At 51.1% G+C, this 57671-nt stretch carries 49 protein-coding genes (2 of these 49 cut by a window edge); 27 read left to right on the forward strand and 22 right to left on the reverse strand.

Going from position 1 to position 57671, the window contains the following annotated elements; genetic code table 11:
* From HZB62_11995 to HZB62_12025, 7 genes are all read right to left on the reverse strand, one after another.
* Window positions 1-7131, reverse strand: partial view of a hypothetical protein gene (locus HZB62_11995; protein ID MBI5075871.1) — the 5' portion only. It extends 1779 nt beyond the left edge of the window; only the first 7131 of its 8910 coding nucleotides appear in the window; its start codon is at window positions 7129-7131; its stop codon lies off the left edge, out of view.
* 73 nt (window positions 7132-7204) lie between these two features.
* On the reverse strand, window positions 7205-7465 hold the full coding sequence (locus tag HZB62_12000) for a hypothetical protein (protein MBI5075872.1): 261 nt from the start codon (window positions 7463-7465) through the stop codon (window positions 7205-7207).
* Window positions 7466-7649: 184 nt separating this feature from the next.
* A complete protein-coding gene (locus tag HZB62_12005; GenBank protein ID MBI5075873.1) occupies window positions 7650-7991 on the reverse strand; it encodes a hypothetical protein in 342 nt (113 codons plus the stop codon).
* A gap of 8 nt (window positions 7992-7999) precedes the next feature.
* Complete coding sequence (locus tag HZB62_12010) at window positions 8000-9391, reverse strand: hypothetical protein (protein ID MBI5075874.1); 1392 nt, start codon at window positions 9389-9391, stop codon at window positions 8000-8002.
* On the reverse strand, window positions 9384-9743 hold the full coding sequence (locus tag HZB62_12015) for a hypothetical protein (protein MBI5075875.1): 360 nt from the start codon (window positions 9741-9743) through the stop codon (window positions 9384-9386). The genes HZB62_12010 and HZB62_12015 overlap by 8 nt, the downstream gene beginning before the upstream one ends.
* Before the next feature lie 17 nt (window positions 9744-9760).
* Complete coding sequence (locus HZB62_12020; protein ID MBI5075876.1) at window positions 9761-12232, reverse strand: transglutaminase domain-containing protein; 2472 nt, start codon at window positions 12230-12232, stop codon at window positions 9761-9763.
* Window positions 12147-13052 carry a hypothetical protein gene (locus HZB62_12025; GenBank protein ID MBI5075877.1) on the reverse strand — a complete coding sequence of 302 codons (906 nt, stop codon included), beginning with the start codon at window positions 13050-13052 and terminating at the stop codon, window positions 12147-12149. The genes HZB62_12020 and HZB62_12025 overlap by 86 nt, the downstream gene beginning before the upstream one ends.
* Before the next feature lie 100 nt (window positions 13053-13152).
* Here HZB62_12025 and HZB62_12030 point away from each other — a divergent pair, with 100 nt between their 5' ends.
* Window positions 13153-14436: a B12-binding domain-containing radical SAM protein gene (locus HZB62_12030; protein ID MBI5075878.1), complete on the forward strand. Its 1284-nt coding sequence runs from the start codon at window positions 13153-13155 to the stop codon at window positions 14434-14436.
* Here HZB62_12030 and HZB62_12035 read toward each other — a convergent pair.
* Entirely contained in the window at window positions 14400-15197 is a 798-nt protein-coding gene (locus tag HZB62_12035; protein MBI5075879.1) for a hypothetical protein, read from the reverse strand. The genes HZB62_12030 and HZB62_12035 overlap by 37 nt on opposite strands.
* A 127-nt stretch (window positions 15198-15324) precedes the next feature.
* On the opposite strand from HZB62_12035, the gene HZB62_12040 reads away from it, so the two are divergent.
* The gene (locus tag HZB62_12040; protein ID MBI5075880.1) at window positions 15325-17631 is read left to right on the forward strand and encodes a PAS domain S-box protein; all 2307 of its coding nucleotides are present in this window, start codon (window positions 15325-15327) and stop codon (window positions 17629-17631) included.
* Window positions 17632-17730: 99 nt separating this feature from the next.
* On the opposite strand, the gene HZB62_12045 is transcribed toward HZB62_12040, so the two are convergent.
* The 3 genes from HZB62_12045 to HZB62_12055 form a co-directional block, all read right to left on the reverse strand.
* A complete protein-coding gene (locus HZB62_12045) occupies window positions 17731-19086 on the reverse strand; it encodes a radical SAM protein (protein ID MBI5075881.1) in 1356 nt (451 codons plus the stop codon).
* Between the two features lie 85 nt (window positions 19087-19171).
* A complete protein-coding gene (locus HZB62_12050; protein MBI5075882.1) occupies window positions 19172-20458 on the reverse strand; it encodes a cobalamin B12-binding domain-containing protein in 1287 nt (428 codons plus the stop codon).
* Window positions 20433-21428, reverse strand: a complete 996-nt coding sequence (locus tag HZB62_12055; GenBank protein ID MBI5075883.1) for a lysophospholipid acyltransferase family protein — start codon at window positions 21426-21428, stop codon at window positions 20433-20435. Before HZB62_12055 ends, HZB62_12050 begins: the two co-directional genes overlap by 26 nt.
* 69 nt (window positions 21429-21497) lie before the next feature.
* Between HZB62_12055 and HZB62_12060 the strand changes: the two genes are divergently transcribed.
* A complete protein-coding gene (locus HZB62_12060; protein MBI5075884.1) occupies window positions 21498-21989 on the forward strand; it encodes a cytidine deaminase in 492 nt (163 codons plus the stop codon).
* Between the two features lie 60 nt (window positions 21990-22049).
* Here HZB62_12060 and HZB62_12065 read toward each other — a convergent pair whose 3' ends face one another.
* Window positions 22050-22193: a type II toxin-antitoxin system HicA family toxin gene (locus tag HZB62_12065; protein MBI5075885.1), complete on the reverse strand. Its 144-nt coding sequence runs from the start codon at window positions 22191-22193 to the stop codon at window positions 22050-22052.
* A 118-nt stretch (window positions 22194-22311) separates the two neighbouring features.
* Here HZB62_12065 and HZB62_12070 point away from each other — a divergent pair, with 118 nt between their 5' ends.
* Window positions 22312-22554, forward strand: a complete 243-nt coding sequence (locus HZB62_12070; protein MBI5075886.1) for a type II toxin-antitoxin system PrlF family antitoxin — start codon at window positions 22312-22314, stop codon at window positions 22552-22554.
* Between the two features lie 3 nt (window positions 22555-22557).
* The gene (locus HZB62_12075) at window positions 22558-22956 is read left to right on the forward strand and encodes a type II toxin-antitoxin system VapC family toxin (GenBank protein ID MBI5075887.1); all 399 of its coding nucleotides are present in this window, start codon (window positions 22558-22560) and stop codon (window positions 22954-22956) included.
* A 178-nt stretch (window positions 22957-23134) separates the two neighbouring features.
* Here the strand turns inward: HZB62_12075 and HZB62_12080 are convergent, their stop codons facing one another.
* Entirely contained in the window at window positions 23135-25366 is a 2232-nt protein-coding gene (locus HZB62_12080; protein MBI5075888.1) for a DEAD/DEAH box helicase, read from the reverse strand.
* A gap of 319 nt (window positions 25367-25685) precedes the next feature.
* Here HZB62_12080 and HZB62_12085 point away from each other — a divergent pair, with 319 nt between their 5' ends.
* Window positions 25686-26141 carry a thioredoxin family protein gene (locus HZB62_12085; protein ID MBI5075889.1) on the forward strand — a complete coding sequence of 152 codons (456 nt, stop codon included), beginning with the start codon at window positions 25686-25688 and terminating at the stop codon, window positions 26139-26141.
* Window positions 26142-26218: 77 nt separating this feature from the next.
* Complete coding sequence (locus tag HZB62_12090) at window positions 26219-27028, forward strand: amidohydrolase family protein (GenBank protein ID MBI5075890.1); 810 nt, start codon at window positions 26219-26221, stop codon at window positions 27026-27028.
* A gap of 55 nt (window positions 27029-27083) precedes the next feature.
* On the opposite strand, the gene HZB62_12095 is transcribed toward HZB62_12090, so the two are convergent.
* The 6 genes from HZB62_12095 to HZB62_12120 all read right to left on the reverse strand — a co-directional run bounded on the left by HZB62_12095 (window position 27084) and on the right by HZB62_12120 (window position 32557).
* Window positions 27084-27380, reverse strand: a complete 297-nt coding sequence (locus HZB62_12095) for a type II toxin-antitoxin system RelE/ParE family toxin (GenBank protein MBI5075891.1) — start codon at window positions 27378-27380, stop codon at window positions 27084-27086.
* A complete protein-coding gene (locus HZB62_12100) occupies window positions 27377-27658 on the reverse strand; it encodes a type II toxin-antitoxin system Phd/YefM family antitoxin (protein ID MBI5075892.1) in 282 nt (93 codons plus the stop codon). Before HZB62_12100 ends, HZB62_12095 begins: the two co-directional genes overlap by 4 nt.
* A gap of 82 nt (window positions 27659-27740) precedes the next feature.
* Window positions 27741-30479: a cyclic nucleotide-binding domain-containing protein gene (locus tag HZB62_12105; GenBank protein MBI5075893.1), complete on the reverse strand. Its 2739-nt coding sequence runs from the start codon at window positions 30477-30479 to the stop codon at window positions 27741-27743.
* A gap of 66 nt (window positions 30480-30545) precedes the next feature.
* Window positions 30546-31142 (reverse strand): hypothetical protein, encoded by a 597-nt coding sequence (locus HZB62_12110; protein ID MBI5075894.1) that lies wholly within the window; start codon window positions 31140-31142, stop codon window positions 30546-30548.
* Between the two features lie 33 nt (window positions 31143-31175).
* Window positions 31176-31619, reverse strand: coding sequence for a M67 family metallopeptidase (locus tag HZB62_12115; GenBank protein MBI5075895.1), 444 nt, complete (start codon window positions 31617-31619; stop codon window positions 31176-31178).
* Between the two features lie 8 nt (window positions 31620-31627).
* Window positions 31628-32557 (reverse strand): cysteine synthase family protein, encoded by a 930-nt coding sequence (locus tag HZB62_12120; GenBank protein ID MBI5075896.1) that lies wholly within the window; start codon window positions 32555-32557, stop codon window positions 31628-31630.
* Between the two features lie 143 nt (window positions 32558-32700).
* Between HZB62_12120 and iorA the strand changes: the two genes are divergently transcribed.
* From iorA to HZB62_12185, 13 genes are all read left to right on the forward strand, one after another.
* Window positions 32701-34539: an indolepyruvate ferredoxin oxidoreductase subunit alpha gene (iorA, locus tag HZB62_12125; protein ID MBI5075897.1), complete on the forward strand. Its 1839-nt coding sequence runs from the start codon at window positions 32701-32703 to the stop codon at window positions 34537-34539.
* The gene (locus tag HZB62_12130) at window positions 34532-35128 is read left to right on the forward strand and encodes an indolepyruvate oxidoreductase subunit beta (protein MBI5075898.1); all 597 of its coding nucleotides are present in this window, start codon (window positions 34532-34534) and stop codon (window positions 35126-35128) included. Before iorA ends, HZB62_12130 begins: the two co-directional genes overlap by 8 nt.
* A gap of 40 nt (window positions 35129-35168) precedes the next feature.
* Window positions 35169-36470: a phenylacetate--CoA ligase gene (locus HZB62_12135; protein MBI5075899.1), complete on the forward strand. Its 1302-nt coding sequence runs from the start codon at window positions 35169-35171 to the stop codon at window positions 36468-36470.
* A gap of 104 nt (window positions 36471-36574) precedes the next feature.
* A complete protein-coding gene (locus HZB62_12140) occupies window positions 36575-37006 on the forward strand; it encodes an ACT domain-containing protein (protein ID MBI5075900.1) in 432 nt (143 codons plus the stop codon).
* 32 nt (window positions 37007-37038) lie between these two features.
* Window positions 37039-38217 carry an ABC transporter substrate-binding protein gene (locus tag HZB62_12145; GenBank protein MBI5075901.1) on the forward strand — a complete coding sequence of 393 codons (1179 nt, stop codon included), beginning with the start codon at window positions 37039-37041 and terminating at the stop codon, window positions 38215-38217.
* 50 nt (window positions 38218-38267) lie between these two features.
* The gene (locus tag HZB62_12150; protein MBI5075902.1) at window positions 38268-39158 is read left to right on the forward strand and encodes a branched-chain amino acid ABC transporter permease; all 891 of its coding nucleotides are present in this window, start codon (window positions 38268-38270) and stop codon (window positions 39156-39158) included.
* Window positions 39158-40240 (forward strand): branched-chain amino acid ABC transporter permease, encoded by a 1083-nt coding sequence (locus HZB62_12155; GenBank protein ID MBI5075903.1) that lies wholly within the window; start codon window positions 39158-39160, stop codon window positions 40238-40240. The genes HZB62_12150 and HZB62_12155 overlap by 1 nt, the downstream gene beginning before the upstream one ends.
* Entirely contained in the window at window positions 40237-41001 is a 765-nt protein-coding gene (locus HZB62_12160; protein ID MBI5075904.1) for an ABC transporter ATP-binding protein, read from the forward strand. Before HZB62_12155 ends, HZB62_12160 begins: the two co-directional genes overlap by 4 nt.
* Entirely contained in the window at window positions 40994-41731 is a 738-nt protein-coding gene (locus HZB62_12165; protein MBI5075905.1) for an ABC transporter ATP-binding protein, read from the forward strand. The genes HZB62_12160 and HZB62_12165 overlap by 8 nt, the downstream gene beginning before the upstream one ends.
* Window positions 41732-41746: 15 nt before the next feature.
* Entirely contained in the window at window positions 41747-43045 is a 1299-nt protein-coding gene (locus HZB62_12170; protein MBI5075906.1) for a phenylacetate--CoA ligase, read from the forward strand.
* 207 nt (window positions 43046-43252) lie between these two features.
* On the forward strand, window positions 43253-44281 hold the full coding sequence (locus HZB62_12175) for a 3-deoxy-7-phosphoheptulonate synthase (GenBank protein ID MBI5075907.1): 1029 nt from the start codon (window positions 43253-43255) through the stop codon (window positions 44279-44281).
* 209 nt (window positions 44282-44490) lie between these two features.
* Complete coding sequence (locus HZB62_12180; GenBank protein MBI5075908.1) at window positions 44491-44847, forward strand: RNA-binding protein; 357 nt, start codon at window positions 44491-44493, stop codon at window positions 44845-44847.
* Window positions 44848-44853: 6 nt separating this feature from the next.
* A complete protein-coding gene (locus HZB62_12185) occupies window positions 44854-45060 on the forward strand; it encodes a 30S ribosomal protein S21 (protein MBI5075909.1) in 207 nt (68 codons plus the stop codon).
* Between the two features lie 128 nt (window positions 45061-45188).
* On the opposite strand, the gene HZB62_12190 is transcribed toward HZB62_12185, so the two are convergent.
* Window positions 45189-46385, reverse strand: a complete 1197-nt coding sequence (locus HZB62_12190) for an MFS transporter (GenBank protein MBI5075910.1) — start codon at window positions 46383-46385, stop codon at window positions 45189-45191.
* Window positions 46386-46632: 247 nt separating this feature from the next.
* Between HZB62_12190 and wrbA the strand changes: the two genes are divergently transcribed.
* The gene (wrbA, locus tag HZB62_12195; GenBank protein MBI5075911.1) at window positions 46633-47244 is read left to right on the forward strand and encodes an NAD(P)H:quinone oxidoreductase; all 612 of its coding nucleotides are present in this window, start codon (window positions 46633-46635) and stop codon (window positions 47242-47244) included.
* A gap of 163 nt (window positions 47245-47407) precedes the next feature.
* Here the strand turns inward: wrbA and HZB62_12200 are convergent, their stop codons facing one another.
* On the reverse strand, window positions 47408-48901 hold the full coding sequence (locus tag HZB62_12200) for an RNB domain-containing ribonuclease (GenBank protein ID MBI5075912.1): 1494 nt from the start codon (window positions 48899-48901) through the stop codon (window positions 47408-47410).
* Window positions 48902-48930: 29 nt separating this feature from the next.
* Window positions 48931-50385 carry an FAD-dependent oxidoreductase gene (locus HZB62_12205; GenBank protein MBI5075913.1) on the reverse strand — a complete coding sequence of 485 codons (1455 nt, stop codon included), beginning with the start codon at window positions 50383-50385 and terminating at the stop codon, window positions 48931-48933.
* A 187-nt stretch (window positions 50386-50572) separates the two neighbouring features.
* Here HZB62_12205 and HZB62_12210 point away from each other — a divergent pair, with 187 nt between their 5' ends.
* The 6 genes in view from HZB62_12210 to HZB62_12235 are tightly spaced (at most 56 nt apart) and all read left to right on the forward strand, a layout consistent with a single transcriptional unit that may run on beyond the window.
* Entirely contained in the window at window positions 50573-51430 is an 858-nt protein-coding gene (locus HZB62_12210) for a protein-glutamate O-methyltransferase CheR (protein MBI5075914.1), read from the forward strand.
* Window position 51431: 1 nt separating this feature from the next.
* Window positions 51432-54185 (forward strand): response regulator, encoded by a 2754-nt coding sequence (locus HZB62_12215; protein MBI5075915.1) that lies wholly within the window; start codon window positions 51432-51434, stop codon window positions 54183-54185.
* Between the two features lie 5 nt (window positions 54186-54190).
* Window positions 54191-54601, forward strand: coding sequence for a response regulator (locus HZB62_12220; protein ID MBI5075916.1), 411 nt, complete (start codon window positions 54191-54193; stop codon window positions 54599-54601).
* Between the two features lie 3 nt (window positions 54602-54604).
* Complete coding sequence (locus tag HZB62_12225) at window positions 54605-54994, forward strand: response regulator (GenBank protein ID MBI5075917.1); 390 nt, start codon at window positions 54605-54607, stop codon at window positions 54992-54994.
* A 38-nt stretch (window positions 54995-55032) separates the two neighbouring features.
* Window positions 55033-56850 (forward strand): PAS domain S-box protein, encoded by a 1818-nt coding sequence (locus tag HZB62_12230; protein ID MBI5075918.1) that lies wholly within the window; start codon window positions 55033-55035, stop codon window positions 56848-56850.
* Window positions 56851-56906: 56 nt separating this feature from the next.
* Window positions 56907-57671: the 5' portion of a substrate-binding domain-containing protein gene (locus HZB62_12235; protein ID MBI5075919.1), read on the forward strand. Its footprint extends 96 nt past the window's final position; the window shows 765 of its 861 coding nt (coding positions 1-765); its start codon is at window positions 56907-56909; its stop codon lies off the right edge, out of view.

Raw genomic sequence — 57671 nt, forward strand, 5'->3', positions numbered from 1 at the left:
GGTTGTCAGTCCCGCATCTGCATAAATCTGAAACTCATAGGTCAGTCTGTCGTCATTGGGGTCAGTGGCATTATTGACAGACAGCACAGGGGTTAAAGTCTCCACGTCGCTGCTATGCGCCGGGATATTGAGCGAAGGCGCGGATGGAGCACCCTCGACCCTGAAGTATGTGCTTGCAAGGGTCTCTTCAATACTGTTGATCGAAGCGGCAAGTATTACAAGGTAGTCCTTTGCGCTGTATGTGCCTGTGCCAAGCTGCTGTGCATTGGCATAGGCCGCTCCCATCTGCAGGCCTGTCTGATCTGTCAGGGTGTCGTACACGGAAAGGTTGACCACATGGACTGTTTTTATGGAAAGGTCTACCTGACTTATATCGATGTTGCCTACATTGGTCACCTGATAGGAGATGTTTAAGGGTTCTCCCTGAAGTATGCTCTGCCTGTCGACCGAGATCTGGCCCCTGAGAAGTTTTGAAGGCTTGATCTCGGAGCTGATCGTAAGGGTTGCAGCAGCGGTTGAAACAAGAGCGCCTGATACATCCCTGAGTTCAAGTGTTATTGGGTATGCTCCCGGAGGATTTGTTGCTGTGTTCCAGTAGGTCTTAAGTTCCGTAACCTGGCCTGGCAGAAGTATGGGAATCGTTTGTGTTTCGGTATGTAGGCTGAAAGCTGACTGCTGATCGCTGATTGCTATCTTCGCCGTCATGTTCTCAAAGATGTAGTTCTGGCTCAGGCTGGTGATGGATGTGGTTATCACGGCCTGCTGATTCGGGAAGTAGGCGATTTTGTCGGTAGTGACAGCTGAGGAGACCTCCCTGTCTGCTGCTACGGTGATCGGCGCATCAATCTTCGATACTGCATTGCCTGCCTCTATGAACTGGCTGAATACCCTGTAATCTCCGGCAAGGATACTGCCGGTGTTGAGTATGAAGCTCAGGGCCTGCGTCTCGGATGGACCAAGGGTCAGGGCCTGTGTGACAGTGGCCTCAGATACCACGGTCCCTGCAGAATCAAGGAGCTTCACCTCTATCGTGCCTGAGCGGACTACAACTTTCTGGTTCGCGATATTCAGCGATACACTGATATCCTCATTGGCTGTATAGCTTGCCTTGTCTGTTGTGATACTGAGCCCAAGGCTGGAGGCTCCTACGGTTATTGAGCTCCAAGCCGTATTGTTGGTCTCGCTGATCTCATCGATCATATGTTCCGGATCGAGGGAGATGTAATACTTATGATTGCCTGCCATACCGATTGTCGGAATATCAAAGGCTATGACAACAGCGCCTCCAAAGGGTATGAACTGATAAATAGTCTTCATGTCAATAAGCCTGCCGCCTGCTGCAGGGTCTCCGTCATAGAGGGCAACGCCTACATTGGCTGCATCGATGCCAAGGTTCCTGATGGTTGCGGTCAGGGTCAGCGGTGCTCCTTCTTCAGGGTTGAGACTGGTAAAAGTTATATCCGTCCCTGTTATGGCAAGGTCCGGCTTCACTGGCGGCGTGACATCAACAGGGATAAAGGAGCTGTTGTTGGTCTCGTTGCCCTCATGGATCACATTGAGCGGATCGACTACAACATGGATGTAGTTCATGCCTGACTGGCCGAAGGTGTTCCATGCTGTCTCTGCATAGGCAGTCGAGCCTGCATCTATCCAGGATTTGGTGACCGATCCGATAAGTGTGCCCCCGCTTGACGGGTCTCCATCATAGAATGAGACAACCACATCCGAGGCACCCATGTTGCCCGTGTTATGGATGATTGCCGCTATGACCGCTGACTGGCCTTCTGTAACTGCAGGAGGAATAATGGCTATGTCTGATGAAGAGACCGAGAGATCAGGGATCATTCGTGTGAGGGCTATTGAGGCCATGTTGTTCGTCTCATCGGTCTCGGCTATTGCGTTGGAAGGGTCAGCGACTACATAGACAACCGTGTCGCCTGTTAGCGTTATAGACGTGTTGACAGTTGCCGTGCCGGTCAGCGCGCCAATATTCGGTATGATCAGGGTCTTGATAAGGTTCTCTGGTACAAATGCGTCTTTATAGAACTTAATTGTTACGTTATCCGCTCCAAGGCCGCCAAGGTTCTTAACCGTGGCAGCGACGGTCCTGATATCCATGTTCAGGGGATCAGGGGCAGCTGAGGTCAGGTCAGCAGCGGTGATCGAAAGATCAGGCAGTACCAGGGCAAGGGATAGGGAGGCATTGTTATTCGCCTCGTTGAGCTCATCTATCAGATTTGCTGGGTCGATGACAACATGGATGACTGTATCGCCTGCTATGGTTACGGTTGTGCTGGCTGTCGCAGTTCCGCTGAAAGCGCCAATGCTTGATATGCTACTGCTCCCTATCAGGTTTTCAGGTTGGACAGCATCTTGATAGAAGCTGACTGCTACATTATGAGCGTCTATAATGCCGAGGTTTCTGACGGTTGCCGTCACTGTGCGAGTGTTAGGAGCCAGCGGATCAGCAGCCTCCTGCAACGAAGCGGTGCCTATCGAAAGATCGGGCTTCAAGGCCGTGCAGTTCTTCACAACAAAGCTTGTTGTGGCAATGCTGTATCCGTAGGTTGACTGACCTGTGGTCTGAATCGTTGCTGTTCCGGGCAGGGCAGTTGAGGGTAGCACATACTCTGCATTGAAGGTATTGTCAGTGAGGCTGAAGCCGAGCTGGACAGTTGTGCCTTCCTGCAGTTTCAGGGCACCTGTTACGGTGACCTCCTCTGCGGGTGCATCAGGGATTGCACTGATCCTGACTGTATCTCCCGGGCAGTAGCTCTGCCGCTCGGTAGAGAGGTCTATGTTAAAGGCAAGGTTGAAGCGGGCAAGGGAAAGGGCAGTGACCGCATAGGCAGTATTATAGTCATAGCTCATCGGTACTCCCATTGCGCTGCTCCAGCCGCCGTCTGCATTCTGTGCTGCAAGGAGCCAGGACACACCTTTTGCCACTTCAATACCCTGTTCTCCTGCAACAGATAGGCCTACAAGGGCGTAGGCTGCACCCGATGTGTTAAGACCCCATCCGCCGTCAGCCTGCTGCCTTGACTTGAGCCATGATACAGCCTGGTTAAGCCTGCCCTGGTACGCAGAACCCGCAAGCTTGTATATTTCAGCAGCTATTGATGTATAGCCGACAGACCCGAAACCTCCGTCAGAAGTTTGCTTGGAGTTAAGGTAGGAAAGCCCTCTGGATACGTTTGTATGTGAAGCCGGAACCCCGGACTGAAGAAGGCCACGCAGGGCAATAATACTTGAGTATAGATCAGTGTTCACAACAGTATAATTAGTAGCTGGCCACCCGTTGTCAGTTTTTTGCGCTGAATAGAGAAAGGTGCGAGCATTATTAGCTGCGTTTTGTTCGTTAAGAGACGGATTTGTATAATGGAAATAAAACATACGCAATGAATCACCCGCAGTCCCGATATTGAGATTGTCAATTGCTGGCGGAAGGTAACCGGACCAGCTCCCGTTACTGCTTTGAGCGCTTAACACCGCAAATCTGCCTTTGGCAATGGCGTTCAGATTCGCTGTATCACCTATTGCAGCCGCCTGCAGGGCGACAAGGGCATAGTCTGTTGTCCATGTATACCCGGATGCTGGGAAACCCTCAAAAGCTGCATTGAAATGGTTGTCGAGCCAGCGGACTCCGTTGTCGATCTTTGTGCCTGTTTTGCCGAGCTTTCCCATAGCATCGAGAATATCCGCAGTTGTTCTGAATTCCGAAAAAGACATGCCGGCGATTGCTTTCCATCCGCCGTCCGTCATCTGGTTGTTCAGAAGTCCGTCCACAATACCGTTGATCCTATAGTCAGTCGGCGCTACCTCAATCATCATAATGAGCCAAAAGCTTCTGTATTGTTCATAGGGATGATTATATGTGGTCATATCGTACCAGTTCTTTGCCTTGACGACATTGGGATGAGTGGGCGACAGGGCAAGCGAAAGGCCTATGACCGGATAGGGAATTGTATTAACATCGTTCCAGGTGTCACCAGGTACAGACCCCCAATAACCTGCGGGCAGTTGAGTGTCTATGAGCCACTGCACTGCCTTCTGGATATAAGTCGCGTTTTTGTCCTCGCCTGCCTTCAGAAGAGCAGTCAGAATAATCCCGGTATAATAGGCTGTTCCACCAAAACTGCCATTCGCTGCCTGATTCCGTTTCAGCCATGCTACAGCATTCTTGATATACGTATCATTTGGAGTGCTGCCGCTTCTGATCAGCGCCATGACGGCAGTCGCCGTCGTTTGTAAATTTATGTCCCAACTACCGTCAGGTGCCTGCATCTGGATGAGCTTGTTCAGGACACTTGCATACTTTGTCCCAACCGTTTTGTTCATACTCTTGTAAGCTCTTATGGCAAGGGCATTGTAATAAATATCAACACCGCCCCATGCCTTCTGCGTGCCTTGGGTATCCACGTTTACCTGGTGATTGATAAGCCAGGATGCCCCTGATTTGACTGCTGCATCCACCTTCGAGTTTCTGCAGGCAGTGAATACGGCAAGGCAGTTGATATTGTTCGTTTCGTCAAGTTCTGTTATCACCTTGCCGCTATCGACAAAGACATAAAGAGGGCTGTCGATGAAAAGCACAGTGCCTGATATGGGTATGGTCACAGTATTGGATGCTCCTGCTGCAAGACCTGATTGATAGGTTGCCGTCCCAAAGATTATGTCAGTGCCGGGATCATAGACCTGGTTATTGTTACTGTCTTCAAAGGCGATGATGCTGAACGGCCCGTTTGCAGGCTGGTTGCCGATATTTTTGATCGTTACAAGGGCATTGCCAGAAATAATGCGCGTCTGCTTATCAGATGTGACGCCCGTAAGGTCAATGGATGACGTAACAAGGTCTGGACCCTGCGGAGCCGTAACGACAACAGGCTTGGATGCACTATTGTTCGTTTCATCAAGCTCGATGATTGTGTCATCTCTGTCAATTGTGACTCGAAGATCGTAAGTGCCGCCCATTCCGGTCGTATCCCAGGGGATCTGCACAGGCACGGTTCCACCTGCCGGAATAGATGCGATTGTTGCCGTGCCGATGATCATGGGAGGATTGAGCATCTGGTTGAAAATACTGAATTCCACAGGCACGGAAAGGGCTGCCTGGTTTCCGGTGTTTCTGATTGTTGCGGTTACGGTCAGCATGTCGCCCTGATTGGGGTTCTGGGGCGTATAGGTGATATCAGATGAATTCAGTGTCAGGTCAGGTCCCTGGGTGGAGGCCACCTTGAGGGTCTTGCCTGCCGTATTGTTCCAGTTGTTGTACTCGGCGATCACGTCGTCAGGATCGGCAACAACATAGATATAGTTTTTACCAGTATGGCCGGTGGTATTCCACTGCATGGTTACGGTTTCGCTTCCCCGTGTCCCAATAAGAGGGATGGATATATCATTTCCTATTCTTGTGCCGCCTGAAGCAGGATCTCCAAGGTAATGGCGCACAACCACGTTTCTGGCATTACCAAGGGTCGCGTTTCGTATGATCGAGGTTATGGTGACCGTGTCCCCATCCTTCGGATTTGCAGGGCTGAAGCTGATATCAGATGAGTTGATATAAACGTCAATCTCTGCGCCTATGACAAATGTTTTGATGGCAGTATTGTTGGCCTTATTCGACTCGGTGATAGTATTCTGGGGGTCAACTACCACGCGGATGGTCTTTTGACCGCCAGTTGCCTGATAATCGGCGATAACTCCAACGGTCGCAACAGAACCGCCTGCTGGTACGAGAGGCACTATACCGCTTCCCTTAAGTTTGACAGGGCTTTGACCTGACGCTTCCATATAAAAGTCCACGGCCACGTTTGAAGCATCGGTCTCGCCAAGGTTCCTTACCGAGCAGAATGTGCCGATCATCATATAGGAATCAGGGGCTGCAGGAAAGATCAGGCAGTCTGCTGAAGTGATGCTCAGGTCAGGCAGGGTGGCTGAGGTGAGGTTTTTGGATGCAATGTTATCGGCTTCGCTCAGCTCGTCTATGGCGTTAAGAGGGTCGATGCTGACGAAGATGGTGCTGGCTGCTGCTGACGGAATGGTCCAGGTGATTGAGGCAGGAGAACTGCTGAAAGCGGGGATTGAGGCTATTATGGCCTCGCCGATCAGGATACCGCCTGCTAATGGATCGCCGTCGTAGAACTGAACGGTGATGCCAGCCTGTCCTGAGCCAGTCGAAGGGGCTTGGGCAGGGCCGGTGTTTTTGATATTGGCGGTTATGGTTATGGCATCGCCTGTTTTGGGCGCAGGGCTTGAGAAGGTGATGTCAGTGGATGAGATGGAGAGGTTGGGCTTGACGCTTGCTAATGCCCGTAATGCCAATGCGGTTGAATAGGGGTCGTCATTCCATGAGCCATTGGCAAGCTGGGTAGCTGATAAATAGTTGATTGCGGCTTGACTGCTGATCGCTGACTGCTGATCGCTTACACCGCTGATGATCAGCGCGATTATAGCAAGAGAGGTTTCATAAACCGTAGATGACAGGGTGCCATATCCGCCATCTGCATATTGATGAGCAAGAATATAGGCAACGCCATTCGAGATTGGAACCGTCAAGTTGTAAGTTGTCTTAAACTTTGAGAGGGCTTGAAGAACCAAGGCGGTCATATCGACCCGACTATCCATTTCACCGTTGAAGCCCCATCCTCCATCTATTTTCTGAGTGCTCACCAGGGAATTGAGCACGCCACTGATTATCCCATGATCGGCGAAATTGATTCTATTGAGGGCAAGCAGGGCGAGCAACGTGTCCAGATTATCAACATCTGGTCCTCCCATTCCTGACCAGGCATAAGACTCGATATCAAGATACGAGATGAGAAGGTCTTTGTCCGTGCCCGCAATCGACAGTGCATAAATGCGCTCGGAGATGTAGTCTGTGGTTTCAAGTTCTTGGGCCTGGAGCCAGGCAATGGCAGCCGGGTTCTGCTGCTTCAGTGCCCGCAGGGTCTCTATGACTGCCACGGTTGAAGGCAGAACTTCATCATACGCCGCATCGCCCCATGAGCCGTCAGCGTTCTGAGTGGCGCTCAGATAGCCAAGGCCGCTCGTGACTTGCGGCGATTGCGCCCAAGCTGCCGTCATCAACAAAATGAAAATCCATATCGTTAAGCCAATAACCTTCCGCTTCATCCCCAACCCTCCATAGATATGATCGATAAATTTAACTATTCCAAGAATTGTGGCAAACCCCTGCACGCCACCCTCAGTTTTTTTGCACAAATTCTTTTTTTGAATATTCACGAATATCGTGCTCGACACCCTCGATATCTTCGAGAAACCCATAAACATAGATTCGATTATTATTAGCAGCAGTTATGGTAATATCCCTCGGTTTATCAAGCGATATCGTATAAATATGACCTCTTTCAATTGAAATTACATCTTCCCACAGAAGTGTTTTTCCGCCAGCTATACCCTTTCTCGCGATCTCTCGCTCGTTTATATGTATCTCAGTCTTCAGCAAAATATAGATCATAATTATTGGGATTGAAAGGAATGTATAAGTCAGTAATATCGGCAATAAGTCAACCCAAGACCAACCTGACAAACCGACTTTCCAAAAAGCATATCCTGCGAGAAAAGGCAGACAAAAAACTATCCAATAGCTGCTAACTACCTTAATAAATGAATAACGATAAATTCTCATCTCATGCCCCTGTTTTGTTCACACCTTTTCGTAAATATGCGATTGCAAGGCAAAAGCCTATCCAAGATAATAGATATCCAACTCCACAGAGATGTCGATAAAACCACTCCTCGCTTACCCGTCTCAGCATGAGAAAAGAAATGATATATTCACTTTCCCATTTTTTCTCAAAAATGCTATTGGCTGTTGTTGCCACAATAATCAGTGATAAGCCCGTCAATAAAAAGAGGAGCGTAGCAGAAATAGTTATTCTTTCTTTTTCTTTCATGACCTGAATATAACTGCCGATAACACCAAAAACAATAATTCCAATCAAAATATAATCAGGAGATATATCTCGCACGTTGCCTCCTACTCGCTATTCCAGCATGCTTGAGCCAGCGTCATATTGCATCCATAGAACTCGGCAATGGCCACATAAATACCTGCCCATTTGATAACTTTGGCAGTATTGACCAAGTGTTTTAGTTCGGCTGCCATTTCAGCGCCATCAATTATTCCATGAATGCCGACCATCTTTAATAGGCACTTCAGGTATGCATGGGTCGCGTCCCTGCCACACAAATCTACGAGTAGCAGATACTGGACAATAAATGCACCATAAGTTACTAATAATGAGGCTATTAGTGCCAGCAGTAAAACCAATATTGAAACGATCAGATAAAGAATTATCTCTATAGTTGCAACAGCGATCAATAACAGCGCAGCTACTGCTGCAGCGCAGCTACCTATTAGCAGGGCACAAAGTAACATTGCCCCATTCATCCCCCCGCTGATCATATACGCCCCCGCACCGTTATTTGGATTGATGACAATATACCCGCACCCCGTCCAGCCGTTGAAGTTGATATTCGTCATCGATACCGTCACTTCTTTTCCAGCATTCACCGCATTCTGTATATCGATCAGGGTTGCAGCATCAAGCTGTAGCTGCGGCAAGATTGTGCTGATATTCTCCTGATTGATAGTAAGGATCGGTATACCCTGATCGTTGGCGATCTTCAAAGCCTTCATTGCCGATATCCCCTGTGCAGGGCTTCCCGGCGTCGAAAACAACTGTTCCGGAACGGAATGTTCCAGTGCCGACGAGTTCATTCCAGATGTCATCATGAATTGCACCTGCTTATCTTTTATGCCATCGGGTGACTTGACCAATTTCCTGATAAGGCCTATGTCCATTGACAGCCCGCTCGCTGATGTTCTTACCGGCACTCCCCAAATATAATCAACCGCCAGAGCGTTAAAGAATCTTCCAGCCGACGGAAGCCGGGTGGAGAATACCCCCATAGTCTTTGCCGTCACAAAATCCATAGTGTCAAGCTCGGCAAAATAGCTAAGGACAGTTGTATAGAGCAGGTCTCCGAGAATGTCATCCTTCGTGAGTCCCGTGAAGTTCTGTGTTTCCAATTTCGCCTTTGTCGCTTCGAGCTTTGTCTTTAGCGCAGTCATCTGTTCAGGCGTTATCCTGGCGATGTCCAATGCAATGGCATTGAATTCTCCAGCTGTCACCTTGTTGTTTATGCTGTGGGTTGCGGTCGTGGGAGCCGATATGCTGATATTGAAGAACTCATCCTGTCCCATGGTTATCGGACTGCCTGTTGCCATTACTACGCCGTCTATCCTCAGTTCAGGCTTCAGATTGATCAGATACGCAGGCAATGACGATGGTAGTTCACTTGGCTGTATCGGTGTTCCATCAGCATGAGGTTTTGGAAGATACGAGTTTATAACCGCCTCATCCATGCTGAACCGAAAATCTCCTTTTGCACGTGGCAAGAATCAACGCTGTAACACCTAAAATTAAGAAGATATAACCGATAGCACAGATATGACGAAAAAACCATGCTTTTGTAACTTCCCTTAGTAGAAGGAAGGAAATCAAGTATCCCTTTTCCCAATTATTTTCAATGAAACTGTTCATTGTAGCCGAAAAACAGACAAACAATAACCCACATAAAATTAGAATCACGGCTACTTTGAAAGCATCTTTGTAACTTGTACCTCGATAATTCTGAATAATTTTCAATAGACCAATTACGCCAGCAATCAATACAAATCCAATTACTATAAAGTCATAATCATACAAATCATTCATTGTTTTTCCTTCCCGATCTATCGATTGTCATTACATGATAGGAGCAAATCTTTTACGCACAGAATAATTTCACCGCCCGCCACATAAAAACCGATATGATGAAGATATTTAGCTGCGTTCGCAGCAAGAATACTCGGTAATTTCTTAATTAATGCCGCAACCCCGTCAATTCCAAGATGTATACCAACCATCCAAAGCAAGCACTTTATGTATTCATGCGTGGCTGCTGGTCCGCAGAGACTATACAAAACTAAATACTGAAGTATAAATGGGCCGAATGCAATTAATATAGATACGATAAGAGCCAATAACAATACCAAGAGCGAAATGAGCAGATAAATAACTAACTCAACTGTTGCAACAGCAATCATGAGAAGCGCGGCTGCTACGGCTGCGCAGCTACCTATCATCAGAGCACAAAGTAACATCGCCCCGTTCATCCCGCCACTAATCATATACGCACCGGCGCCAGTATTGGGATCAGTAATGATATATCCGCACCCCGTCCAGCCGTTGAATGTAATATTAGTTTTGGAGACGGTTACCATCTTGCCTGCACCGACAGCATTTTGGATATCAGTGATGGTATCAGGGCTTAACTGCAACTGGGGCAGAATCGCTGCAATGTTTGACTGATCTATCTTGTAGATCGGTATACCCTGATCATTGGCAAGCTGCAAAGCTTTGACTGCTGATATTCCCTGAGCAGGATTAGCCAGTGTTGAGAATAACTGTTCAGGAACAGAGTGCTCAAGCGCTGACGAGTTCATGCCTGAATTGAGCATAAACTGAATCTGTTTTTCTTTCGCGCCATCCGGTGCCTTGACCAATTTCCTGATAAGGCCTATGTCCATCGACAGTCCGCTCGTCGATGTTTTTACCGGCACACCCCAAATGTAATCGACCGCCAGAGAGTTAAAGAATCGTCCAACCGATGGAAGTCGTGTCGATATGACGCCCATAGTCTTTGCCGTCACAAAATCCGTAGCATCAAGCTCGGCAAAATAGCTAAGGACAGTTGTATAGAGCAGATCTCCGAGAATATCATCCTTTGTCAGCCCAGTGAAGTTCTGTGTTTCCAGTTTCGCCTTTGTCACTTCGAGCTTTGTCTTCAATGCCGTCATCTGTTCAGGGGTGATCCTGGCGATGTCCAATGCAATCGCGTTGAATTCACCGGCTGTTACCTTGTTGCTTATGCTGTGGGTCGCAGTTGTAGGTGCCGATATGCTGATATTGAAGAACTCATCCTGTCCCATGGTTACAGGGCTGCCAGTTGCCATTACTACGCCGTCTATCCGGAGTTCGGGCTTGAGGGTGATCAAATAAGCCGGTAAGGAGCTGGGCAATTCGTTCGGCTGTATCGGTGTGCCGTCCGTATGTGGTTTCGGCAGGTATGAGTTGATTACATTTTCGTCAGCCTGTGTTGCCGGTGAATAGCTCAGGGTTATCTTCTTGCCAGCAAGTTCAGGCAGACTCCTGGTTATCTGCATCTCGTAATCGAGATTATTCACCAGCATGCTGAATGATGCTTTATGCCTTAAACTATCCGGCAGGGTGCTGTATTTTGTGCCGGTGACTAACTTCTTGTACGGCAGGGTGCCGAGCAGATAAGAAAACTCCTGTTTGACGATCTCTTTCTTGCCAAGGATATCTCCTACTGTAGCATTCGGGTGGTTCTGGCTGATGTAGCTCTGCACCCTTGACTGGTAGTCCTGCATAGCCTGCTGGATATAAAGAGAATTTACGTTTGTTACGTATCCGGCCTGTTCGTTGATTGTGGCAGTGGACTGTATCTGGGTCACAAACGACTGAGCGTCAAATGGGACCGCTGACTTGATGTCCATGCCTGAGGTGTAGGTGTACTGCTTGAAACTTGCATCAAGAGGTATCCAGGTATCACCTTCTCCTGTTTTGTGCCTTACTCCCCGCATAGGAAAGTAATCGATAAAGGCCTCCACCCATATGTGCTCTTTTCTGACAGCAACGATCTTCCCGTCTTCAGTAATACCGCCTACCGGTATCCCTCCTGTTGCCATGAGGGACAGCGTAGCATTTGAGTCCGTAAACCCACCAACCCAGTTCTTGACCTTGTCTATTGGAAGCTCTATGGTCCCGTATACGTATCTGGCATGGATGCCGGAGACTCTGAGCAGTGAGATAAGCAAGCTTGCAGTATCGAAATCGTTACAGAGCTTTGTCTGGAGGCACATGTCTGCGCCCTGGATTGAGCCGTAGGTAGGCACATATTCAATGTTGTTTCTTACCCATTCGTAGATCTTTACGGGCTTGTATCCAAGCTCTGCTACTTTTGCAGTTATGGCAGGGGTAAAAACAATTTCGATGCCATTTTCTGCAAGATCCGCTGATGTGGGTGGATTGGCAAGGGCGATCTGAAAGCTGCCGTCAGGCAGGGCTGAAAGACCACCCCTCCCATCCTCCCCTTGGCAAGGGGAGGATGGGAGGGGTGGTCGATGGCGACAGAAGCCCATCAAGCGAACCGTTTGCTGCGACGAGAATCGGTTTCGCACTTTGTCCGAAAAATCCCCCCTCGCCCCCCTTTGTCAAAGTGGGGTAAAATTGTGCGGCAACACCTGTTCCCCTCTTTTGCAAAGAGGGGTTAGGGGAGATTTGACTATCAATCTGACTGCTGAGAGCTGATTGCTGACCGCTGTCTTTCTCAAACTCTTCTGGCTTTGTCCTGGGCTCCTTAAATACCGGCTCTTCCGTCCTGTGCGGCAATTTGTTGGGATCTAATGCCCGATGCTTTTTCGGCGGCTTGATCTTCTCAAGATGTCTCTTTGCTTTCTCAACCTTAACCTCTACCTCTGTCTTGTCCTTTGCCTTGTCTATTTCGTCAAGGTTGGTCTTCAGCTCTCTGAGATTGTCATCGTAGTGTTTAACAAAATCCCGGTGGCGCTTCTTGATTACATCCGGCAGGTCTTTGATCTTGCCTTCTGTCTCGGTGAACTGCTTCCTGATCTCTATGTCATGTAATTCTATTTCCGCCTTCTTGGCTTTGAGTCGCTTTTGCTGATCGCTGAGAGCTGACGGCTGATCGCTCAGTATCTTTTCGATGTCATCAATAGCCTTGCTGAATTTCTCTTCTGCTCTGTCTTTCTTCGTCTGATGCTGACTGCTGATAGCTGATGACTGAGAGCTGTCATTTCTCCGCTGAGCGCTGATAGCTGACGGCTGACTGCTCTCCTTCACCGCATACGCAACATCGAACACTCCCCCGAACGACCAGAGAAAAAAAGACAAGACAATGGTTGATATAACTCTTAATGCAGGATTATATTTGTGATCCACCCGATCCCCCCCACGAAGATATATTTAGAAAACATTATACCTTACCTCCACCTGTTTGCTGTCAAGGATTTTCTCTCGACATATGATATTATTCGGGATCGTGAAGAGGCGCATTTACATCATTTCTCCCTGCCGCAAGGAAGACATCTGGAGAAAACGCAGGGCAACCTTTGTGCTGCCGCAGATGTCTCTTGCAATACTCGCAGCGCTGACACCGGACACGTACGAGGTCAAGGTCACGGATGAGCTTGTTGATGACATTGATTTCGACTATCCGGCAGACCTTTTAGCAATAACGACCAATTCGACCAATGCCCTGCGTGCTTACGCGGTTGCAGGACGATTCAGGGAAAAGGGCTCGAAGATCGTCATGGGCGGCATCCATCCGTCGGTCATGCCTGATGAAGTGTTGACACATGCTGACGCCATTCTGATCGGCGAGGCAGAGGAGATGTGGCAAAAGATCCTCGATGACTACCTTTCGGGCCGTCTGGAGCAGCTCTACCGGTGTACAGCCTATCCGGCCCCTGAAAGCATCCCCTCCGGCAGATGGGAAGTGATCCATCAGAAACGCTACTATGTGCCGCGCACATTCCAGACATCACGCGGCTGCCCGTACGGCTGTTCCTTCTGTTCATCAACCCAGTTTTTCGGCACAAAACAGCGCTGCCGCCCGATCGGGAACATCATCTCGGAACTGAAGGATTACAACAGACGGCTTGCCGTATTCGTCGACGACAACATTGCGGGGAACAGTGCCTACGCCAAGGAACTCTTCAGGGCATTGAAACCCTTAAAGCAGAGATGGGTCGCTCAAACATCCATAGACATTGCACGGGACAATGAGCTGTTAAGGCTTGCAGCAGAAAGCGGCTGTGCCGGCCTGCTGATCGGCTTTGAGAGTGTCAATGCCAAAAACTCAACGGATGTAAAAAAACTGAGGAAGGCTGAACAGTACGCCGAGCATATCCGGGAGATCAGGGCAGCCGGCATCGGCGTGCATGGCTCATTCATATTCGGGTTCGACCACGATACACCTGATATCTTCGACAGCACCGTCGATTTCGTGATGCAGAACAGGCTCGAGGTTGCCAACTTCTGCAAGCTCACACCCTTCCCCGGGACAAGGCTTTTTGAAGAAATGTCGGCTGAGGGAAGGATCCTGCACCGGAACTGGGAAAAATACGACCGGTATAATATTGTTTTCAGTCCAAAGAACATCTCGGCAGAGGAACTGCACCAAAAGACCCTTGAGGCCTACATGAAGATCTATTCGCCCGGTTCGATACTGAAGAGAATGCCTTCAAGACTGCAGAACATCCTGCCCTATTTTGCGATGAACATCAGCTACCGGCTGGGATCAAAGCGTTTGAGAAGATCCTGAAAAGGCAGCACCTTCTTATCCGTATGTTCCATCTCTTTAAAATATCCGGATGGGATGTCCGAATCATATTCCGGCTCCTGAAGAGCGATCTCCATCTCAGTGCCGTTGCTGAATGAAAGTTTTGTCTTTTCCGGCATCTTCCCGTTGAAGCCGTCAAAATCGATCGTTATGGCCGCCTCTCCTTCCTTATAGACAATGATGCGCCTGTTCAGAAGATAGGTCCGGTCAAAGAGGTATTTTATCGAAGGCACTGAGGCCTTCTCAGCAGAGTCGTATGCAAGAAGGACATAGAAGTCCCCCTGCTCCTGCACGGTATAGTAAAACTTGCCGTTCATCAGAGAGGAGAACGATATCTCGGGCGATCGCATTTCGTAGAGGGTGTTCCTGGGCGGCACATAGACCTGCAGCATTTCTTTTGCGATCAGAAATTCCATTACGGTGATGCCAAAAGGACCGAAAAAGCTGGTCTTCAGGGAGTCAGGCGCCTGATAGCCAAAGACGCCGCTGAAACTGCCTGCCGGCTCGTTGTTCCTGAATATCCTGACGTCGGTCAGCGCCTTGATGGTCCTGGTCTCCCTGAACCCGATCGAATGCTTTAGAACCTCTGCAGTGACCGGGCCGGAATAGGACTCAAGCGCAGGCTGCCGAACAAGCTCTTTCCTGGCACAGGAAGAACCAAGCACCATGATCAGAATTACGCATGGCAATGCCAGCCGCGCTGGCCATGATCGATACAGGAAGAAGGGTCGCATCCAAATCATGGTTGATAGTATCAAAGTTGATCAGATTTTAGAAAGTTGGATGAACGGTCTCAACGGCTGCTGCGGCATTTCAGCGCGGCACGCCATTGATAAACCTCCGGCAATTAGGATATTTTAGTAACACGACATGAAGATAAGCCACCGACTGATCTCAGGTAATATCGTTATCATCGTTCTGGTCATTGCTATCGGCATTTTCGGTCTTCTTTCGAGGAAAGATATTGTACGGTCTTTCGAAAGCTCAGAGAAACATTTCAGGAGCATCATTACCGCTGCGACCGAAGCCTCAAGCTATGCGAAAAGAACGGAAGGCCATCTTATCCTTTTTCTGACCCTCCAAAACCCGGAAGACAGAGATAAATTCTACGAACGCCACAATTCACTTCTCGAAGAGATCAAGGTAATGGACCTTGCGGTTAACGTGCCGGTTGCAAGAGAATACGTCGAGAAGATCAAGGTCGACACAGCCAGGCTCCTTTCCGCAGGAGAATCTCTGCTGAAGGCTTATGACCGCGATATGGCCGTCTCCGGGCGCTTCAGCCCTTCAGGGCACGAGGCAGAGATAAGGGCCTTTAATGATATTACTTCTTCAATACGGCAGAACAGTGTTGAACTTGCAATTGCCGAGGCCGTTTTGAGCGAGGATGCCCACAGGACAGCGCTGAAAAAAGCCGCCTCCTTCCAGATATACGGCTTTGTTATCATCTTCGGCGGGGTCATTGTGGCACTGGTCCTGGGCTATGTGCTTTCGCGGAAGATAGCACAGCCCATTTTAGAGCTGAAGGACAATGTTGCTGAAGTATCCAGAGGGAACCTCGATGTGACCATGAACCATGCATCGAAAGACGAAATAGGCGAACTCACCGACTCTTTCAACATGATGACAAAGGCGCTGAGGGATTCGCAGCAGGGGATCATCTCGGAAAAAGAACGTCTCCTGGTAACGCTCCGTTCGATCGGGGACGGCGTTATAACCACGGATACTGACGGCCGTGTTGTCCTCGTAAACACCGTGGCAGAAAACCTCACCGGCTGGAAGCAGCAGGACGCCGCAGGCAGACCCCTGCAGGAGATCTTTCATATCATGAATGAAAAGACCCGCGAACTCTGCGAAAACCCTGTCGAAAAGGTCATGAGGACAGGGAAGATCGTTGGGCCTGTTGACCACACGGTCATCATCGGAAGAAACGGCGTTGAGAAGACCATCGCTGACAGCGGGGCACCGATTCTCGATGAGAGCGGGAAGATGATCGGCGCAGTCCTGGTATTCCGTGATATTACCGAAAAGCAAAGGATGGAAAGAGAGCTGTTAAAGGCAAGAAATATAGAATCCCTCGGTATTCTTGCGGGCGGCATAGCCCACGACTTCAATAATATCCTGGTCGGCATCCTCGGCAACATCTCTCTGGCAAAAAGGAAACTTGAAAGAGAAGAAAAAGAAAAGATCATGGACAGACTGACCGGCGTTGAGCATGCCGCGATCCGTGCAAAGGAACTGGCCCATCAGCTGCTTACGTTCTCAAAGGGAGGAGAGCCTTTGCTGAAGACAACGTCAATCAACGGATTGATCATGGACTCCGCGAAATTCGTGCTGGCAGGCTCTAATGTAATATGCAGCTTCCTGTTCCCTGACGATCTCTGGCTGGTCGATATCGACAGGGGCCAGTTAAGCCAGGTCATCCATAACCTGATCATTAATGCAAAATGGGCCATGCCCGAAGGCGGGAAGATAGAGATACAGGCAGAAAATATCGTTATCGATGAGAGATCAGCAGCACCGGTGCCCCTGCCTGCCGGCAGTTATATAAGGATCTCACTGCAAGATGAGGGGATCGGCATACCAGTTGAAAATCTCCATAAAATATTCGATCCTTATTTTACCACCCGGGGGAAGGGGTCCGGCCTCGGCCTCGCAACCGCATACTCGATCATGAAAAGGCATCAGGGCCTCATCACCGCTGAACCTGCAGCCGAACAGGGTACCACGTTCCATCTCTATCTGCCGGCATCCGACAAGCCGGTAAGTGCCGAGATCGGGCAAGTCATATTCGAGGCCGGCAAAGGAAAGGTCCTGCTTATGGACGATGACGAGATCGTCAGGGATGTCACACAGGCAATGCTTGTCGATCTGGGCTATGAAACAGTTCTTTCAAAGAACGGCACAGAGGCGGTCGCACGGTATCAGGAGGCCAGGAGATCAGGTCAGCCCTTTGCAGCGATCATTCTTGACCTGACGATCCCGGGCGGGATGGGAGGGCAGGAGACCCTGCAGGAAATTCTTAAGATCGACCCGGACGTCAGGGCCATAGTCGCAAGCGGGTATTCAGAAGATCCGGTAATGGCCGAATTCGGCAGATACGGCTTCAGGGATGTTCTCAAAAAACCCTTTGGCCTGCAGGAGATCGGCAGCGCCCTGCAGAAGGTCATGGGCTGAACAGCAACAAAATAGGTTAAGGCTGAGGCGCAGGTTCAGGCAAAGAAAAGAGGCAGATTACAGCGGGTAACCACTCCCTATCCTGCAAAAACACCGTGATTACTGATCCTTCTTCTGATAGTTCTCTTCCCAGGCCTTATCAGCAAGCTTGCCCCATTCGACCGAATAGTCATCAATCTTTTCAGCGAACCCTTCAACAATGTTCTCCGCTCCCTGATGCGTGAAATAGACACCCGGCATCTTGCAGACATCGCGGTACACATTGGGATGGTCAATGATCATGCAGGGCCTGAGTTTATTTTCATGCGTCTTCTGATATGACTGGATCTTCTTGAAGAGCGGTGAGGTGACCGCCTCCTGCAGACTCACGTTCTTGATATTGTGAAGCGCAAAATGACAGAAGACGCAGGGCTCGACATCTCCCTTTGAATTGATATGAAAATACTTTCTGCCTCCGGCAATGCAGCCTCCCACCACAGGCCCGTCATTCCAGAAATCGCCGAACAGCATCTCCTTGCAGGACCGGAAATAGGCCACGCGCGCCCGCAGCATCTCGCGCTGCTCGGGCGTCGGCACCAGGTCCCAGTTCGGCTCCCTGCCGACCGGCGTGTACAGGAAATACCAGCCTACTGTTGTGCCCTGTGCCATCCAGTGGTCCACGAACTTGTCAGACACCATAATATCCGCATTCTGCCGTGTCATGGTCGCTGAATAGCCGAAGAGCACGCCTGCTTCCTTCAGGAGCTTCATCGCCTTCAGTACCCGCTCATAGTGGCCCTCGCCCCTGCGTTTGTCCGTCTCTTCCTTAAATCCCTCAACACTGATGGCAGGCAGCACATTGCCGAGTTCTGCAAGTCTCGCAACGAGCTTCTCGTCAAGCAGACCGCCGTGGGTAAAGACATGGAATGCCATATCATTATGTTTCTCAAAGAGGTCGAGCAGGTCTTTTCTGAAGAACGGCTCTCCGCCGGAGACGACGATAAAGTAAACGCCCATCTCCTTTGCCTCGGTCAGCACGCGGTCGATCACCTCATAGGGAAGGTCTTCGTCCTTTTTGTACATGCCTGCATAGCAGCCAAAGCAGTTCAGATTGCATTTCATGGAAGGGCTGATCACCAGAAGTCCGGGCGGATAGAACCCTCCGGCGCCGTCCGAAAAGGCCTTGCGTTTGGTGCTGCCCACCAGAAGCTGGTTCATGATAAAGCACCGGATGATCTGCTTCTTGTGGCGCGGACTGGTGTTGCGCAACACCTTCATCGCAACGTTCAGAGTAGGATGGCCGTTCCGCCACATTTCCCGTATGGACCTGATAGCGCGCTTGTAATGGTCGCGCGTCGTCGCCTTCTCTGCAATGTTCAGATATGAGATCAGCGCATTCTTGCTGCTGAGCGCCATCACCTGTACAAGGCCGTACAGGAACCGCGAGATGAGGAATGGTTTCAGTGTCTTCAACATTTATGCACTTGCCTCCGTTGCATGCTTTTTTTGCAGCTATTCTTTGTCAGCAATTGCTGGACCTAAACACCTGCAGACTATCCGCCTAAGCAGTTGCTGCTTTTCTTACCGAATCGACCCATTGGGCTCCGCTGTAGTTGTCAAGGTCGCCCTTGTTCATGGGGAAACAGGCATAGGTCTTTATCACGAGCCCGTCTTCGGTCATCTCATGGGTATCTTCAGGATAGAACTCTTTCCAGGCCCGGTTATATCCTTCATAAAGCTCATCAGTCGTCATGTTTGCAGGCTTGAATACAACGGATGATGCTGAGTACTTCGAGAAATCCTTTGTCAGCAGCCGTCCCTCTGCCTCAAGCCGTTCAGCGAGTCTGGTCTTGGGATAAGGGGTCAGGATATGGAATTCCGCCTCTTCAATAGCGTTGGACTTTGCAAAATGCACCGTGCGCTCGAACACATCCTTCTGATCATGGTCAAAGCCAAAGACAAAGGAGGCAATGACCTTGATGTTCCGTTCTCTGATGCGCTCAAGGAACATGTTCGCCTTCGCGATCTGGCTCGCGCTGATCCTCTCGTTCAATCCCGCAGAGATCCAGGGGCTCAGGTCAATGTACATGGCCCAGCAGTTCGTGCTCCTGAGCAGATCAAGATATGCCGGATCATCTGCAATAGAAAGAGGGGCCAGCCCGACCCACGGTTTACCCGCCTGCGCCAGACCCTCAAAAAAACTTTTCACCCGTCTTTTTGCAAGGTGCAGGTTGTCGTTGATCAGAAATAGACACTGGTCGAGCTTCTCAATATCCCGCAGGATCTTTCTGGTATCAGCCATTCTAAATTCAGTCCCATACGTCTGGGGCACAGAGCAGATCTCGCAGTTCACCGGGCAGCCGCGTGAAACCTGAAGTGAGTTCATCGGAAGATAGACTGATCTGTCGAAGATGGACCAGCGCGGCAGCGGGATCTCCTCAGCCGGGTTCCTGCAGGAATAACTTTTTTTCAGGTCATTGTTTCTGAAATCCCTGATAACATCCGGCCAGGTGTTCTCAGCCTCGCCGATCACGATCGCATCAGCGTGCTGAGCTGCCTCCTCAGGCATAAGCGAGACATGAACGCCGCCAAGAACGACCGGTATCCCTTTTGCGCGGTATCGGTCCGCGATCTCATAGGCCCTGTTCGCCTGACTTGTCATCATCGAAATGGCAACCAGATCGCACTGCATAGCAAAATCTATTTTATTGAGCCGCTCGTCAGTGAAGACAACGTCGATATCAGAAGGCGTAAGCGATGCAACGATCGCAGGCCCCATGACCTGAATGTATCGCCTGTACACAAGAGGGAAATGGCCCCAGTCAGGATAGATAAGATGAATCTTCACTTTTTTTTCTGAAACTCCTTTTGTCCTCTTCCCAGAATGGCATGAAGGTAAACCACTGCGTTGGATAAGCGCTTATATAGTTCTCCAATATTGTAATTATTTTTTTAAGATTTGTCCTGAGTTCATCTGATGAACTGCTGCTGCGGTCCATAATGACTGGTTCTTCAATGATAATCGTGTACGCTTTATATCCTGTTATGGGGATAAAGATCGGCAGGACTATACTGTCAGATACCATCGCAAGCTTTACCGGGCCTTTCGGGAAAAGCGCCTCATGACCGAAAAAGGGTACTGCAACGCCGCTGTCAAAGGTCAGCCGGTCGCCCTGAAGCCCCACAATACCGCCCGCCTGCAGGATCCTGAGAAGTTTCAGAGAAGAAAAATTGCCTGCCTTCAGCGGCACTTCCTGGACGCCCTCCGCATTTCGGAGATAGCTCAGCTGCGACCCGAGAATGGATGAACTGTCCGGCGAATACACTACATGTATCTTCCGGTCTTTACAGGACAGTTTCAGGCTTCCCAGTTCCCAGTTGCCGAGATGCGTTGCAAGAAATATGACCCCCCTGCCGGTTCCCAAGGCCTTCTCCACATGTTCGATGCCCCTGACCGTAAAGGTATAGTTCTCAAGCCGCTCAGGCCCGTGGCTCAGGTGAAAGAGATCGATAAGATAATAGGAATAATACTTGAATACTTCATAGGCCATGTATGCATATGAGAAAGAAATACGACCGGGTTTTATTTTCGAGAGGTTTCGTCTGATGGCCAGGTAATTGTCGAAGTTGAAAACAATGAAGATGACCACGAACAGGCGGCCGATCACCCTCAGGAGCCAGACAGGCAGATATTTCGTTGCGATCAGAAATCCCCTCACCAGAAGCCTGAACGGAAGCGTATGCTGGAACTTTCTGAAGACGCTCTGCGCCTCGGCACGGTTCCCTGTATCCTCATTAATATTGTCGGTCTTTGTCATAAGTGCATTCTGTTGATGCCACAAACTTCTCTGGCTAAAGCATACGATATTTTCTATAATATCACCCTCATGAAAAAGAAAGCTCCGGCGAAAAAGAAACCGCACCTCAGGCCCAACTGGGATGAGTATTTCATCAACATTGCAAAGGCTGTGGCCACGCGCGCTACCTGCATCAGAAGAAGATACGGAGCAGTCGTCACAAAAGAGAATATCATCGTAAGCACAGGGTACAACGGCGCAGCTGCCGGCGTGACCGACTGTCTCGAGGTCGGCAAATGCACCCGTATGGAATTGCAGATACCGCATGGACAGCGCTACGAGCTCTGCCACAGCGTGCATGCAGAGGCAAATGCGATCATCAGGGCATCGGTTGACGAACTGAAGGGAGCAACGATCTATGTCTCGGGAGTTGACGGAGACGGAGACGAATGCGATTCAGCGCCCTGCATGATGTGCAAGAGGATGATCCTGAATGCCCGCATAGCGCGTGTCGTCTATTCAGACGGCAACGCCACGTACCACGTCATCGATCCGACCGACTGGCTGAAAGACCGGATTTAGTGCCTGTGCAGAGTGTCAGTGCCAGATTTTTTCCGGCGAGTCCAAGATATTTCCTCTGCCTCACTTTTCAAAGTCTGACTTGTTTAGTCCGGACTGGCGCAATATGGAGACAAACGTGCCATAAGGAATTTCTTTTCTTGGCGTAGGGACGATTACAGTTCTCTCATCTCTGCGTAATTTTTTGTGGCTTCCGGTCTGATCAATCTCGAACCCTAACCCATAGAAATAACAACCCTGCCCTGCCTAGTTCGAAGTCTTGACGATTGCAGTATATTTCCTTACAATATAGTAAGGAATTTACTTATAAGTAAGGAGACAGATTATGACCGTTGCCACCATAACAACCAAGGGCCAGACAACAATCCCCAAGAACATCAGGGAGCACCTGAAGCTCCATGCCGGAGACCGGCTCGATTTCATTATTGAAGAAAGCGGGAAGGTGAGCGTGCGGCCGGCCACGTCTGATGTAACTGAATTAGAGGGCATACTGCACAGGCCAGGCATGAAAGCTGTGTCAATAGAAGAGATGTCTCGGGCGATTAAGTCCCGTCATAAGAGAGCTTGAGCAATGAAAGGCCTCGACACCAATGTGCTCGTCAGATATCTTGTCAGAGATGATCAGAAACAGGCTGAGATGGCCTCTTCGTTTATCAATAACGTGTCATCATCGGGCGAGTTTTGCTACATCAACGCTGTTGTGCTTTGCGAGCTGGTATGGGTTCTTGAATCTGCATATAGATATTCGAAAAAAGAGATTGCCGATGTGATCGACAAAATTCTTGTGACGCGGCAGTTTGAAGTAGACCGCAAAGACCTCGTTATCCACGCGCTCAGGGAATACCGGGAGGGCAAGGGCGATCTCGCCGACTACGTTATCGGCAGAAGCAACCGCGCCTCAGGGTGCGATTCTACCGCCACTTTTGACAGAGCGCTCAGGGGAAGCACGTCTTTCGAAGTGCTTGATTGAATTGCTAAGGAATTCAAGAGTATTCAATTATTAAATCCCTCCTATCCTCCCTTTGCCAAAGGGAGGTATCAAGCCCCTCTTTGGCAACCAACAGCAGGTGCCTTAAGCAAGAGGGTGAGGGGAGATTTTGATCTGTGTCAGCTTACCTCTAAACTTAATATTAGGAACTCAGACAGCATTACTGCTCCAGCCATCGTTTCAATAAAAACTTTGCACCTTGCTTGTCTAACGGCTCATTCCTGTTGCCGCACTGGGCATCCTGCACGCATGAGGGGCAGCCGCTCTCGCATTCGCAGTCTTCGATGATCCGCAGCGTGGCTCCAAGCCATTCAGGAATAATGTCCAATACCCTGCGCGTAAGTCCCACGCCCCCTTCATGGCCGTCGTACATGAAGATGGCCGGAAGGCCGAAATCAGGAAAACTGGTATGGCTCAGGCCGCCGATGTCGCCCCTGTCGCATAACACGAAGAGCGGCATGCAGGCGATGGCCGTATGCTCCACCGCATGTATCGTACCGCCCAGATCAAACCCTCTCGCTTCAATCTCCCGCTCGGTCGACCGGTCCAGAACGATCCAGAGGCCTTCGGTCTCGAATAAGTGATCCGGCAGTTGCAGCGGCGTGGTCGATATCCACTTGTTGTCTGAGACGCGCTTTGTGTCGTAGCCCATCACCTTCTGGACGATTCTCAGACGCCCCCAGTCAAAGGTCAGCCGGTTGAACCGCTTCGTCTCCTGCTTCGCAATGATCTGAGTCGTGTCACCGCTTACCGGCTGCGTGTAGAATGCAAGATTCGCCAATCTGCAGACAGCCCTTTTCTTCGGGATATCAAGCTCCACAACTTTATACTGCTTGCCGCGGTGCAGATACACAGCACCCGGAAAGGCCTCCCTGAATACCCGCGCTCCGCCCAATTCGCCGATGGTCCGGCCTGATTCATTGACCAGCATAAAGCGCTCGCCAGCTGCCCTGATGCTCAGATCCCTCTGCGGCATCTTGAGAGGCGAAAACCAGATACCGCTCTTTTTGCCGGGTACCAGCGTCTGTTCTGCAACAAGCTCTTCAATAAGCGGCAGGGCCTTCTGCATATCAAATGCAGGATCGCCCAGCGTCAGGTTCAGCTCAGTTGCAGCGCAGAGAAGGTGCCTTTTCATGATATACGCATTGAAAGGATCGATGACCGCAGCCTCATGGCTTTTTTCAAAGAACTCTGCAGGATGGCGCATGAAATAGTGGTCAAGGGCATCCTGGATCGCCACCAATATCACAAGGGATTCCTGCCCCTGCCTGCCTACCCTTCCGGCCCTCTGCCATGTGCTCGATACTGAGCCGGGGTACCCGCAGAGGATGCAGCAGTCAAGCCCGCCGATGTCAACACCGAGTTCGAGAGCGCTTGTCGAGACCACGCCAAGCAGCTCGCCGCTGAAAAGCCGTGCTTCAATCTCGCGGCGCTCCTCAGGCAGGAAACCTGCCCTATACGGACTGATCTTCTCTCGCAGGTCAGGGGCGTAGTTCACTGCCCAGTTGTGGATCAGCTCGGTGATCTTGCGCGCCTTGGTAAAGACGATCGTCCTCATCCCCTGCTTCATGCACTGCACGAAAAGCTTTGTTGCAAGCGTGTACGGGCTCTCGATAGGGCTCATGAAATAGAAATGTTTTCCGGCTGCCGGCGCGCCGCTTTCATCGACCACGCTGAACTGCAGTCCGGTCAGGTCTTCTGCAAGTCTGCCGGGATTTGCTATCGTTGCAGAGGCTGAGATGAACTGGGGGCTTGACCCGTAATGTTCACAGACACGCCTCAGCCTTCTGATCACCTGGGCAACGTGGGAGCCGAACACACCGCGGTATGTATGGATCTCGTCAATGACTATGTACCTCAGATTCCTGAAAAACCCTTCCCATTTTTTGTGGAACGGCAGGAATGCGAGATGGATCATGTCAGGGTTTGTAAAGATCACATTCGGCAGGTTCTCACGTATCTCCCGGCGTTTCGCGGCAGGGGTATCCCCGTCGTACACCTCTCCGACGATGCCAAGCCCGATCTCTTCAGACAGTTCGTTCAGGTTCTTCACCTGGTCCTGCTCAAGTCCTTTGAGCGGGAAGATGCAGAGGGCCTGCGTGTTGCGGTCAACAAGTATGGCTTCAAGGATAGGGATATTGTATGCAAGGCTTTTGCCGCTGGCAGTAGGGGTCATCAGGACAATGTTCCTGCCGAGCCTGATCTGGTCTATGGCCTCTGCCTGATGGCTGTAAAATTGTGAAATACCCCTCTTCAGAAAGATCGTTCTGAGCCGCTCATCAAGCTCTATAGTGCGGTAGTGTTCAGCAACCGGACGTATATGCCTGTGGCCTGCGCACTGGAGCTGCATCTCCCTGTCGTTATCGAGAAAATCGATGATTTCATTAATCATGATCTCTGATTGTAAAACACCCGGCTCTATTCATGCTAACATGCAACGCAGTCTCATAATGCTCCACGATCATAAAGGCAACCACACACGAAGCGGGAAGAGTCATAACCCCTCCTCGCCTCTGCTTAGGGCACCTACTGTTGGCCCTTATCTTCAGGGGAGGAATTAACCCCCTCTTGAGGTAAGAGGGGGAAAGGGGGCGTTATGTTCCCCTGTCCTCTTCACAAAGTTTCATGATCATGAGCACAATTTCATATCGCCATCCCATGTGCCTGTGATAAAATATATTCAGCAGACAGGAAACTGCGGGGAGGTCACCATGAAAAAGATATTATTGCCGGCAATACTGTTTATATTCGTGATGGGCAGTTCGGCATTTGCCGTTGGAGGAGACGTCAGGTGGTCTTCGCTCAAGGACGGTATGGTAAAGGCAAAGGCTGAAAAGAAACCGATCATCGTTGATTTCTTCTTCGGAAAAGGCTGCCCGCGTTGTGAAAAGCTCGAAAAATTCATCTATAGTGAGCCGAAGATCGCCAAGAAGATCAACGACGATTTTGTCCCGATCTTTATTGATCTGACCAAGCCCCTCACCAAAGAAGAAGAAGCCCTGGGCAACAAATATGATTATAAGAACGACTGCCTTATGCTCTTTCTGGACTACGATATGAATCTGCTTAAAGACCCCACGGGCAACAAGATGTGCTTTGTTGACCATGTCGAGCCCGATATTTTCAATGGCTATCTTGACATGATGAAAGGACAGATGAAAAAATAGACTCTGCGTCGTTACCCGCAATTAATACAACTCTCTCGCTTTGATTTCTGTTTTACGTTCGCCTTATACTATTCGCCATGAGCGGCATTATTGATTTCCATACCCATGCATTTCCTGATGGCCTGGCTGAGAGGGCTGTGCAGGCCCTGCTTGAAGAGGGCAGAAAGAAGTATGATGTGCAGGCGTATCTTGACGGCAGGATCTCATCGCTCCTGGCTTCCATGGACCGAAGCGGCATTGAAAAGAGCGTAATCTGCTCGATAGCGACCAAACCGTCCCAGTTCGATCCGATCATAAAATGGTCTAAACAGATCATGTCGGACAGGATCATCCCCTTCCCTTCCCTGCATCCTGAGTCTCCTGATGCTGTTCAGCAGGTGAAACAGATAAAGACCGAGGGATTCAGGGGGGTAAAATTTCATCCCTACTATCAGGACTTCGGGATTGACGAAAAAAGACTTTTTCCGATCTACGAGGAACTGCAGCAGCAGGGCTTGATCGTTGTAATGCATACCGGTTTCGACCTTGCCTTTGAACGCGACAGGAGATGCGATCCGGAGAAGATCCTGCATCTGCTCGAAGCATTCCCTGAACTGAAATTGGTCGCAACACATCTCGGCGCGTGGGAAGATTGGGATGAGGTCGAAAGACATCTTTCCGGAAAGAAGATCTATATGGAAATTTCATTTTCCCTTGACTGCATGCCGAAAGAGACGGCCCGCCGCATCATCCTGAACCATCCGAAAGACCATATTCTGTTTGGTTCGGATTCGCCCTGGGCTGATCAGGGCAAGGCAATTGAGCTTTTGAAGAGTCTCGAACTCGGGCAGGAGATGGAGGATCGAATCCTCCGGGGAAACGCATTAAGACTGCTTGAAACTGCCTGACACAATATTCACGGGGAGATGGCGCAGCTTGCAACCGGTCCCGTGAAGCAAAGCGCTATGCCATGATTTCATCTGTTGGCAAGATTTGCTTCACGTGCCGTATCGTAAGAATAGATATCAGCTTTTCTTCTGTCCGGCAAATAATTCTGTAATTGCCGTACAGCAATTCTTTTATTTTCGGGTTATTGATTTCCGGAACTGTTCGACCGCTTTCGGGAAACGACTGCAGTTGTTCGACTTTGGCAAAAACCGTCTCAATCCAGCTTTCCGCCGCACTTCTATTATCCTGTGCTATATATTCTGCAATCTCGCCTGCTCTGTCTATTGCAAGAGGAGACCAGACAACTTTCATTTTTTGATTCGGCCAAGCACGGCTGCCTTAGCATCGCCATGTTTAATCCCCTGGCCATTTTCGATCTGGCTGATCGACGTTTGAATATCCTGAAGCAGTTCAATCTTATCCTGCATTGACTCGAATTCATCCGCATCCAGCAGAACAGCGACACCTTTCCCATGCTGGGTAATAATAAGAGGGCGTTTTGTCACATGAATTTTTTTTATAAAAGATGCAATTCCGGTCCTAAACTCAGACATCGGCCTGATATCTTCATTAATTTTTGATCTTCTCATGTATCACCTCGTTACAATGTAATGTACATTGTAACGTAATATATATTGTACGATCAATTTTATTTTGAGCAGGCCTGTTCTTCTACACTGCAAGAAAAAGAATCAGATAGAACAGCGCAAAAAGCAGGACAGGTCTGTATGCAGCTCTGTTGTCACTAAAGCTTATAGAAAACCTATGCGCAACCTTCATGCTTATAGCAGAACCTGCCAGAAGGATCACGATCTGCAGCATCTTGATCGTAACAGATGATGCAGCAAAGGATGGAAGTGAGGCCTCCACCCCAATCTGCTTGCCAAGGACCTGAAGAAGCGTCCCTCCCATGGTGAGTACCCTCGTCAGATGAAAATTCACCTCAAAGGCTACACTGAGCGGTATCAGGCAATAGATGCCATATGCTGTTGCCCTTTGCGAGTTCTCCGAAACAGGGAAATACCGCCTGCCTGTCGCTGCAGCAAAAAGAACCGCTCCGCCAGTCATGCCGACGATGAGGAGAGCTGCATAAAGCCACCAGAGTGGCGCTGACCGAAGGGCATGAAACAGACCGACTTGTTCAAGCCCTCTGAAGATCTGCGTTCCGATAAGTGCTGAACCGATGATCACACCGCTCATCTCAAGGTTCGCCGAGGCCCAAAGCTCCTGCCCCGGGACGCGCAGATTAAATACCGGCGAGTTGTTCGGACAGATCTTTACACAGTTGCCGCAGAGCACACAGTTCTGATTTGAATGGAGTGAAAAAGGGCCCTCAAAGAGAGGACAGCCCTCGCCTTTTTCGTTGCCGACATAGCAGTCATGGTTCAGGCAGTTTGTGTTACAGATGTTATAGTTTGACCTGAGCTCAACAGCAGAGCAGCGTGATAGAAAGCCCACCAGTCCGCCCAGCGGGCAGAGATACCGGCACCAGGTCCGGCGCTCGAAAATATATCCGACAATGAGCGCCGATAGTGCAACCGTAAGCACGAGTATTGCTGTTGCCTTCGGTGAATGAGGCATATCAAAAACAGACTCGGCCCAGAATATGGAGGCGATCCCAACAGCCGTCAGGTAAATCCCATACGTGCGGATAATCTGCGGAACTTTGATCTTAAGTCCGAACGATCTGCCGATGAGATATCCGGTTGGACCCATAGGACAGGTACTGCACCACGACCGGGCGAGAAAGAAACTCCCAAGAACCACAGCCGGCTCCCAAAATGCCCAGGTAAGCACAAGGGCTAGATTGCGATTCGGGTCCTGACTGCCGAAAAAGCCGAGCAGTATGATCAGAGCTATGCCAGGCAGGGCAGCCACCTGTAGTGCGACCGGGAACTTTTTGTTAAGAAAAAGATTTTTGATCTTGTCATAGCTGAAAAGATCAAAGGCAATCTGGCCGCTGACAGGCGGCGGGCTGAGAAAGATATGCCCGGAAGAGAGCATGCAGTCTTGACAGATAGACATAGCCCTGCGAACGGCGCTCGCGAGCTCATCGTGGTTGCCGGGCCAGTCATATGCCATGATCGCCTTGTACGCGTCTTCGTCGAGGCCATCGATCGTCAGGCCGAGCTGCCGGTTGTAACGGTGAATATAGTGTTCAACGGTCTCCCGGATATCCTTTTTCCTTAATCTCAGCGGCGGGAGCATGATCCGGGTCGTACCGATCAGATCAAGAAGCTGCTGGCTGAACATTCCCTGTGCTGCGAGCATTTCGATATCGGCATGCGTGGTTGCAAGCACACGGACCCTTGCTCTCAGCGGAGTTGCGTCCCCGAAGGCGCAAAACGCGCCCGACAGGAGATAATCGGCGAGCATCGACTGTGCCGCTGCGGACAGGAGATCGATATTCTCGACGATGACAGCGCCGTTGTCTGCGAGTTGAAACAGGCCGATCCGTCTGCCCGTGCGGGAAGGCAGGGATTCTTTTGACCTTCCGAAAAGTGCGCTTATCTGAATCATTTCGAGGCTTAACCCTTTTTCGTAAGAGCCTTGATCGGAAAAGCCGACAGAGGCACCTGCGTCATAGGTAAAGAGATTGCCGTCGGTACGATGGATGAGAGCAGCAGCATCCCAGAGCTCGGTACCCGCCTCCCCCTGGACCAGCACATGCCCGTCTTCACCGGCGGCCTTGTCAATCTCGTCGAGGGCCTTGCGGATAACCGCCGTGCTGCCGAGGATTATTGGGGTATGCCTGCTGTTTTGTTCGGAGATGAATGCGCGGTATGCATCCTCAACAGCCTTTGCATCGGCGATCCGATCGGACCCTTTCATCAGACGTTCGGCAAGCACCCGGACAAATCCCCGCATAACAGACGGATTGGCTGCAAGCATTGAGTCGAAAACAGGCTTCGGCACAGAGATCAGCACGGTCCGTTCTTTGGTCGTGGCCGTAGAGGCGCGGTCAGCTCCGGTCAGGAGGGCAAGCTCGCCAAAACCCTCTCCTGGCCCAAGCACGGTAGTAGGGATCTCCCGTCCACTCTCACACGTCCGCGAAAGCGCAACACTGCCTGATACGATGATAAAGTAGCTGTCGCCCCTGTCATGCTGTCTGAAAATAACCGCATCCTCCGGCAGCGCCAGATGGAGAGACTGGCTTGCGATCGCCAGCAGCGAACTGACCGGTACAGGCTCAAACAAGGCAATATCCCGCAGACAGTCCTCTCGCTGTCGCAGCAGGCAACGCTGAAGGATCCTTTCGCTGATCCAGCCGTTTTCGGCCATGATAACGCCGATATACCGATGCTCGCCCTTTTTTATGAGTGCAGACTGGATATCAAGCGCCTTCTGAAGGTAATGCCTCGCTTCAGGCAGTTCACGGAGCAGATATTGTCCAAATGGCGTAATGTTCATGGCACAACAGCCTTCGGATCAGCGACCATGATCCTGGCTTCTCCAGATTGATGCATCAGTCTGTTTTTACGGCCTCACAAAAACAAAGGCTTCCTTTTCCATAAATACGTTTTGGTCCTTTCCGTATTTTTTTAGAAAGTCAGCCCACTCTGCAGCTGTTGCGGTAAACAGATAGGTCTTCTGCTCCTGATGCCAAACTGAAGGCAGCGAAACCGTCTTGTTCTTCACGGCTGCTTCCATCCAGGAGGCATCCAGAGGGATGATCTTCATGGTCTTTTCCTCTAATATTACCCGGGAAACGGTATGCACCGGCGTAACATGCAGCACCCACCAAAAGCTCAATACCTCGGGAGGAGAGTCCGCAATCGCATCGAGAAAGAGCATATCATCAACCCTGAAAAACCTTGAAGAAAGCGTTGCCGATGATCCCTTGAAGTCAGGTATCGTTATTTTATCTGCAGAAAAGAGCCATTCCCTGTTCAGTCCCTCCTCTGTCTTGCCCTCTTTCAGAATCCACTTGCCGTTTAATGCAGGCATATCGGCTATGGACTCTTTGCTATAAAAAGGGTTGACAGAGTGAACAATACAGCCGTTCAGAACGACTAAAGAAATTATTAAGATAAAAAGGATAAAAACAGATTTCGATACTGATCCAGGTCTCATACGTGCCCTCCCATTACATACTATGCAGCTGTTTCATTGTATCACACTGATAAAGTCCTGCTTTTCAGCATTCCAGAGGAACCCCCTGATCTCTCGCACCTGTCCCTCATACACGGCAACAACCAGATGCGTGGCATCAGGGAACTCCGGATCTCCAAAGACGGTCTGGACCTCTTTGTCCATGGCCGAGAAATAAGCCCCGCAGTCTATATGCGAATGATAGAATGCGATCACCTTTTCGCCCCGTGCAGCAGCCTCGTTGACAATGCGCTCCATTTCCTGACGGTCTATGGCATAGGCCTGGCGGCTGGTACGCGGATGCGTTTCAGGGTCCTGCGCATGAAGTTCATCCTGCAGGTTCCTGCATCTATGCACCTTCTGAACGCTGCCGTTGCCGACCACCAGTCCGCAACACTCGGCAGGATACTCCTCTTTGGCATGGTCCGAGACAGCCATGATAACGTCGGATGTCAGCATAGTCCTTCCTATAGCTCCCTGCTCAGGTAGCGGTCCCCACCGTCAGGGAACATTACAACAATAACCGCCTGCTCAAGCTTTTCAGCCGCCTTAAGCGCTGCGGACAAGGCCGCGCCAGAGGAATGACCCACAAACAGGCCTTCTTCCCGCGCCAGCCTCCTGGTCATAGCAAAGGCTGCTTCAGTATTGACAGTCAGACGTTCATCCGGAAAGCCCTTGTCGAAAACAGCAGGTACGATAGCGCCTTCTTCAAGATATTTCATGCCCTCAATGCCGTGCATGGCATCATCAGGGTGAACAGAGATGATCTTAACCGCCGGGTTATGCTCCCTGAGCGCTCTTCCTGCTCCCATGATCGTACCGCCAGTGCCGACACAGGCCACGAAATGAGTAACGGTCCCTTTGGTCCGGCTTATTATTTCAGGGCCAGTGGTCAGAGAATGCGCTTCAGGATTTGAAGGATTGTTATACTGGTCAGGCTGAAAATATCGGTCAGGGTCCCTGCCCACGATCTCCTTGGCAAGCCTGATGGCACCGTCAGCCCCTTCAAACGGACTGGAAAATATCAACTCTGCGCCGAAACCGGCAATGATCTTTTTGCGCTCAATGCCTGCGTTTTCCGGAATCACTATTTTCACACAATAGCCCTTAACAGCGCCGATCATTGCATAGGCAATACCGGTATTCCCTGATGAGGAGTCGATGATCGTCCTGTCCCGGGTGAGAAGTCCGGCAGCCTCAGCATCACTGATCATGTTTAACGCTGCCCGGTCTTTAACTGAGCCTCCGGGATTGCCTCTCTCGACCTTGGCGTAGATCCTGACCTTCGTGTTCAGGTGCGCTGAGATCTTTGCAATCCTTACAAGAGGTGTTTTCCCCACCAGGTCAATTACTGATCCCACCTGGCCCTGCTCTCTTTCATCATATGGTCTTGTCATGAGTGGATCATTATAACAGACAACAGCAGGGGCAGGCACTGCCATCAACATGGCAGGGAAAGCTCAAGATCAGGCCTGCTATATTAATTGAAAATAACATAGGGGTATGATAATCTAAACCTCATTTACAATAAGATAACCTCATGAAAAATAAGAAGAACATCGGAGAAAAAGTTCTGTTTTCCGGCAATGAAGCGATTGCCCGGGGCGCATATGAAGCAGGGGTGAAGGTCGCCTCCGGCTATCCGGGCACGCCTTCCACCGAAATACTCGAAAACCTCTGCCCCTATGAAGGAGTTTACACAGAGTGGGCTCCGAACGAAAAAGTTGCTCTTGAAGTTGCACTGGGGGCCTCTTTTGCCGGGGCCCGTGCTTTGGCAACCATGAAGCATGTCGGACTGAACGTTGCCGCTGATCCGCTCTTTACCGCAGCATATACCGGCGTCAAGGGCGGCCTGGTGATCGTCACGGCAGACGATCCCGAGATGCACAGTTCCCAGAACGAACAGGACAACCGGAACTATGCATACGCAGCAAAAGTGCCGATGCTGGAACCCTCAGATGCAGCAGAGGCAAAAGATTTTCTTAAAATCGCATACAGGATAAGCGAGGAATTTGATACGCCGGTCCTTTTCAGAACGACCACAAGGGTCGCCCATGTAAAAGGCATCATCACCATAGGCGAAACAGAGAGTTCGAAAGCCACGCTCGGCATTGAAAAGATGCCGGAGAAGTTCGTCATGCTTCCTGCACATGCGCGCAGACGCAGGGTTGAGCTCGAAAACCGGATGACCCGCCTCAGGGAATTTGCAGAGACATTTCCGGAAAACCGCATTGAATGGGCAGACAAGGATCGGGGGTTCATAACGTCGGGCGTCTCCTATCTTTATGTAAAAGAGGCCTTTCCCGCTGCTTCGGTCCTGAAGCTCGGCATGGCATATCCCTTTCCTGACCGAATGATCAGGGACTTTGCGTCTCAGATAAAGGAACTCTTTGTTGTGGAAGAGCTCGATCCGTTCATAGAAAATCATGTAAGGGCAATGGGCATCTCCTGCAAAGGCAAGGAGCTGATACCCGCCATGGGAGAACTGAATTCCCAGATCATAAGAAAGTCGATCACCGGCGAATCTGCAGGTGCCTCCTTCGAGCCTGTACAGATCCCGATGAGACCGCCGAACCTCTGCGCAGGATGTCCGCACAGGGGCATATTTCATGCGATCTCAAAACTGAAGGTATTTGTGGCGGGCGACATCGGCTGCTATACGCTTGCGGCACTCAAGCCGCTTTCGTCCATGGACTCCTGCATCTGTATGGGTGCAAGCATCGGCACTGCGTTCGGCATGGAAAAGGCGTTAGGCAAGGACTCTCTCGGCAAGATCGTTGCCGTGATCGGCGATTCGACATTTATGCATTCAGGCATTACCGGGCTTATTGATGTTGTCTATAACCGGGGGTTTTCTACGGTCATTATCCTTGACAACAGAACGACCGGCATGACCGGACACCAGCCGAACCCTTCAACCGGCACGACACTCGGCGGTGACAGCGGCGCCGGCATTGACATCGAGGCGCTCTGCAGGGCTGTCGGCGTAAAGCATATTGTAACGCTCAATCCCCATGAGCACGAGCAGGCCGAAAAGATCCTGAAACAGGAGATCGAGCGGCCCGAGCCTTCTGTCATCATCACCAAGGCGCCCTGCGCCCTGCTTCCCGAGATGAAGAAGCGCAAGGACAAAAGAATTCATACAGTCATCGAAGCCAACTGCACAGGATGCAGATCATGCCTCAGGATCGGCTGTCCTGCCATCGAGTGGGTGCCGCTCACGCCGGCAGAGGCAAAACAGCTCGGCTACAAAGAGACCCAGAAGGGCCATTCACATATCAACATGGTCATGTGCGATGGCTGCGGCCAGTGTGCGCCGCTCTGCAAGTTCAAGGCGATAGTCGTGGCAGGCCCGGGCAATGGTAATAAGAATGGATAAGGTCATGAACCTTTTTCTCTGCGGGGTCGGCGGACAGGGTATCCTCCTTGCCAGCGAGGTGATCTCATCTGCCTGCATGAATGCAGGCTTTGACGTAAAACAGAGCGAGGTGCATGGCATGGCCCAGCGCGGCGGATCGGTCATCTCTCATATCCGCTTCGGTAATAAGGTCCACTCACCACTCATCGAGTCAGGTGGTGCGGACTTTGTGGTCTCCTTTGAGATGCTTGAAGCGCTTCGTTATCTCCCCTATATGAACAAGGATACAAAGGTGATCGTGAATACGCAGAAGATCCTTCCTGCGCCGGTTGCGACCGGCATGGATACGTATCCTGCTGATGTCCTTGACCAGCTTGGCGGTCGGGGGCTTTCGCTCTTCCCTGTCGACGCCTTTGATATCGCACAATCGATAGGCGAAACCAGGGCGGTCAATATGGTGCTGGTCGGCGCACTTTCCGCCTTCCTGCCTCTTGACGAAAAGGCATTCATGCAGGTGATCGAACAACGGATACCGGAGAAGATCAGAAAAGTGAATATTGAGGCATTTCTTAAAGGTAAAGAGGCAGTCAGAATTCAGCTTGCACGCTGACAAGCTGGCAGGCCGGCAAGCAGGAGGCACTGAGAATATTATGATATGGAATGAAGAGTTCGAAACCCTGCCGCGTGAGGCATTAGAGGCCCTTCAGCTCAAGCGGCTGAAGAATCTTGTTGAGCGGGTCTATACCGCTGTTCCCTATTATCGTGAAAAGATGGACAAGGCCGGCGTAAAGCCGACGGACATCAAGAGCCTTTCCGACCTCCGGAAACTGCCGTTCACCACCAAAGAAGATCTGCGCCTGAACTATCCCTTCGGTCTTTTCGCCGTTCCTTTTGAGAAGGTCGTAAGGATCCATGCCTCATCAGGCACCACAGGCAAGCCTACCGTTGTGGGCTATACAAAAAATGATATTGATGCCTGGGCAGAGCTCATGGCACGGACACTTTCGGCAGGAGGCGCACATCCCGGCGATGTGGTGCATAATGCCTATGGGTATGGATTGTTCACCGGAGGCCTCGGGGCCCATTACGGGGCAGAACGGCTCGGCGCCGCAGTCATCCCCATCTCCGGCGGGAACTCCAAGCGCCAGATCATGCTGATGCAGGACTTCGGCTCAACCGTGCTTATGTGCACACCTTCGTATGCCCTGAACCTCGCTGATGTCATGAAAGAGATGAACGTTGATCCCAAAAGCCTGAAACTCCGTGTAGGCCTCTTCGGCGCAGAACCCTGGTCAGAGAATATGCGGCAGGAGATAGAGGCACGCCTGAATATCAAGGCCATAGACATCTTCGGCCTGAGCGAGGTCATGGGACCGGGTGTCGCTTCCGAATGCATTGAAGAGAAGCACGGCCTCCATGTCTTCGAGGATTATTTCATCCCCGAGATCGTGAATCCGGAGACCTTTGAGCCTGTGCCGCATGGAGAATTGGGCGAACTGGTCTTTACGACACTCACCAAAGAGGCCTTCCCGGTGATCCGCTATCGCACGAAAGACCTGTCGAGGATCATTGATGCACCCTGCTCCTGCGGCAGGACCTTCCACCGGATGCAGCGCATCACCGGCAGAACCGACGACATGCTGATCATCAGGGGTGTGAATGTCTTCCCTTCGCAGATCGAGCATGTGCTGATGTCCATCGAAGGCGTTGAGCCCCATTACCAGATCATTGTTGACCGGCAGGCATCCCTCGATATCATGGAGGTGCAGGTCGAGGTGAGTGAGAACATCTTCTCTGACGAGATCAAGGTGCTCGAAAAACTGGGCAAGAGGATCGAGCGGGAGATCAAGGACCTTCTTGGCGTCTCCTGCAAGGTGAAGCTCGTTGAGCCGAAGACCATTCAGAGGTCTGAGGGCAAGGCAAAACGGGTGATCGATAACAGGAAACTGTAGAATAAGCACTCAGCGATCAGCCTTCAGCTCTCAGCAAAAGATATTATTGCAGTATGTTTTAGCTGACTGCTGAAAGCTGACAGCTTTGTTAACAGGAGGTTATTATGAAAGTCGAGCAGATATCCGTATTTCTGGAAAATAAGTCAGGAAGGCTTGCAGAGGTTGCAACCGTGCTTGCAGCGGCTGGGATCAACATCCGCGCCCTCTCCCTTGCAGACACCACAGACTTCGGCATCCTGCGTCTTATCGTGAATGACACGGAAAAGGCAAAACAGGTGCTGAAGGACCATGGCTTCACCGTCGGCAAGACCGAGGTGATCGGCGTTGAGGTGGCGGACAAGCCGGGCGGTCTGGCAGAGATTCTGAATGTGATGAAGGCCAACAGCATAAATGTTGAGTATATGTATGCCTTTGTGCAGAAGTCTGCAGGGAATGCGGTCATTATCTTCCGCTTCGACGAACTGGAAAAGGCGATCGAAGCGCTGCAGAAGGCAGGTATCAGGATCATGAAAGGCGAAGAGATCTATTCGGTCTGAATCTATTAATCCAGTAAAGGGAGGTACAACGTATGAAGGCAGTTAAGATTTTGGCAGTTCTGTTGTTTTCCTGTTTGATCCTCGCAGCGCCCGCGCTCGCCAAGGACACCATCAAGATCGGTGCGATCCTGGCAGTAACAGGCCCGGCATCGTTCCTCGGCGCGCCTGAGGCAAAGACGCTCGAAATGCTTGTTGAGGATATCAACAAAAAGGGCGGCATCAAGGGCATGAAGGTTGAACTGATCATCAAGGACTCGGGAGCAAGCCCGGAGAAGGCCCTTTCGTTTGCAAAGCAGCTGATCGAAGAAGACAAGGTGCTGGCCATCATCGGACCGTCCACAAGCGGCGAGACGATGAAGATCAAGAGCGTTGCTGAAGAGGCAAAGGCAATCCTTATCTCCTGCGCTGCCGCTGAAGTGATCGTAAACCCGGTCGCTAAATATGTATTCAAGACACCCCAGATGGACAAGCATGCGGTCATCAGGATCTTCGAGCAGATGAAGGTCATGAAACTGGCCAAGGCAGGCGTCCTGTCGTCCAACACCGGATTCGGCAAGGCAGGCAAGGAGCAGATCGAAAAGCTGGCTGCCGAGCATGGCGTCCAGGTAGTTGCAAGTGAGGCATATGACAGCAAGGCCACAGACCTCACCGCAGAGGTTACCAAGGTGAAGGCAGCTGGAGCCGAGGCTATCATCAACTGGTCCATCGAGCCTGCACAGGCTATTGTTATCAAAAACGCCCGCCAGCTCGGATTCAAAGGCCCGATATTCCAGAGCCACGGCTTTGGTAATATCAAATACGTTGAAGCTGCCGGAGAAGCTGCTGAAGGCGTTATCTTTCCTGCCGGCAGACTCCTGATTGCTGATGTGCTGCCGAAAAACCATCCCCAAAAGGCACTTTTGACAAAATACAAAAAAGACTATGAGTCAAAGTTCAAGGAAGAGGCCAGCACCTTCGGCGGTCATGCGTACGATGCTATGCTCATCCTGACCAAGGCGATCGAAAAGGCCGGCAAGGCTGACAAGGAAGCGGTGAGGAATGCGATCGAGGGTCTGACGGGCCTCGTCGGCACTGCAGGCACTTTCAACTTCTCGGCTCAGGACCACAACGGTCTTGATATCAATGCCTTTGAGATGCTTACCGTCAAGAAGGGCAAGTTCGAGCTGCTTGCAACCCCGGCGAAAAAGGAAGGCGCATCCAAGAAGAAATAGGTTTCTGACGCAGGGGCGGGAAACCGCCCCTGCAGATCTTATCTTACTGCATGAATATCGAACTCCTCTCCCAATATCTCGTTGCCGGTATAACCTACGGGACGATCTACGCGATCGTCGCGATCGGGTTCAATATCATTTACAATGCGACCGGTATCATCAATTTTGCTCAGGGCGAGTTCGTTATGTTAGGCGGCATGATCGCTGTTTCGCTTCATACCTTCATGCCACTTCCTGCTGCCATTGTCGCGGCAGTTCTCGCGGCAATGATCATTGGTGCACTGATAGAGATTATCTTTATCCGCTGGCTCGTCAGTCCATCAGTGCTCCGTATGATCATTATCACGATCGGCATATCGATCTTCGTTCGTGAGGCAGCGCTTCATGTGTGGGGCGAGGCTGTCCGGGCGCTTCCCTATTTTACCGGTTCAGAGGTTACGGTCATCTCGTTCGGTAATGTGCATATCTCGCCGCAGGTGCTCTGGGTGACCGGCATAGCTGCCATCATCGTGGCACTGCTCACGTTTTTTTTCAACTACACCCTGCTCGGCAGACAGATGCGGGCATGTTCGTCGAACCGGGACGCAGCAAGGCTCTGCGGCATCAATGCAAAAAATATGGTGACCCTCTCCTTTGTACTGAGCGCCGGCATCGGCGCACTTGCAGGCTGTGTTGTCTCTCCCATCACCTATGTGCAGTATGACAGCGGCACGGGACTGGCCATCAAGGGTTTCACGGTCGCCATACTCGGCGGTCTCGGCAACAGCACAGCTGCCATCGGGGCTGGTCTGATCCTCGGCATTCTCGAATCCCTCTGCGTCATGGTCCTGCCTACCGCGTTCAAGGACGTCGTCTCCATATCCGTGCTTCTGCTGATCCTCTTTGTCAGGCCAAGCGGCATCTTCGGCAGCGTCGAAGCTTCCCGGCTCAAGGAGTTCTGATGCTGCGGTCAAAGTTCCTGCCCATTATTATCTTCGTCATAGCCATCGTCTCGGTGCAGGTCCTGACAGGACTGACAGACAAGGCCCAGTACCTGACCCAGCTGACCATGACCGGATATTATTCACTGGTCATCATCGGGCTCTGCATGCTGATCGGATACGCCGGGCAGATATCGCTGGGCCATGCCGGTTTCTTTGCCATAGGCGGCTATGTATCCGCCTTTCTTACAACTTACAATCTCGCTCCTCACAAGGAAAAACCTCTTGTCAGCGTCCTTTCAAAAACAGGCCTGCTTGGCAGCATGCAGGACCTCTATGGAGGCGACACGATGGTCGTTAATCCATGGCTGGCCTGTATTGCTGCGGTAGCGGTCACCGTGCTGATCGCTTACATCATCGGCGGGCCGATCCTCAAACTGAAGGGCCATTACCTTGCCATGGCAACGCTCGGATTCGGCACTATTGTTTACAAGGTCGTTCTGGCCACCTCGTTCTTCGGCGCTGCCGACGGACTCTCGGACATTCCCGGCTTCAAGGTCCTGCCCGGTCTTGAGGTGAGCGGCAAACCCGGGCTGCGTGTACAGAACTATTACATTGCCTGGGGCCTGGTCGCGCTTGGCATGCTGCTGCTGACGAACCTGATCCATTCACGCGTCGGCAGGGCGCTCCGCTCCATCCATAGTGCAGAGGACGCGGCCAATGCCATGGGCATTAATACCGGCAGATACAAGCTGAACATCTTTGTCCTGAGCGCGGTCTTCGCTGCCCTGGCTGGCGTGTTTCTCACCCACTACAATGGCGGCATCGGACCATCCGAGGCGTCCATCATGAAGTCGGTCAGGTATGTCGCGATCGTGGCCATAGGCGGCATGGCAAATCTCTGGGGCGCGCTTGCCATGGGATTCGTTCTGAACTTCCTTTCGCTTCGGGGTTACTTCGGTTCATACGACGATGCGATCTTCGGCGTCATCCTGATTCTTATTATGCTGTTTGCGCCTGAAGGACTGCTGCGCAGAGAGGTTTTTCAGGGACTGAAGAAACGGCTCTCAGGCAAAAAGTCTGCGGGAGGCCAACAGGCATGAGCCTCCTTGAGGTGCAGGATCTCAGCAAGCGTTTCGGCGGGCTGAAGGCTGTGGACCATGTCAGTTTCTCCGTGCAGGAAGGCTCTATCAAGGCGCTGATCGGGCCGAACGGCGCAGGAAAGACAACCCTCTTCAACCTTCTTTCAGGGGTATTGCCATCCGACTCGGGTGCGATCCGATTCAATGATGCAGCTATTCATAAACTTCAGCCCTATCAGGTCGCGGCAAAGGGCATGTCGCGGACCTTTCAGCATATCCGTCTCTTCACCCATATGTCCGCACTTGAGAACATCATGATCGGCAGACATATACACACCAGGGCAGGCTTCCTTTCCGGCATGATGGCCCTCCCCTGGACCAGAAAAGAAGAGCATGCCGCCCGTGCGCGCTCTCTCGAGATCATGGCCTTTCTGGGCATAGCTGATCTCGCAGAGACTGAAGCGACAAGCCTTGCATACGGCCAGCAGAGGACCCTTGAGATCGCCAGGGCCCTTGCCTGTGAGCCGAAACTGCTGCTCCTTGACGAACCTGCAGCAGGCCTGAATATGCGTGAAACTGCAGAAATGGCAAAACTGATCTCCCGCATCCGCGATACCGGCGTAACGGTCCTGCTTGTCGAACATGACATGTCTCTGGTGATGAACATCTCTGACGAGATCGTTGTCCTGAGCTATGGCCAGAAGATCGCTGACGACAAGCCCCTCGCTATTCAGAAGAACCCTGAGGTGATCAGGGTCTATCTCGGGGAAGATGATGCTTAGGATCAGGAACCTCGAATCAGGATACGACAGCCTCAAGGTCCTGCGGCATATATCGATCCATGTCAGTGCCGGAGAGATCGTCACTATTATCGGGGCGAACGGCGCAGGCAAAACAACCCTGCTCAAGACCATTGCGGGCCTTATCAGGTCAACGGCAGGCGAGATGCTTTTTGAAAAGCAGGAGATCGCGCGGCTGTCTCCGGAAAAGATCGTATTCCTCGGCTGTTCGCTTGTGCCGGAGGGCAGACAGGTATTTGCGCCGATGACGGTCAGAGAAAATCTGCTTTTGGGCGGGTATGTTCAGTATCAGCGCAACAAGAAAGATGAGGTTGATGCGGATCTTGAGCGTATCTTCGGGCTCTTCCCCAGACTGAAAGAGCGGGAAGCGCAGCTTGCCGGAACCCTCTCCGGCGGAGAACAGCAGATGCTCGCGATCGGCAGGGCATTGATGGCGCGGCCAAGGCTGATCATGATGGATGAGCCGTCCATGGGCCTTGCACCTCTGATCGTGAAGGATATTTTCTCGATCATCAGAAAGCTCCGGGACGAAGGCAACACCGTATTGCTCGTTGAGCAGAACGCAAAGGCAGCACTCGGCATTGCTGACAGGGGCTATGTGCTTGAGACAGGAAGGATCATTCTTGAGGAAAATGCTGAGGACCTGCTGTCGAACCGCGATGTGCAGAGGGCCTATCTCGGCAGGGATCTTGATACGGAAGTGAAGATATAGCAACGGAGGTTAATTATGTTCTGGGAACCCGAAAAAGAATGCATGGACCGTGAGGAACTGAGACAACTGCAGCTTGAGCAGCTTCAGGCCACCCTGTCGCGGGTATATATGAATGTACCCTTCTATCGGAAGAAGTTCGATGAGATGGCTGTTGACCCTGATGAATTCAGGTCACTTGACGATCTGAGAAAACTCCCGTTCACGACCAAAAATGACCTCCGTGACAATTATCCCTATGGCCTCTTCGCCGTACCTCTGCGGGAAGTGGTCAGGATCCATGCATCTTCAGGTACGACCGGCATGTCCACGGTTGTAGGCTATACAAAAAACGACATCAAGAACTGGTCGAACCTTGTTGCGCGGGTGCTCACTGCAGGCGGCGTCACAAAAGATGACGTTGTCCAGATAGCCTTCGGATACAGTCTCTTCACCGGCGGGTTCGGTCTGCACTACGGCGCAGAGCGGATCGGCGCGTCGGTCATCCCGATCTCAAGCGGCAACACAGCCCGGCAGATCAAGATCATGCAGGACTTCAAGACAACGGCGCTGGTCTGCACCCCCAGCTATGCCCTGCTGATCGCTGACACGATCCAGGAGATGGGGATCGATATCAACGCCCTTTCTCTCAAATACGGCCTCTTCGGCGCGGAGCCCTGGTCGGAAAAGATGCGGCAGGAGATCCAGGACAAGCTCAGGATCGTTGCAACGGACAACTACGGTCTGAGCGAAGTGATGGGTCCGGGCGTTGCCGGTGAATGCCTTGAACGCAACGGTCTGCACATTAACGAAGATCATTTCCTCGTGGAGATCATCAACCCCGAGACCCTTGAACCCGTTGCTCCCGGCGAGATCGGTGAACTGGTGATAACGACCCTCACCAAAGAGGCATTTCCGGTGATCAGGTTCAGGACGCGTGACCTCACCCGTCTCATGCCTGAGCCCTGCCCCTGCGGCAGAAAGACCGTGAAGATGCAGCGCGTCATGGGCAGGACCGATGATATGCTGATCATCCGGGGAGTGAATGTCTTCCCGTCACAGATCGAGAATGTATTGATGAGCGTTGAGGGGACAGAGCCCCATTACCAGATCGTGGTCGACCGCAAAGGCGCGCTTGATGAGGTGACGGTCATGGTCGAAGTATCAGAGTCGATCTTCTTTGACGAAATGAAGAAACAGCACGAACTCATCGAGACGATCAAAAGGCGTCTTGCCTCAGAGCTGAGCATATCGGTTCAGGTGAAACTCGTGGAGAAGAAGACCATAGAACGCACTGAAGGCAAGGCGAAACGGGTAATCGATAACAGAAAGCTATAGAACAGGCATTCAGCAATCAGCTTTCAGCTCTTAGAAAAAGAATTCTTGCTGCATGTATGTTTAAGCTGACTGCCGATGGCTGATAGCTGAACTGCCTGTTAGCACAAACGTCGAAAGTTCATCGTATCTCAATCAGCTTTTAGCAGAAACGCAGCGGGATAAGTTAAAATATGCAGATACTAACACTAACTAAGTGAGGATAAACCGATGAGTTTTCAATACGTTCATGAAATGCCAAGTGTAAAAGAGATCATGCAGACCATGCCCCTTTCTGCCGGGCTCAAGAAGCTCAAGAAGCAGCGGGACGAAGAGATCAGAGGCGTGTTTGAAGGCACTATCGATAAGCTGATCGTGATCATCGGGCCCTGCTCGGCTGACAATGCCGATTCAGTCTGCGAGTATGTCAACCGGCTTGCAAAAATGCAGGATGAGACCAAGGAGCGGCTGATCATAATCCCCCGCATCTATACCAATAAGCCGCGCACAACCGGAGAAGGATACAAGGGAATGGCGCACCAGCCCAAACCCTCGGAAGAACCGAATATGGTAAAAGGTCTTAAGGCGATCCGCAAGATGCATATCCGCGCGCTTGAGGAATCACATCTGCCGGCAGCTGACGAGATGCTCTATCCCGGCAACTACCCGTATCTCGAAGATATCCTGAGCTATGTTGCGGTGGGCGCCCGGTCAGTCGAAAACCAGCTCCACAGACTCACGATCAGCGGTCTTGATGTTCCTTCCGGAATGAAAAATCCGACGGGCGGCGATCTTGAAGTGATGCTTAACTCTGTGCAGGCAGCCCAGCTGCCGCACGTCTTCGTGTATAACGGATGGGAGGTACGGACTCCCGGCAATCCTCTTGCTCACTGCATTCTTCGCGGCGCCGTCGATGCGTACGGCACGAACATTCAGAACTATCATTACGAAGACCTCAGGAGGCTTGCAGAGACGTACAAGAAGCGCAACCTCGCAAATCCCGCGATCATTGTTGACACCAATCATGCGAACTCCAACAAGAAATTCCATGAACAGCCCCGGATCGCCAAAGAGGTCATGATGAGCCGTGAAAACTCAAAGACACTCAGACGCAAGATAAAGGGTTTTATGATCGAAAGCTATCTGGTGGAAGGGACGCAGAAGATAAGCGAAAACATCTACGGCAAATCGATCACCGACCCCTGTCTCGGATGGGAAGAGTCAGAGCGTCTGCTCAGGGACCTGGCAGATTACGCGTAGACTGGCCTCAAACCCCCGGCAGAAGCCTTTCTTCAACTTCTGCGAGGCTGAAACAGAACAGGATCAGAGCACTGCTGGCAGCAGGAATTTTACAAATGTTGCTTTTTTGTATATAGTAGTGACGTAACTTTAGGAGTTGAGGAAACCTCAGAGACTCTCAAAGCCTTTGAGGTTTTTTTATTGTATGAACACTAACAGGAGGATGTACTGTGGAAAAGAAGCTTTATGTCGGCAATATCTCATTTCAGGCAACAGAGGATGATCTGAGAGAACTCTTTGCAAAAAGCGGTGATGTAGAATCCGTTAAGATGATAACTGACCAGTTTACGGGCAAGCCCAAGGGATTTGGCTTTGTAGAAATGGCAACGGAAGAAGATGCAAAAAATGCAATAACAGCGCTGAATGGCACAACATTTATGGACAGGGCCATGACCGTGGCAGAAGCAAAACCTCAGCAGCCCAGAGAAAAGCGCAGCTTTGGCGGCGGTGGCGGCGGCAGAGGCGGTTTCGGTGGCGGCAAGGGCGGATTTGGCGGCAATAAAGGTTTCGGAAGAGATCGGGGATAGTCGGCCTTGGATATTAAAGTCACAGGAAATGATGTTGAAAAAGCGCTAAAATTACTGAAACGCCAGTTGCAGAAAGACGGGCTTTTCCGTGAGATCAAGCAGAGGAGCTTTTACGAAAAACCCTCTGAAAAAGACAAGCGGAAGCGCAGAGAAGCCCAGAAGAAACGGCTGAAGGCCCTGAAGGGCAGAAGGCCTGTCAAAAGGGCCGAATAGGTCTGTTTTGCTTCTGGCCCCAATGATCCTGGCTTTCGGACAAGGTCAGGTCAGGGGCTGAACTGTCACATCGGAAACTAAGGGATTTGTCAGGGCTGTGATACCTGCAGGCGTTGCAATGCGGGCGGTTACGTTCTGATGGTCTCTTCACGTATCTTCTCCTGCGGTTTTCTCAGAAACAGCGTAAGCACAATTGCACTGCCTGCCAATAATGCTGCCATGATGAAACTTGAAGAAAAGCTGCCGGTTCTTTCAGCCAATATTCCCGCAACAGAAGGTCCTGCGATCTGTCCGAAGCCGAAGATGAAGGTCACCAGGCCGAATGCAGCAGGAGCATTCCGCGCGCCCACATAATCACCGACAGCAGCTGCCATGATAGAAGGTATGGACCACGCAACAATGCCGAAGAAGAAGATCGAGAGATAAAGGAATGGTCCGGGCAGGCCTGATGCGACCAGCAGATAGGCCATGGTCTGGAGCGAAAAGACCATGATCAGCCCTGCCTTCCTGCCGAGCCTGTCCGAAAGCGTCCCGAATACCGGCCCGGAAAAAAGACTGAGAAATCCAACCCATGCCCAGAAATTGCCGGCGAGTGCCTCTGAAAATCCCCGTTCTTTCACCAGGGTCGTCACAATAAACGTTGCATAGATCACATACGTATAACCGAAAAGAAAATAGATGATACCGAGGTAATAGATCATCCATTCCCTGTAAACATTCACGGGCGGCCTCGGTGCAGTCTGCACAGAGGCCGAGTCATCGCTGCCGACCGGCAGAAGTCCCATTTCTTCAGGCCTGTTCCTGAGAAAGAGAACACCCAGGATCGCAATAACAGTGACCATGCAGCTCAGAATAAGCCAGCTCGTTCTCCATCCTTCACTGACTGTCACACTGTTAATGTATGGGATAAGCTTGCCTGAAAGCATGATCGCAAAGCCGCTGCCTATCACCACAAAGCCTGCCGCCTTTCCACGCTTTTTTGCCTTGAACCAGGCAGATACCAGTCCCATGACCGGCACATTTGTAGCGCCGCTGCCGATGCCGGTCAGCATATAGAGCAGCAGCACCTGGCCAAAGGTCCGGGCCTGGCTGACTAATGCCATGGATAGGCCGACCAGAAGCAGAGAAAAAAATATAAATCTGCGGGGTCCGATCCTGACCGCGAAATGACCGCTTACCAGCACGGAAATGAGATAGCCGAGAAAGTTGCCGGTGCTTATATACCCCATCTGGGAATAAGAGAGGTTCAGTGTAGCAGCCATGGAAGGCAGGAGCATGCCAAGAGCAAACCGTCCGAAACCAAGGCAGGCCATAATGCAGAGCATGCTCGTAAAGACAATGACCCAGCCGTAGTGGAAGGGAGGATTCTCTATTGAACGTTGCGTTTCCACAGGTCAGTAACTATAGCATAAGCGGGCAAACGTCATCCTTCTTATGCTGAAAGCTTTCCGGTAAATCTTATGCCGGCAGGCTGACGGTCGACTTCGAATAAAGCGTTTTGATGATATACTGTTAACACAGGTATCGCCCAGAAAACTCAAGGGACAAAAATACTGAAGGAGGAGGCAGAAGATGAAAGTATTGATCGTTTTCTATTCAATGTACGGGCACATTTATAGGATGGCTGAAGCTGTTGCTGCCGGAGCAAGGGAGGTTGAAGGGGCAGAGATCATTGTCCGCCGCGTTCCCGAGACCCTGAGCGAAGAGATCCTTGCCAAGATGGGGGCTATTGAGCCTCAGAAGGCATTTACGCATATCCCTGTCTGCACGGTTGACGAACTGCCTGAGGCTGATGCCATTATATTCGGCACACCTACCCGGTTTGGCAATATGTGCGGCCAGATGAAGCAGTTCCTTGATGCGACAGGCAAGCTCTGGATAAGCGGAAAGCTTGTCGGCAAGGTCGGCAGTGTCTTTGCCAGTTCAGCTACGCAGCACGGCGGTCAGGAGTCCACCATTCTTACCTTTCATGTACCTCTTCTGGCACATGGCTTTATCATCGTCGGCCTGCCCTACGCATTCCAGGGCCAGATGAGGAATGATGAGATAACCGGCTGCTCACCATACGGTTCATCTACGGTTGCCGGGACATCGGGTGAGCGGACACCGACTGAAAACGAACTTGCAGGCGCCCGCTATCAGGGTAAACACGTTGCATCGATAACAGCCAGACTCTGCCGCTGAATCTGGGAGAAGCATTCAATTATAAAATCCCTCCTACCCTCCCTTTGCTAAAGGGAGGTCAAACTGCCCCTCTTTGGCAAAGAGGGGTAAGGGGAGATTTTTTATGAATAACATATAATCAATGCACTTATTAGCAAGAAGATAACAGTCGTATATTATCTCGCTATCTGTTTCGCCCCCGGCCGGAGCTGACCTTTCTAAAGTCTATGAACCCCCGGTCAACATCCGTGCGTACAAGCTGAACCCGTATCTTGTCCCCCACGTCAACGCCCTTGAACCCTTCCATAAGCTTACCCTCTACCGGCGGATGGAAAATGCGCACCCACGTCCCCTTGTCAGCAGCGCCCGTAACAATGGCGTCGAACTTTTCACCGATCCTTGATTCCAGCAGAAGGGCCGCAGCAGACTTGCCGACCTGCCGCTCCACCTTATTGGCAGCATCCTCCTGCGCAGTGCAGTGCCGAGCAAGCGCCTCCAGCTCCTCCCTCAGATAGGGGATCTCTCCCCCTGACAAGGCCGCCTTCAGAAGCCTGTGGGTTATCAGATCAGGATAGCGCCGATTTGGGGCAGTTGAATGGGAATAATCCTTTACTGCCAGCCCAAAGTGACCCGGAGCTGTCTGTCCGGGAAATTCAGCAACGTATTCACCATTACCCATCAGCTTGATGATGGTGAGTGAAAGGTCCGGGAACCTCAGAGGATCAGCAGCCTTTGCCTTTACCAGAAATTGCTCAAGCGCCTTTGAGTCAGGTCTCTGAGGGAGCGTATAATCGTGCTCCGCAGCCACCTCAATGATCCGCTCCCACCTTTTCGGGATACGGACAACACGTCTCAGGGACGGAAACTTTTTAGAGCCAAGATACCGCGCTGTCACACCGTTTGCCGCCACCATGAAGTCTTCGATTATGTCCATGGCACGGTTTCGTCTGCGCTCCTCAAGATCACGTATCTCATCATTGTCAAACAGCGCCCTGGTCTGAATGGTCTCGAAATCCAATGCGCCATGTTCATGCCTGTACGCCTTCATCTTCTGCGCTGCCCTATCCTGCAACAGAAGATTCTCTGCAAGACCATCAACCACATCAGTGGCCTCGGGCAGAGGCCCCTCTCCCTCCAGCCATGCAGCAACACTGTTGTACGCCAGTTTTGCCTTGTTCATGACCGTTGCACGGTAGATGTCGGATGACACGAGTGTCCCGTCACGTGAAAGTATGATCTCTATCACGATCGCAAGACGGTCCTCATGAAAATTCAGGGAAGAAAGATCCGTAGAAAGCTTTTCAGGGAGCATCGGAAATATCTCGGCATCAGTGTACACAGAGGTGGTGTTATGCTTTGCATGCGCATCAATGGCAGAGCCGAGCCTGACGATGGCATCAACATCAGCAACCGCGATCAGAAGTTTGGTGCCGTCATCCGGCAACCTTACCGCAACCGTAAGCTGGTCAAGGTCACGCGAGTCGTCATTGTCAATCGAGCACCAGAGAAGGTCTCTGAGGTCGCGGACCTGCTCATTGTCAGCAGTGGCAGGTGCGGTGATCGCAGCAAGTTGTTCCTCCGCTTCTTTCGAGAACTCAGGAAGAAGCCCCCGCTCAAGCATCACCCTGTGGGCGATCCTCTTCAGAATAACGCGGTGTTGTCTGTCTGTATGTTCCATCTGTTTTCCTTTTTCATGATGTCTGCTCATTATTTTTCACCGCAGGCCCTTCCCCTGAGGTGAAAGAAAAACCTGAGGGTCTTCTTCACTTTTTCTGAAAATATCTTGCCCGAAAAGTAATTGCCAACAACTCGCTTGTTGATCTCAGCCAGGGTCGGATACGGATGCACTGCGCCTGCAAGCGTCGACAGCTTCACCCCTCCGTTCAGGGCAGCAACCCATTCGCTGATCAGCTCTCCTGCGTGGAGTCCTAGGATCTGCACACCGAGCGGCTTCTCCTTTGCATCAAGGACCAGCTTGATCCTGCCGAGCCCTTCGCCTTCAGCAAGACCCCTGTCATTCATTTTGAACTCCTCTATCCATACAGCGGGCTGAAGGCCCGCGCCTTCTGCTGCTGTTTCGTTCATACCGATATTCGCAAGCTCGGGATCGGTGTATGTGCACCAGGGGAAGAAGGTGTAATCTGCCTTGCGCGGCAGATGAAGGACCGCGTTTGTCAGCACCACGCCGCCTTCATACCCTGCAGCATGCGTAAACTGATATGCGCCGGTCACATCGCCTGCTCCGAAGATATGCTTCTGCGTTGTCCTGAGCCTGCTGTCGAGCTTGAGTCCCTTACCGTCAAACTCAACTCCGGCATTCTCAAGTCCAAGGCCTTTCAGATTCGGCTCTCTTCCCATAGCGACAAGGATTTCATCAGCCACAATAGTTTCCTGCCTGCTGTCTTTGCCGCGCATGAGCACTTCGCGTCCGGTCTCTGAATTTCGCACTGAGATAACCGACCTGTCGAGATAGAACTTCACTCCTTCCACAGCAAGGTTCTGCATCACGGCATCAGCCATGTCCCGGTCTTCTCTGCTCAGTATCTGACCGCTTCTCTGTATCACCGAGACCGTGGTGCCAAGCCTGCAGAAGGCCTGTGCCATCTCGATAGCAATAGGACCGCCTCCAAGGATGATCAGCGACGTCGGCAGAGAGTCGAGATAAAAGATATCCCTGTTCGTCAAATATGGCGTCCTGTCCAGCCCTTCTATCTTCGGTAAATCAGGAGACGATCCTGTTGCGATCACCCAGTTCTTTGCCGAATAGCTTCTTTCCCCTATCCTGACCATATGTTCATCCAGAAATTCAGTGTCGCCGAACTCAACCTTTGCGCCAAGGCTGCAGAACCGCTCAACTGAATCGTGCGCCTGGATCTGACTGATCACAGATCTTATCCTGGACGACACGTCGCGGAAATCAACGGGGGTTACCTCAGACCGGGGAAGGCCAAATTTCTGCGCATTTTTCATCAGGTGATAAACATGCGCTGTCTTGATCAATGTCTTTGACGGCACGCATCCGTAATGCAGACAGTCCCCGCCCAGCACCTTTTCCTTTTCAACAAGCAGCGCCTTAGCGCCGAACTGCGCTGCGCCGGCAGCCACGGTCAAGCCGGCAGACCCGCCGCCAAGAATGCCGATGTCATAGTCGTATGTTGTCATGCAGCCTCCCTTCCTCATTCAACTTAGAGTGAAGTATATCAAATACGACTACTATTCTCGATTTTACTTATTAATTAACTTTATCGGAGCATTCACTATTCTTATCACTGCCGTCAAAATGATTCTTTACAATCAATTCATAACGTGATATGTATTAATAAGTTGGATAACGCGGAGGGGACTAGTCATGGGTACCGGTATGTTTACTGGAAATGTCAGTGAAAATCAGCCCGAAGATGCGCTTGCGGAAATACTGAATTACGTAAAGAAATTTCGCGGGATCGATTTTTCTGCGTACCGAAGCAACACCATAGGCCGCAGGCTTATGGGCCGACTGCAGTCGACCGGCATGCCTGATTACGGATCATACGCAGGTCTTCTCAGGGACGATCCAAAAGAGATAGAAAAACTCGTCGAGGCATTTACGATCAAGGTCAGCCACTTCTTCAGAAATCCCTTCACCTTTGAGGTGCTCCGTGACCCTATTTTGCCGGAGCTGCTCGAATCAACAAAAGGAGAATTGAGAATATGGTCTGCAGGCTGCGCAAACGGTGAAGAAGCCTATTCTCTTGCAATCCTTCTCAGAGAGATCCTCGAAAAGGACTTCCCATCAGCGAATATTCTGATCCTGGCAACCGATATCGACCGTAATGCTCTTGCAGAGGCGGAAAAGGCACTCTACAGGAATGAATCACTCTTTGAGGTAAGAAAAGGATATCTCGACAAATATTTCACCCGGTTCAATGACAATCTCTACCGGGTGAATGATGAGGTGAAATCAATGGTGACTTTTGCTGTTCACGACGTAACAACAGGCAGCCCGCCCAAAGAAGGGATATTTTCGGATTATAACGTCATTTTCTGCAGAAATGTCCTCATTTACTTTAACCTCGGGCTACAGGAGAAGGTTATCACTTCATTTTCCGGGATGCAGCATAGAGGATATCTGGTGCTCGGCGAGGCAGAGTCTCTTCCTGCGCGGCTTGCTGGATCCTATAACGAAATCCTGCCACGCACGAAGATATTCAGAAAGGCAGGAGGCTGAGTTGAAGGACTGGCTTCTGCAGAAAAGATGGCGGATCATCCTTGCAGGGATCATGATCGTGGCAATTCCGCTCCTCGGTCTTTCGGCCCTGATCAGGATCCAGACGACAGTTGCGCTTGAAGAGAGACTTGATAAAGAGACCCAGTGGCTCTCAACTACGGCGGGGCGTCATCTTGAAACGTCATTAAAAGGCAAAATCGCCATCGGCAGGCTCTTTATCACACGGCCGCTTCTTCTGGATGCCATTAAGAGCAACGACAGGGCAGAGATGACAAAACACCTCAAGATACTTATAAACACAGCCCCGGAACTGGACCGCGTATTCATTACAACGGAAAAGGGGCTGCAGACAGCCAACTTTCCGGAAACACCTGCGACCCTCGGCGTAGATTTTTCAGATCGCGACTGGTACAAGGGGGTTTCAAGGGACTGGTCTCCCTACATCTCCGAGTTTTACGTCAGGGCTGCCGAGCCGAAAAGATATCTCTTTGCCATAGCCGTGCCTGTCCGCATCGACGGAATAGTCAGGGCAATACTCGTCATGCAGCCGAAACCTGATTACATCAAAAATATCCTCACGAGCGTTGAGATCGGCAGGGGCAGGATATATGCGGTCGACAGACAGGGCCAACTCATTTATCACCCTGACTACATCCTGGACAGGATCATAGACTTTTCGACGCTCCCCGCGGTCCGCAGAGTAATGGAGGGCCAGAGCGGCGTTTTAGATCCTGTTGCGCAGGCAGGCGGAGAAAGATTCATTTCCGCATACAGCCCGGTGAAGGAATGGGGTTGGGGCATTATCGTCGAAAAGCCCGAGGAAGTGATCCTCGAACCTATACGAAGGATAACATTCTGGATTGCTGCTTTCACCGCTCTTATGCTCATGTTAGGCGGCTATTTTGCCTATCGCGGTGCAATGCTTCTGATCGAAACCCAGGGCCTCACGGCAAAACTCCGGGAGGATGAACTGGTCGAAAAGACATATAACGAGATCCTGACCCTCCTGAACAATCCATGGCCAAGCCTCATAGAGATGTGCAATGCATCGCTGACTCGATTAATCGAACAGTCCTGTGCAGAGACAGGTCTTCTCTATTCCTTCGATGATTCAGGCATCTTTCCCTGCTCTGCCGTTGGAGTCCAACTGCCTGATGCGGCAGATAGTCTCGCTCTTGAGTGTCTGCGGCAGAAGAGATCGCTAAGAATACGGGAAATACCGCCGGATACGCATATGATGATGGACACCGGCATCGGAAATCTCAGACCCAGGGATATCATAGCTATCCCGCTCTTTCACAAGGACGCTGCGGTCGGGGCGCTTGAACTCGCCTGCATTCACGGGTTCCCTGATCGGGACATCCGGATGCTCGAACATATCGCGCCGCAGATAGCAATCGGCATCAATACGATCAGGAGCCAGATAGCGCTGAAAAATCTTTCTGATGAGCTCTCCTGCTCCAATGAAGAATTTCAGGCCATGAACGAAGAGCTTCAGGCCATGAACAAAGAGCTCCAGAACCAGCAGAAAGAGATCGCAGAGACAAATGCACGACTGGTGGACGTCTCAAAGGCCAAATCCGACTTTCTCGCAAACATGTCGCACGAACTGAGAACACCCCTGAACGCAATCCTCGGCTTTTCCGAGGTGCTGCAGGACGGTCTTTTCGGAAATCTGAGCGAAAAACAGAACGAATACGTCGGGGACATTTACAGCAGCGGCAAGCATCTCCTTGAACTGATAAATGACATCCTTGACCTTGCAAAGATCGAATCAGGAAAGATGGAGCTTGAGCCGCTGAAATTTAGCCTGAAGGATACCCTTGCCTCATCTCTCAACATGTTCAGGGAAAAAGCCCTGAAACACGGCATCAAACTGAATTTCGAAATAACACCTGATGCAGACAGAGAGATCGAGGCTGACCAGCGCAAGGTAAAGCAGATCATGTTCAACCTCCTGTCCAACGCAGTCAAGTTCACGCCGGATGGGGGCTCCGTGCGCGTAAGCGCACGAAAATGGGTTAGGGATCTGGGATTAGGCGTAAGTGAAGAAGGACCGATCCCCGACCCCCAACAATCAGCCCCTGACAGGGATTTCATCGAAATCTCTGTCACAGACACCGGCATCGGCATAAAGCCTGAGGACATGCCCAAGCTCTTCAAGGAGTTCTCGCAGCTTGAATCTCCGTATGACAAGAAATATGAGGGAGCAGGTCTCGGCCTTGCACTTACCAGGAGGCTTGTGGAACTTCACAGAGGGACGATAAGAGTCGAGAGCGAATTCGGAAAAGGCAGCACCTTCTCCTTCAGCCTTCCGGTCAGCGCACGTGCTGTTTCAGCGGAAAGCTGCGACCATACACCAGAAAAACGGAGGGTCAGTCAGGGAGAAAAGCGTGCCCTTGTCATCGATGATGATGACCGTGCAGTCAGTCTGATAGAAGAACCTCTCGCTGCAGGCGGCTATAGCGTGATCAGGGCTTCTGACGGCAGAGCAGGACTTGAGGCTGCGCAAAAGGAAAGGCCTGCGTTCATTGTGCTTGATCTCATTATGCCGGTGATGGACGGCTTTGAGGTGGCTGAAGCACTTGCTTCGGATGATCGGACATCTGGAATTCCGGTCATTGTGCTGACCGCAAGGGAACTGACTGCTGCTGAGCGGAAGAGGCTTGAGGGAAAGGTGGATGCCATAGTGATAAAAGGCGAACTGAACAGAGAAGGCTTTATGAGCCTTGTCAGAAAAACGATCACAGGATAGAGGCAATGCCGCAGAAGATACTTATCGTTGATGACAATGACGCAAACCGCATCCTGTTCAGGGATGTTCTGAGATATAACGGGTTCGAGACCACTGAGGCGGAAAACGGGGAAGTGGGAATACAGCAGGCCCTGCAGCAGAAGCCTGATCTCATTCTTCTTGATATTCAGATGCCGGTGATGGACGGGTATGAGACCCTGAAGGTGCTGAGGGAGATGGCTGAGACAAGATCCGTAACGATAGTCGCACTGACGTCCTTTGCCATGTCCGGGGACAAAAAAGGCATCGTGGCGGCCGGATTCGACGGATACATAACAAAACCGATAAGCACCAGGGAACTGCCTGTAGTTATAAGGAAATACCTGTCAGAAGAAGACCGTGCAGGAGGAAATGACAATGCGATTGAGGAGGATTGAGCCATGCCTGCCAGGGTCCTTGTAGTTGAGGATAATGAAAAAAATCGGAGACTTCTGAGGGACGTCCTTCAGTTCCATGGATTTGAAGTGATCGAGGCCGTAAACGGAGAAGAGGGGATCACTATGGCACGCACGGAAAAGCCCGACATCATCCTCATGGATATGCAGATGCCGGTCATGGACGGTTTCACCGCGATCAGGACGCTGAAGAACGATCCTGATCTCAGGCAGATCAAGATCGTCTCAGTCACCTCGTTTGCCATGGCCGGAGACAGGGAGAAGATCCTGGCCGCAGGCGCTGACGGGTATGTTGCAAAGCCGATAGATACGAGAGAACTGCCGGCAATGCTGAAAGAGCTCTCTGCGGGCTTGCAGAAACCAATGGAAGGTTAATGCAATGCCCCTTATTCAGCCTTAAACAGAGGAAAGCGATGAGACGCCAGACTAAGGCTTTTTTTTCTGCTTTATCCGAAGAGCTTACTGTCCCTAAGGCAGTCTCCTTTTTTTTCATGGTACTGCTGGTCGCCAATCTGAGCGCTCTTGTTGACACGGTACTGCATCCGGATATCCCCTATTTTGATGAGGAACATCTGATCATCGGCGGAGCATATGCCCTGTTCCTCTCGGTCATGTTCCTGGTTTTAGTCGTCTATGTTACAAAGCTCAAAATGGCAGCAAAAACTCTCAGGGAGAGTGAGGAGAAATTCAAGGTTCTTGCTGAGAAATCGCCGAACATGATCTTTATCAACAAAAGAGGGCAGGTCGTATACACCAATGAGAAATGTTCGGAGCTCATGGGATATACAAAAGACGAATTTCTCTCTCCTGGTTTCGACTTTCTTACACTTATTGCTCCCGAATCCCTGGAATTGATAAAAAATGCATTCAGTCAACAGATGAAAGGCGAGGATGTACAGCCTTTCGAGTATGGTCTGCTGACAAGAGAAGGCAAGAGAATTAACGCGATTGTTACTTCAAAAGTGTTCGAATATGAGGGCGAGACATCTGTTATCGGGATCGTGACCGACATTACCGAGCGAATAAAATTCGAAAATGCGCTAAAAGAAAGTGAAGAAAAGTTCCGTAACATCTTTGACCAGGCCAGAGACATTATTTTCACTGTTGGCCAGGATACGCTCTACACCTCCCTGAACGCAGCGTTCGAAAAGATCACGGGTTGGTCAAGAGATGAGTGGCTCGGCAAGTCCTTTGCGCCTATCCTTCACCCCGAAGACCTGTCAAAGGCGGTCAGCATTATGCAAAGACTGCTGCAGGGAGAGACAGTTGAAATGTTCGAGCTGCGTGTCCGCAAAAAATCGGGCGACTTTTTCATCGGCGAATTTACCGTTGCCCCGGTCAAACAGGGCGAGACCGTAATAGCACTCGGCCATGTCCGTGACATTTCTGAACGCAAATTGGATGAAGAAAAGATCCGCATACTGACCGGGAACCTCGAGTTGAAGGTCCAGGAAAGGACAAGGCAGTTGATCGAGGCCCAGGATGAACTGGTACGCAGGGAGAAGCTGGCCATCCTCGGGCAACTCTCAGGGAGCGTCGGACATGAACTGCGTAATCCGCTCGGCGTGATAAGCAATGCCGTCTATTTTCTGCAGACCGTGATGCCGGATGCCGAGGAGAGGGTCAAGGAATACCTCGGCATTATCAAGAGCGAGGTCAGCGCCGCAGAGCGGATAATCACTGACCTCCTCGATTTCACGAGGACAAAGACGCCCCAGTTCGAGTCTGTCCAGGTCAGCGAATTGATAAACCGGGGTCTGGCAAAATGCATATTCCCGGAAAATATTGCCCTTCAGCTTGACCTGTCGGAGACGCTCCCCATGGTAAAGGTCGATCCGCTGCATATGGAGCAGATTATGCAAAACCTGGTCACCAATGCAATTCAGGCAATGTCTGATGGGGGCGAGCTGAGGATAAGCGCAAAGAAGTGGATTGGAGGTTTGGGATCAGGAGTTAGAGAAAAAGAGCCGATCCCCAGTCCCCAATCTTCACTCCCTGACGGAAATTTCATCGAAATTTCCGTAGCCGACACCGGCGGGGGAATAGCTCCCGAAATCATGTCAAGACTCTTCCAGCCTCTGTTTTCCACAAAGGCGCGCGGGATCGGGCTCGGACTGATCGTCTCGAAAAATCTTGCAGAGGCAAACGGCGGAAGGATCGAAGTAGAAAGCCGCTTGGGCAAGGGAACAACATTTACCCTGATACTGCCGGCTGCCGGAAACAGGCAATAGAGGGAAACAGGGTGGGCGACAAAACAAAGGTCATTGGCGTGGTTTAAGGAGAAATTATGAAATGCCGGACCGTTGCAGACAAGCTCTTGTTGATCGTTCTTTCGATTTTGGCTGTTGCAGTATTCCCTGTGCTACCCGGAAGAGGGCGTCTCTCTGCCGCGCATCCCGAGACGATCAAGATAGGAGGAACCGGTGGGGCGATCGGCAGCATGAAGGAACTCGCCCTGGCCTACCAGAAGAGACATCCGGGCACTGTCATCAGGATTATCCCTCATATGGGAACCAGAGGCGGGATAAAGGCGGTGCTTGATGGGGCACTCGATATAGGACTTGCCGGCAGAAAACTCTCGTCGCAGGAACTGCAACAGGATCTTCTGGAATACGAATATGCGTGGAGTCCATTTGTATTCGTGACTGCAGGGTCGGGGAAGAGAATAGACCTCACAACTGATACGGTCGCAAAGATCTACCGGGGCGAGATCGGGAAGTGGCCTGACGGGACCCCCGTCAGACTTTTATTGCGGCCGCAGGGCGATATTGATACGATCATGCTGAAGGCCATGTCACAGGAGGTCAGGGATGCGGTGATCGTGGCAGAGTCCCGTAAGGGGCTAATGATTGCTATGGACGACATGCAGAACTGCGACATGCTCGAAAAGATCAAAGGCGCTTTCGGCACATCTACGCTGACCCAGATTATTGCTGAAAAAAGGTCGATCACCGCACTTCCCTTCAACGGGGTCACACCCGATATCGCGGCCATGGTCGCAGGCAGGTATCCCTACTACAAGCCGTTTCACCTGTTCATTGGTCCCAAATCC

The organism is Nitrospirota bacterium, from assembly GCA_016214855.1.
Taxonomy (GTDB): Bacteria; Nitrospirota; Thermodesulfovibrionia; order Thermodesulfovibrionales; family UBA6898; genus UBA6898.

Coding starts and splice junctions, on each gene's coding strand:
- HZB62_12165 (MBI5075905.1), top strand. CDS start 40,994: ATGCTTAGGATCAGGAACCTCGAATCAGGATACGACAGCCTCAAGGTC.
- HZB62_12035 (MBI5075879.1), bottom strand. CDS start 15,197: ATGATTTGGATGCGACCCTTCTTCCTGTATCGATCATGGCCAGCGCGG.
- HZB62_12040 (MBI5075880.1), top strand. CDS start 15,325: ATGAAGATAAGCCACCGACTGATCTCAGGTAATATCGTTATCATCGTT.
- HZB62_12115 (MBI5075895.1), bottom strand. CDS start 31,619: ATGCTGACATCCGACGTTATCATGGCTGTCTCGGACCATGCCAAAGAG.
- HZB62_12190 (MBI5075910.1), bottom strand. CDS start 46,385: ATGCTCTGCATTATGGCCTGCCTTGGTTTCGGACGGTTTGCTCTTGGC.
- HZB62_12070 (MBI5075886.1), top strand. CDS start 22,312: ATGACCGTTGCCACCATAACAACCAAGGGCCAGACAACAATCCCCAAG.
- HZB62_12055 (MBI5075883.1), bottom strand. CDS start 21,428: ATGACAAAGACCGACAATATTAATGAGGATACAGGGAACCGTGCCGAG.
- HZB62_12135 (MBI5075899.1), top strand. CDS start 35,169: ATGATATGGAATGAAGAGTTCGAAACCCTGCCGCGTGAGGCATTAGAG.
- HZB62_12140 (MBI5075900.1), top strand. CDS start 36,575: ATGAAAGTCGAGCAGATATCCGTATTTCTGGAAAATAAGTCAGGAAGG.
- HZB62_12200 (MBI5075912.1), bottom strand. CDS start 48,901: ATGGAACATACAGACAGACAACACCGCGTTATTCTGAAGAGGATCGCC.
- HZB62_12095 (MBI5075891.1), bottom strand. CDS start 27,380: ATGAAAGTTGTCTGGTCTCCTCTTGCAATAGACAGAGCAGGCGAGATT.
- HZB62_12110 (MBI5075894.1), bottom strand. CDS start 31,142: ATGAGACCTGGATCAGTATCGAAATCTGTTTTTATCCTTTTTATCTTA.
- HZB62_12010 (MBI5075874.1), bottom strand. CDS start 9,391: ATGGATGAGGCGGTTATAAACTCGTATCTTCCAAAACCTCATGCTGAT.
- HZB62_12130 (MBI5075898.1), top strand. CDS start 34,532: ATGGATAAGGTCATGAACCTTTTTCTCTGCGGGGTCGGCGGACAGGGT.
- HZB62_12045 (MBI5075881.1), bottom strand. CDS start 19,086: ATGTTGAAGACACTGAAACCATTCCTCATCTCGCGGTTCCTGTACGGC.
- HZB62_12100 (MBI5075892.1), bottom strand. CDS start 27,658: ATGAGAAGATCAAAAATTAATGAAGATATCAGGCCGATGTCTGAGTTT.
- HZB62_12175 (MBI5075907.1), top strand. CDS start 43,253: ATGAGTTTTCAATACGTTCATGAAATGCCAAGTGTAAAAGAGATCATG.
- HZB62_12145 (MBI5075901.1), top strand. CDS start 37,039: ATGAAGGCAGTTAAGATTTTGGCAGTTCTGTTGTTTTCCTGTTTGATC.
- HZB62_12075 (MBI5075887.1), top strand. CDS start 22,558: ATGAAAGGCCTCGACACCAATGTGCTCGTCAGATATCTTGTCAGAGAT.
- HZB62_12020 (MBI5075876.1), bottom strand. CDS start 12,232: ATGGGCTTCTGTCGCCATCGACCACCCCTCCCATCCTCCCCTTGCCAA.
- HZB62_12155 (MBI5075903.1), top strand. CDS start 39,158: ATGCTGCGGTCAAAGTTCCTGCCCATTATTATCTTCGTCATAGCCATC.
- iorA (MBI5075897.1), top strand. CDS start 32,701: ATGAAAAATAAGAAGAACATCGGAGAAAAAGTTCTGTTTTCCGGCAAT.
- HZB62_12170 (MBI5075906.1), top strand. CDS start 41,747: ATGTTCTGGGAACCCGAAAAAGAATGCATGGACCGTGAGGAACTGAGA.
- HZB62_12060 (MBI5075884.1), top strand. CDS start 21,498: ATGAAAAAGAAAGCTCCGGCGAAAAAGAAACCGCACCTCAGGCCCAAC.
- HZB62_12105 (MBI5075893.1), bottom strand. CDS start 30,479: ATGAACATTACGCCATTTGGACAATATCTGCTCCGTGAACTGCCTGAA.
- HZB62_12090 (MBI5075890.1), top strand. CDS start 26,219: ATGAGCGGCATTATTGATTTCCATACCCATGCATTTCCTGATGGCCTG.
- HZB62_12230 (MBI5075918.1), top strand. CDS start 55,033: ATGAGACGCCAGACTAAGGCTTTTTTTTCTGCTTTATCCGAAGAGCTT.
- HZB62_12220 (MBI5075916.1), top strand. CDS start 54,191: ATGCCGCAGAAGATACTTATCGTTGATGACAATGACGCAAACCGCATC.
- HZB62_12015 (MBI5075875.1), bottom strand. CDS start 9,743: ATGAATGATTTGTATGATTATGACTTTATAGTAATTGGATTTGTATTG.
- HZB62_12160 (MBI5075904.1), top strand. CDS start 40,237: ATGAGCCTCCTTGAGGTGCAGGATCTCAGCAAGCGTTTCGGCGGGCTG.
- HZB62_12150 (MBI5075902.1), top strand. CDS start 38,268: ATGAATATCGAACTCCTCTCCCAATATCTCGTTGCCGGTATAACCTAC.
- wrbA (MBI5075911.1), top strand. CDS start 46,633: ATGAAAGTATTGATCGTTTTCTATTCAATGTACGGGCACATTTATAGG.
- HZB62_12120 (MBI5075896.1), bottom strand. CDS start 32,557: ATGACAAGACCATATGATGAAAGAGAGCAGGGCCAGGTGGGATCAGTA.
- HZB62_12085 (MBI5075889.1), top strand. CDS start 25,686: ATGAAAAAGATATTATTGCCGGCAATACTGTTTATATTCGTGATGGGC.
- HZB62_12080 (MBI5075888.1), bottom strand. CDS start 25,366: ATGATTAATGAAATCATCGATTTTCTCGATAACGACAGGGAGATGCAG.
- HZB62_12210 (MBI5075914.1), top strand. CDS start 50,573: ATGGGTACCGGTATGTTTACTGGAAATGTCAGTGAAAATCAGCCCGAA.
- HZB62_12225 (MBI5075917.1), top strand. CDS start 54,605: ATGCCTGCCAGGGTCCTTGTAGTTGAGGATAATGAAAAAAATCGGAGA.
- HZB62_12205 (MBI5075913.1), bottom strand. CDS start 50,385: ATGACAACATACGACTATGACATCGGCATTCTTGGCGGCGGGTCTGCC.